Consider the following 56,887-nt stretch of genomic DNA (forward strand, 5'->3'; position numbering starts at 1 on the left):
CGGCGAGGGCGTCGAGGGGCGAGAAGTCGATGGTCGAGTAGTCGGTCACTTGCGCTTCTTCTTTCCGTCGAAGAACGGGTTCTCCCAGATCACCGAGCCACCCTGGCCGAGGCCGACGCACATGGCCGTCAGGCCGTAGCGCACGTCGGGTCGCTCGGCGAACTGCGCGGCGAGCTGGATCATCAGGCGCACACCGGATGCCGCGAGCGGGTGGCCCAGCGCGATCGCACCGCCCCAGGGGTTCACGCGCGGGTCGTCATCCGCGATGCCGAAGTGATCGAGCAACGAGATCACCTGGATGGCGAAGGCCTCGTTGAGCTCGAACAGACCGATGTCGTCGATCGTCAGGCCGGCCTTCTTCAGGGCCTTCTCGGTCGACGGGATCGGGCCGATGCCCATGATCTCGGGTTCGACGCCGGCGAAGGCGAACGAGACCATGCGCATCTTGGGCGCGAGACCGAACTCTTTCACGGCATCGGCGCCGGCGAGCAGGCTGATCGTCGCCCCGTCGGTGAGGGGCGATGAGGTCCCCGCGGTCACGCGACCGTGCGGGCGGAACGGCGTCTTGAGCGTTGCAAGGCCCTCGAGCGTGGTCTCGGGGCGGCGGCCCTCGTCCTCGGTGGCGAGGCCCCACGCGCCTTCGGCGTTCTTCACGGCGACCGGGACGAGGTCGGGCTGGATCTTGCCGGCCTCATACGCCGCCTGCACCTTGTGCTGGCTGGCGACGCCGAAGCGGTCGGCGCGCTCCTTGGTGAGGTGGGGGAATCGGTCGTGGATGCGCTCGGCCGTGACGCCCATGTTCAGCGCGCCCGGGTCGACGAGCTTCTCGGCCACGAAACGGGGGTTGGGGTCGACGTTCCCTCCGATGGGGTGGCGCCCCATGTGCTCGACGCCGCCCGCGAGCGCGAGGTCGTACATGCCGACGCCGATCGACGCGCCCATCGTGGTGACGCTCGTCATGGCGCCGGCACACATGCGCTCGATCGCGAGGCCCGGCACCGTCATCGGCAGCCCCGCGAGGATGGCGGCGGTGCGCCCCAGGGTCAGCCCCTGGTCGCCGGTCTGCGAGGTCGCGGCGATCGCCACGTCGTCGATCCGGTCCTTCGGCACGTCGCCGTTGCGCTCCATCAACCCGATGATCGCCTTGACCACCAGGTCATCGGCGCGGGTGTTCCAGTACATGCCCTTTTCGCCGGCGCGCCCGAAGGGTGTGCGCATTCCGTCGACGAAGAAGACGTCCGTCATCTCGGCCACTCTGCCTCCTGTGTTGGGGATGGACCCAGCCTAGGAAGGCGGTTTCGCGCCGAAGAATCGGTTGTCCGAACCTACGAATCCGTGGCAGGCGCCTCATCGACGGTGTTGAGGGAAGCTACAAAGCTATCCGCGATCACCTGTGCAGTCTGCTCAACCTGCCAGGGTCGTGCTCCGAGCTCGGCGAGGGCGGCACCGACCGACTCCGCCGAGATCTCCGCCGGCGGCGCCCACGCCACACGACGCAGCGTCTCGGGCGTCAGCAGGTTCTCGGTCGGCATCCGGAGCTCTTCCGCCCGCGCCTCGACGGCCGGGCGGGCCGCCTTGAGCCGGCGGTCGGCGTCGGGATTGCGATCGGCCCAGGCCCGCGGGGGCGGCAGGGTGTCGCTCGGCACGCGGTCGGGGGGAAGCTCCGTCGACTCACGGCCGGCCACGATCGCATTCCACCAGCGGTCGAGCTGCGTGCGGCTCGCGCGCCCGTTGAAATCCTTCACCCCGGCCAGCGCCTGCTTGCTCGCAGGATCGGCCAGCACCGCCGCGACCAGCGCGCGGTCGGGCACGAGGCGGCCCGGGGCGACGTCCTGCTCGCGGGCGAAGTCCTCGCGGGCCTGCCACAGCGAGCGGGCGACGGCGAGGGCACGACGCCCGCGCACCGCGTGCAGCCCGCTCAGGCGGCGCCAGGGGTCGTCGCGAGCGGGCTTCGGCAGGCGGTCGAGGACGGCCTGGAACTCCTCGCGGGCGAACTGCGTCTTGCGCTGCTCGTCGAGCTCGGCGGCGAGCACGTCGCGCACGTCGATCAGATGCTCCACGTCGAGGGCGGCGTACTCGAGCCAGGAGGCCGGCAGCGGGCGCGTCGACCAGTCGGCGGCCGAGTGCGCCTTCGCCAGGGTGATCCCGAGCGTCTGCTCCACGACGGCGCCGAGGCCCACGCGCTCGTGACCGAGCAGACGCGAGCCCAGCTCGGTGTCGAAGATCGACGGCGGCTCGAGCCCCCGCTCCCTCAGCGACGGCAGGTCTTGGCTGGCCGCGTGGAACACCCATTCGGTGTCGCCGATCGCCGCCTGCAGCGGGGCGAAGTCCTCGATGGTCGACGGGTCGAACAGGAAGACACCGGCTCCCCGGCGGAACACCTGGATCAGGTACGCGCGCTGCGAGTACCGAAAGCCCGACGCCCGCTCGACGTCGACCGCGACCGGGCCGCTCCCCGCGGCCAGGGTGTCGCAGGCGGCGAGGAAGCCCTCGGCATCCTCGATGACGATGTACTCAACCACGCGTGGGCCTCCGGGCTCCGAGAACAGCGACGCCCTCCGACCCCGGGGGGAGACCGGCGAGCATGCACACGAGCTCCGCCCACGCCTCGAGGTGCGGGCGGAAGGGACCGCGCGGCGACCATGACGCGCGAAGTTCGATCTGCGAGCCCTCGCCCTGCGCGGCGAGCGCGCCGAAGCCGGTCGAGAGGGTCTTGGTGGCGGTGCCCGATTCGGAGTGGCGCTCGGCACCGCGCGAGTCCAGCGCATCGATGAGCCACGACCAGGCGACCTCGGCCAGCAGGGGGTCGACGCCGATCTCCGGCTCCAGAGGCGCCTGTGCGAAACAGACGACGCGCCATGCACCGCCCCAGGGCTCCGGCTCCTCGGGATCGTGCAGCAGGATGAAGCGCCCCGTGCCGAAGGGCGAGTCCGTCGCGTGCTCCTCGGGGCGGACGTCGGCGGCCAGCGCGAGCGAGAACGGTGCGAGACCGGCGGGGGAGGGGATCTCGCGCACCACCAGGTCGTCGCGGAAGGTCGTGGCGCGCATCTCCGCGGCGGCCCGCGCGAAGGGGCTGGCGGCCTCCGCCGGGCGCTGGTCACTCACGGCCACAGACTAGAGTGAGGCCTCGATGAACGGTCCCAGGCGCGCCGCAGGTGCTCGCGCAACGCAGCGCCGCACCGCCGGCATCCAGGTCGCGCTCTCGATCCTCGGAGTCGCCCTGGCCGCCTCCTCGGCGGCCCTCGGTGCCGTGTCGCTGCGCATGGCCCGCACCGTGGTCCGGCCCGCCGGGCGTCTGCCCGACACCCGCATCGTCGGTCTGGATGCCGCCGCGCAGACCATCACCCTGACGCGCACGCCCGATACGGAACTGCCCGGTCGCTACGGCCTGTTCACGGTCGGCTCGCACGGTTATCTGCGACTCGGGTCGATCGTGGGCGGCGACGACGACACCGTCACCCGCAAGCTGCTCACCCATGTCGCCGCCGACGGCGACCTCGCTCCCGAGGCGGCGTTCAGCGGCTGGTACTACGACCGGCCCGGCGATCTGCACCGCCCGTTCCGCTCGGTCGAGATCGACACCGGGGTCGGCCCGTGCCCGGCCTGGGAGTTCCCGGCCGCCGACGACACCGACGTGTGGGTGATCCAGGTGCACGGGCGGGGGACGACGAAGGCCGAGACGCTGCGCGCGGTCCCCGTCTTCCACGACCTGGGGATCACGAGCCTCGTCGTGTCGTACCGCAACGACGGAGAGGCTCCCAAGAGCGCCTCGGGCACGTACGCCCTCGGTGCGACGGAATGGCGCGACGTCGATGCCGCGATCGGTTACGCGCGCCGCCGAGGCGCTCGGCGAGTGGTGCTCATGGGCTGGTCGATGGGCGGCGCCCTCGCCCTGCAGGCGGCGCTCGAATCGCCGCACGCCGACGTCATCGCGGGACTCGTGCTGGAATCCCCCGTCGTCGACTGGCGCACCGTGCTGCGCTTCCACGGACGCCTCCTGCGGTTGCCCGCGCCCGTCGTCGCCGTCGCGCAGAACGCGATCGCCTCGAACTGGGGGGCGACCGTCCTGGGCAGCGGGGAGCCGATCCCGCTCGACCGGCTCGACGGCGTCGCTCGCGCGCGCGAGCTGCGGCATCCGATCCTCGTGCTCCACAGCGACGACGACGGGTTCGTGCCCTCCGACGCGTCGCACGCCCTCGCCGCGGCACGGACCGACCTCGTCACGATGGAGACGTTCCAGGTCGCCCGCCACACGAAGCTCTGGAACTACGACGAGACGCGCTGGGTCGCCGCCATCACCGACTGGATGCGCACGCGCGGCTTCGCTCGCACCTGATGCCGGATGCCGGTCTCCCGGCGCTTTCATGCCGGCCGAACTGTCGGTGACAGGGGCGTCAGGCCGCGCGCTTGGCGCGCACCTGGCGCTTCGCGCGCATCAGCATCCCCGTCATGCCGGCGATGCGCAACGGGCTCACGGCGCGCGTGAGCCCGATGCTCTGCGGGAAGTCGTCGGGCACGGCGAGCACCTCATCGGCACTCAATCCGGTCAGTCCCTGCGCGAGGATGCTCGCGAACCCGCGCGTGGTCGGAGCCTCGGCCGGGGCAGTCGCGTGCATGGCCACGGTCTCGTCGGCGTCGACCGTGACGATGATGAACACCGGCGACTGGCACTCGGCCACGCGTTCCTGCAGCTCGGGGTGGTCGGCGTACTCCTCGGGCACCTCGGGCAGCTCCTGCGAGAACTCGAGCAGCAGTTGGAGGCGATCCGGTTCGTCGAGCTCGAGGAACTCGTCGCGGATCTCGGTTAGACGGGCGGGGAGGGCGTTGTCGGACATCCCCGTCATCCTCCCACGCCCCCGGCCGACCGGCTCGGCCAAGGGCTCAGCGGCCGGGAACCTCGCCGGGCTCGGAGCCCGAGACGATGGGCACCCGCACCGCGCTGCCCCATTCGGTCCACGAGCCGTCGTAATTGCGCACGTCGTCGAAGCCGAGAAGGTGCTTGAGCACGAACCACGTGTGGCTCGAACGCTCGCCGATGCGGCAGTAGGCGACGATCTTGTCGCCGTCGGCGAGGCCCGCGCCGTCGCGGTAGATGGCATCCAGTTCTTCGCGCGACTTGAAACCGCCGTCCTCGGCCACGGCCTTGCCCCACGGGACGCTCTGCGCGCTCGGGATGTGACCGGCCCGCAGCGCCCCCTCTTCGGGGTAGGCGGGGGCGGTGGTGCGCTCACCGGAGTACTCCTCGGGGGAACGGACGTCGATGAGCGGGTTGCCGAGGTGGGCGAGCACGTCGTCCTTGTAGGCGCGCAGGACCGAGTCGTCGCGTTCGACGACGGGGTAGTCGGTCGGCGTCACGTCGGTCTTGTCGGTGGTGAGCGGACGCCCCTCGGCGATCCACTTGTCGCGGCCGCCGTCGAGCAGGCGCACGTCTTCGTGGCCGAAGAGCGAGAACACCCACAGGGCGTATGCGGCCCACCAGTTGTTCTTGTCGCCGTAGATCACGACGGTGTCGTCGCGCGAGATGCCCTTCCGGCTCAGCAGCTTCGCGAAGCCCGCGCCGTCGACGTAATCGCGCACGACGGGGTCGTTCAGCTCGGTGTGCCAGTCCACCTTGACGGAACCCGGGATGTGACCCGTCTCGTAGAGGAGCACGTCTTCGTCGGACTCGACCACGACGAGACCGGGCTGGCCGAGACGTTCCTGCAGCCACTCCCCGGTCACGAGCCGGCCCGGCTCGGCGTACGCGGCGAACTTGGACGAGGTGGTGTCGAACTCGACGGTCACGGGGTTCTCCTCGGTCGGGGCGATGGATGCGGCGGCATAGGCTGGACACCGCACCTTCGACCCTAGATCCGCCGCGTCGGGGCACGCACCCTCTTGTAAGACTCGGACACAGGACGGCCATGACTTCGACTCCCGCCACGACAGGGCTCATCCACCTCACCGAGCGCGAGCCGGCGGTCACGGGCGCCGAGATGGTCAGCGCCCTGGTGCCCCCGCCGCAGTTCGACGGGGCCACCTTCGAGTCGTACCGGGCGGATGCCGCCTACCCCTCGCAGCAGGAGGCGAAGGAGCTGCTGCAGGCGTTCGCGGGCACACAGGCCGCCCCGGCGAAGAAGGGCGGCTTCTTCCGCCGGGCCGAGAAGGTGGCGCCGGTCAAGCCCGGCGTCTATCTCGACGGCGGCTTCGGCGTCGGCAAGACCCACCTGCTCGCGTCGATCTACCACGCCATGCCCGCCCGTCGGAAATACTTCGGGTCGTTCATCGAGTACACCGCCCTCGTGGGCGTGCTCGGCTACGCCAAGGCGGTCGAGCTGTTCCGCGGCTCCGATCTGCTGTGCATCGACGAGTTCGAGCTCGACGACCCGGGCGACACGATGGTCATGACGCGCCTGCTCGGCGAGCTCGTGGCATCCGGAACGCGTCTCGCCGCCACCTCGAACACCCCGCCCAATGCCCTCGGCGAGGGACGCTTCGCCGCGCAGGACTTCCTGCGCGAGATCCAGTCGATGGCCGACAGCTTCCGCACCATCCGCATCGACGGGACCGACTACCGTCAACGCGCCATCGACGGCGCCGCACGTGTGCTGAGCGACGACGAGTACCGACGCGAGATGGATGCCGCGTCCGGCGGGGGAGTGGCATCCGATGATGCGTTCTCCGATCTGGTGGGGCATCTCGCGCGGGTGCACCCCTCGCGCTTCATCCGCCTGATCGACGGTGTCACCACCATCGGCCTGCGCGACGTGCAGGTGCTGCACGACCAGTCGGCGGCGCTGCGCCTCGTGGCTTTCGTCGATCGGGCCTACGACGCGCAGATCCCGATGCGCGCCACCGGTGTGCCGCTGAGCAGCGTCTTCAGCGACGAGATGCTCGCCGGCGGGTATCGCAAGAAGTACCTCCGTGCGGTCTCGCGCATGGTGGCTCTCACGCATTCTTGACCCGCTCATCAGTGGCATCCAGTTTCGCGAAACGCGATGTTTACCTCCGTGAGGTCGCTGTAACGTGCTCGAAACACGAGGCGAACGGCGGCGGTAACCGGGGGTCGGAACACTGAGGGGACCCGACGCTTTACCTGCGTCCCTGCAGAGAGGTTCCCTCCGAGATGGATCAAGGCAACACCGCATTCATCCTGATAGCAGCCGCCCTCGTGCTGCTGATGACGCCAGGACTCGCGTTCTTCTACGGCGGTCTGGTGAAGGCCAAGAGCGTCATCAGCATGATGATGATGAGCTTCGGCGCCATGGGCCTGATGGGCGTGCTGTGGGTGCTCTACGGCTACTCGATCGCCTTCCCCGCGACCGACGAGGGTGCGACGCAGGTGCCCTGGACGATCGACTTCGCCAACCTCGGCCTGACCGGCGCGCTTGAGGCGCCCGAGGGTGCGGCCTATCCGCCGCTCGCGTTCGTGGCCTTCCAGGCGACGTTCGCCATCATCACCGTCGCCCTGGTCTCGGGCGCCATCGCCGACCGTGCCAAGTTCGGCGCGTGGATGGTCTTCGCGGCCATCTGGGCCACGGTCGTGTACTTCCCCGTCGCCAGCTGGGTCTTCAACTTCGGTCTCGCCGAGGACGGCTCGTTCGCCTACGGCGGCTGGATCACCCACGGTCTGCAGGACGTCTTCGGCGTCGGCGCGATCGACTTCGCCGGTGGTACCGCGGTGCACATCAACGCCGGTGCCGCAGCCCTCGCGCTCGCCCTGGTGCTCGGCAAGCGCGTCGGCTTCCAGAAGGGCGCGCACGTCCCCCACAACCCGCCCTTCGTGCTGCTCGGCGCAGGGCTCCTGTGGTTCGGCTGGTTCGGCTTCAACGCCGGCTCCGAGCTCGCCGCCGACAACACCGCCGCCCTGGCGTTCGTCAACACCATCGCCGCTCCCGCTGCGGCACTTCTCGCGTGGCTAATCGTCGAGAAGATCAAGGACGGCAAGCCGACCTCGGTCGGCGCCGCCTCGGGTGCGGTCGCGGGTCTCGTCGCCATCACTCCCGCCTGCGCCTCCCTCGACCCCATCTGGGCGATCGTGCTCGGCCTGATCGCCGGTGCCGTCTGCGCCCTGTCGATCGAGCTGAAATTCAAGCTCGGCTTCGACGACTCGCTCGACGTGGTCGGCATCCACCTCGTCGGTGGTCTCATCGGAACGCTCTACCTCGGCATCTTCGCCCGGGGTACGGGCCTCATCGAGAGCGGCTCGATCAACCAGCTGCTCGTACAGGCCATCGCCGCCTTCACGGTTCTCGTCTACTCGTTCGTGCTCGCCTTCGTCATCGGCTTCGCGGTCGAGAAGACGATCGGCTTCCGCGTCAAGAACGAAGACGAGATCGCCGGTATCGACACCGTCGTGCACGGTGAAGAGGGCTACGTGCTCTCCGACACCCGCGGCTGACCCGCTCCACCCCGAACGGGGCGTCACCGATTCGTCGGTGGCGCCCCGTTCGTCGTGTCTAGGGTGGCGGTATGGGAACCGCGTCACGACTCCTCTCCGCCGTCCTGGGCCTCCTGCGCCCCTCCGCGCCGCCCACGGGGCCCGCGCAGCGGACTCGAACGCAGACGCCCCGTGTCGTGCCGCGGGAGCCCTCGCAACGACCGCCCGCCGTGTCTCAGGCGGAGACCGTCGAAATCGACCCCCCGCGGCGCCTGACGCTGTCGTATGCCCCCGAGCGCGACAACGCCCCCGACGGCGGCGAGATCGTGTGGACGTGGGTGCCGTACGAGGAGCGCGACGGCCGCGGCAAGGACCGCCCCGTCCTCGTGATCGGACGAGCGGATGCCACGCACTCGTACGCCGTGCGCCTGACCAGCAAGCCGCACGACGGTGACCGGCAGTACCTCGCGCTCGGCACGGGGGAGTGGGATCCGCAGCGCCGCCCCTCGTGGGTCGACATCGAGCAGCTCTACCTCGTGCACGACGCGGGCATGCGTCGCGAGGCCGCAGCCCTCGACCGCAAGCGCTTCGACGCGGTGGCCGCGGCCTTGGCGGCACGGTACGGGTGGGCGCGCGCCTGAGCGGATGCCGACCTCGCCCCGAGACATGGCGAGAGCCGGCGCGTCGCGCGCTACGGCCGCTTCCGGCCGTGGAACGACGAAGCCCCCGGCGGACCGGGGGCTTCTGAGGTGGGCGATACCAGACTCGAACTGATGACCTCTTCCGTGTGAAGGAAGCGCGCTACCAACTGCGCCAATCGCCCGCATCCCGTGTGGGACTCAACGATCGTACCGGATGCCGAGAGGTGGTTCCGACCATGCACGCAAGACACACCCGGGCCGCGCGTGGTTTTGCGTGTCCGCCCAGATCGGGTAATGTCTTACGAGTGCTCGGGGCAAGCCCCGGGAACGAAATGCGGATGTAGCGCAGTTGGTAGCGCACAACCTTGCCAAGGTTGGGGTCGCGAGTTCGAGTCTCGTCATCCGCTCGAGTGGAGGGATCTCCGTCAGGGAAACCGACGGACGATCACGACACGTGGGTCGAACCACACACGGTGGCGTGGCCGAGCGGCTAGGCACCGGCCTGCAAAGCCGTTTACACGGGTTCGAATCCCGTCGCCACCTCACCTCACAACAGAACAGCCTGTATAGGCGCGATTGGCGCAGCGGTAGCGCGCTTCCCTGACACGGAAGAGGTCACTGGTTCGATCCCAGTATCGCGCACCGAATGAGACCCCCGGCATGCCGGGGGTTTTTTCGTTCCCGCCGCCGCCCCGGCGCTGTCGCCGCTCGCGGGAGCCCGTGCGTGCGACGTCTCCTGTTCAGCCGCCACGGGGCGCAGGCATCACTGACCCCTACCGCAGACGGGGGATGTCGGACGCGTTCTGCATGTTCTCTGCATCGACCCACCCGTGTTCGACATTGTGTGCATCTCAGGTTCGGGGAAACATGCAGGGGCCGAACGCGGGCCCGACCCGGCGGCCTGCGCGCCTTCGACGCGGCTTCCGTCGACGGGGTCCCGCCGTGCCGCGCGGTCGTTCCCGTCGAGGCCGGCGGCGACGGCGTTCCGGGGCGTCGCGCGGGCTTTGCAGGGGTCGGCGGTGACGCGACTCGGCCGCCTCACGAGATCGCCGCGGCCGGGCCCGGCGGCGGCGGCCTTCGTCCGCCTCACTCGATCTCCGCGGCGGGGGCCTGCGAGAGAGTGGTCGCCCCCGCCGCCAGTAAGGGGGGCTGCGGAGTGCCTGGCGGCGGGGACAGATAAAAGGTAACCCATGTCCGCCAAATGGGGGACATGAAATCGCACATCTTGGTCGGGTCTTCACACGATGTTGAGCTTGTGCATAGCTGCGGCACGCAGCGAGCGAGCCGTGCACGGTGTGCGGCTCGACGCGCGCCCGGCCGATTCACTTCCTCGTGAAGCGGTCGACGGCGGCGGAGCAGGCCGTGGGGTCGGAGAACCTCTATCCCGCGGGGGAAGAATCGTCCCCGCCGCTGCTGGAACGGGTGTGGGGTCTGACCGTGCGGCGGGGACACCACGAACGTAGAGGACGCACGTGCGCGGAAACCGGTCCTGGATCGATCCTTGCCACGCTCTTGCGCGTTCCTTGCGCCGTCGTTGACGCTCACCCGGTGCGGTGGTCGGGACACTCCTCGCGCGGCGGTCCGACGCCCGGCGGTGGCGCAGTAATCTGAGCGCCATGACGGTTCCCGACACCCTGTGGCGCGAGATCGGGGCATCCCCGTTCATCTCCCTCGGTACCTACCGACGCAACGGCGCTCTCGTCGCCGTGCCGGTGTGGGTCGCGCGCGACGGTGATGAGCTCGTCGTCACCAGCGAACGAGCGACGGGCAAGGTCAAACGCCTTCGCAACGACGGCCGCGTGACGCTCCGCCCGTGCAGCCGTATGGGGGCGGTCGAGCCGGACGCGATCACCGTCGAGGCCACCGGCCGCATCGCGGGTCCCGCCACCGCCGATGCGCGCGCCGACACGGCGCTGCGCCGCAAGTACGGGTTTCAGTACCGAGCCATCCTGGGAGTCGAGGCCCTCGTGCGGCGCCTGCAGCGCAAGCCCGGAGATCGCGTCATCATCCGCATCTCGCGCACCCCGTAGTTTCTCCACCGCCGAACGAAGCGCCCTATCCGCGAAGCGATACCCCCGCAAGGGGGTTTGCCACCGCCGTGCGTCCGCGAGACAGTACAGACAAGACAGCGGTCGACGCCCCCGAGTTCCGCGTTCGAATTCTCGCCTGGAGATGCGCACACGGCGGCGGCCCGATGGAGGCGTCATGGGCAAGTTCATCTACGACGGTGACGTCAAGGTCGATTTCGAAGACCGGCTCCTCGCTCACCTGCAGGCGGTCATCATGGCGAAGGTCCGTCGAGGCGAGAGCTTCCCCTTCACGTGGAAGGACGACCTGAGCACCGGCGGCGGGCGCACCACGGTCTACATCCACCCCAACGTGTCGCTCGTGTTCAAGTACCACGGCAGCCGATCACCGCAGATGAGCGCCGCATGGCTTCACGCGCTGACGTACAACGCCAACTCGGGTCGGGGGCTGTACGTCATCCCGGAGCCCGACGAGTTCGCTCCGCGGGAGAGTTCCCGGCGCGATGAGATGGTGTTCCGCGAGGTCCCGAACGAACAGGTGCCGGCGTCGCAGGCGTGAGCGGGAATTCCCGGCGTCCGTCGCGGTTGACACGGTCATGACCGAGTGGACGCAGGCCAAGCCCTTCTTCGAGACGGATGCCGTCGCGCACCTCGCGACCCTCATGCGCGACGGGTCTCCGCACTCGATCCCCCTGTGGGTGGGGGTCGAGGGGGAGCGGCTCATGATCTTCACCGAGGCCGACACGCTGAAGGACCGGAACCTGCGTCGCGACCCTCGCGTGGCCATCTCGGTCACCGGCGCCGACAACCCCTACGCGATGGCGTTCGTCCGCGGGGACGCCGTAGAGCGGGTCGACGGCGACGACGCCCTTCCGTACGTCGACCGCATCTCGGCGCTCTACACCGGTGCCCCCTACGGGATGCGCGAGGGTCTCGCCGTCTGGTTCATCGAACCGCGCAAGGCCTGGGCGCGCACCTACGAGGACTGACACGCGCGTCGACCGTTCACCGTCCGCGTCAGCGGGCGAGCGGCAGCACGCCCAGCAGGAGGATGAGCGGGGCGATGACGGCGCCCAGCACGATGAATCGGCTCCACTTCACCTCGACGCCGGCGGCGACCAGCCGGTCGTGCCACAGCAGCGTCGCCAGCGACGCCCACGGGGTGACGATGGGGCCGGCGTTGACCCCGACGAGCAGGGCCGCGAGGCGCGCGGGGGAGCCCGCGACCGACTCCAGGGCGAGATAGGCGGGGAGGTTGTTGATGCCGTTGGCAGCGAGAGCGCCGACCCCCGCGAGCTGCCAGAGCGAGGGGAGGTCCTCACCCGTGCCGGCCAGCACCGCGGTGACTTGCCCGATGCCGAGCGACTCGAGCGCTCCGACGGCCAGGAACAGCCCGCCCGCGAAGACCAGCAGCGACCAGGGGACGAGCCGGATGCCGAGAGCCCGCGGCGCGCGCCACGCGAACACGGCCACGAGCACGACGGCCGCGCCGAGGGCCGGCATCCATGGTTCGAGCCCGACCACGAGCAGAGGCAGCAACGCCAGCGTCACCACCCCCGAGACGCGGAGCAGGAGGGGATCTGAGACGGCGGGCGGGGCGGCATCCGGATACGACGTCGGCAGCTTGCGCAGGAACGCCACCGTCAGCACGACGACCGACACCACGATCGCGATGAGCGCCGACGGCCCGAGCAGGGCGAGGAAGGCGATCGGATCGTGGCCCCCGCCCAGGTCCTCGGATGCCAGCAGGTTGGTGAGGTTCGACACCGGGAGTACGAGCGAGGCGGTGTTCGCCAGCACCACCGTGACGAACGCGAACGGCAGCGGATCGAGCTTTCGCGCCACCGCCATCGAGACGACCACCGGCGTGAGCAGCACCGCGGTGGTGTCGAGCGAGAGGAACGCCGTCGCCACCGTGGCCAGGCCCACCACGAGCACCCAGAGCCACACCGTGCGGCCGCGCGCGATGCGGGCCAGGCGCGCGGCGACGACGTCGAAGAGCCCCGCCTTGGATGCCAGTTCGGCCACGACCGTGACGGCCACGACGAACAGCAGGATGGGCCAGACGCGATCGGCGACCGCGAGAGCCTCGTCCGCGGGGAGGGTGCCGGTGAGCAGCGCGACGATCCCGAGAATCCAGAGCACGCCGCCGATGATGGCCAGAGTCACCGCTCCACTATGGGGCACGTGCCGTGCGAAACGAGACCATGCCCGCCCGGTAGCCTGGAATCGACCCCTTCAGGAGATGTGCTGTGACTGATTTCCCCGCCGATGGCTTCGCCCTCTTCCCCGACCGTTCGGTCGTCGCGCTGCGCGTGAACGGAGAGCTGAAAGACCTGGCCACGACCGTGACCGCCGACGACGCCGTCGAGCCGGTCACGATCGACAGCGCCGACGGACTGGCGATCCTGCGGCACTCGACGGCGCACGTGCTCGCGCAGGCCGTGCAGCGTGTCAAGCCCCAGTCGAACCTCGGTATCGGTCCGCCCGTCACCGACGGCTTCTACTACGACTTCCAGGTCGACGAGCCCTTCACCCCCGACGACCTCAAGGTCATCAAGAAAGAGATGGAGCGCATCGTCCGCGAGAACCAGCGGTTCGTGCGCCGTGTCGTCACCGACGACGAGGCCCGTGCCGAGCTCGCCGACGAGCCGTTCAAGCTCGAGTTGATCGGGCTCAAGGGCGGCTCGGCCGAAGCCGCCGAGGGTGCGTCGGTCGAGGTCGGCGCCGGTGAGCTGACGATCTACGACAACGTCACCCGTGACGGCGAAACCGCGTGGAAAGACCTGTGCCGCGGACCCCACGTGCCCGGCACGCGCCTCATCGGCAACGGGTGGGACCTCACGCGCGTCGCCGGTGCGTACTGGCGCGGCAGCGAGAAGAACCCGCAGCTGCAGCGCATCTACGGCACCGCCTGGCCCACGAAAGACGAGCTGCGCGCCTACCAGCACCGCCTCGAAGAGGCCGCCAAGCGCGACCACCGCAAGCTCGGCAAAGAACTCGACCTGTTCTCGTTCCCCGACGAGATCGGCCCCGGACTCTCGGTGTTCCACCCCAAGGGCGGCATCATCCGCTACGAGATCGAGCGCTACATGCGCGAGCGCCTGCTCGCGAGCGGCTACGAGGTCGTCAACACCCCGCACATCACCAAGGGCGACCTGTTCATGACCAGCGGCCACCTGCAGTGGTACGCCGACGGCATGTACCCCCCGATGGTGCTCGACGAGGTCGTGGATGCCGACGGGCACGTGTCGCGCGAGGGCCAGGAGTACTACCTGAAGCCCATGAACTGCCCGTTCCACAACCTGATCTTCCGGTCGCGAGGCCGCAGCTATCGTGAGCTGCCCCTGCGCCTGAGCGAGTTCGGATCGGTCTACCGCTATGAGAAGAGCGGCACGCTCGCGGGTCTCACCCGGGTGCGCGGCATGACCCAGGACGACACGCACATCTACGTCACGGCCGACCAGGTCAAGGGCGAGCTCACCCACAGCCTCGACTTCGTGCTGCAGACGCTCCGCGACTACGGCCTGAACGACTTCTACCTCGAGCTGTCGACCAAGGAGGAGGGCAACCCGAAGTTCATCGGCGACGACACCCTCTGGACCGAGGCCACCGACACGCTGCGCGAGGTGGCCGAGGCGTCGGGTCTCGAGCTCGTGCCCGACCCGGGCGGGGCGGCGTTCTACGGCCCCAAGATCTCGGTGCAGGCGCGCGATGCGATCGGCCGTACGTGGCAGATGTCGACCATTCAGCTCGACTTCAACCAGCCCGAGCGCTTCGAACTCGAGTACACCGGCCCCGACGGCGAGAAGCACCGCCCGGTCATGATCCACCGCGCCCTCTTCGGCTCCGTCGAGCGCTTCTTCGCGATCCTGCTCGAGCACTATGCGGGCGCCTTCCCGGTGTGGCTCGCCCCCGTCCAGGTGGTGGCCGTGCCGGTTGCGGCCGAGTACGGCGACTACCTGCAGGACATCGTCGCGGATCTGAAGACCAAGGGCGTGCGTGCCGAGGCCGACCACAGCGACGACCGCATGCAGAAGAAGATCCGCACGCACACCACGCAGAAGGTGCCGCTCATGCTGATCGCCGGCGAGCAGGACCGCTCGAACGGCACGGTCTCGTTCCGCTTCCGCGACGGCACGCAACTCAACGGCATCCCCGTCGATGAGGCCGTCGCCCGCATCACGGGTGCGATCTCGGCCCGCACCCTCGTCAACACCGCCGAGGACCTCGCGTGACGAGCGATCCGGATGCCGCGCCGGCGGTGTCGTCGCCGGTGACCGGTGCGACGTCCGCCGTCGGCGGGTCCGGATCGGCGACGACCGACGCCGAGCTCGTCGACGCGATGACGCTGCCCGGCGTGCCCGACGAGTTCCAGCGCCTGTGGACCCCCCATCGCATGGCGTACATCTCGGCGGGACGCGAGCCCATGGAGAAGAACTGCCCCTTCTGCGCGGCGCCCGATAAGAGCGACGAGGACGGGTTGATCGTCGCGCGCGGGAAGACCGCCTACGTGTTGCTGAACCTCTTCCCCTACAACTCCGGGCACCTGCTCGTCTGCCCCTACCGTCACATCGCCACCTACGACCAGGCGACGGACGAAGAGGTAGCCGAGATCGGCGCGCTCACGCAGCGCGGCATGCGGGTGCTCAGGGACGTGTCACGGTGCGACGGTTTCAACCTGGGGATGAACCAGGGGGCGATCGCCGGGGCCGGGGTCGACGCGCATCTGCACCAGCACATCGTGCCGCGGTGGGCGTCGGACGCGAACTTCTTCCCCATCATCGCCAAGACGAAGGCGCTCCCGCAGCTGCTCGGCGACGTGCGGCGCACGGTCGCGGAGGCCTGGGGGAGCTGACGGCGCTCGCGCGGGTGCGGGGTGAGGTGTGGCGCGCGGTCGCGGGGGCCGGGGGGAGTCGGCGGTGTTCGCGCCGGGGGCTCGGCGGTGCGTGGTCGCGGAGGCCCGCAGCGGCTGACGGCGTTCGCGTAGGCGTCACGCAGAGCTCGACACGACCTGAGAGTCCGGGACCGCTCCCGCAGGTGGTCACGGCGTTCGAGCCGTGTGGCGCAGGCATGGGGCCCGACGGCGTCTCCGTGTCGCGGGGAGATGGATGAAAAGCCAGCGTCTGGGTGATTGTGATGGCGGAGAGCGCTCCCCGTCGGTCGTTTCGCGACGGAGTACAGAAAGCGCTTGACAGGGCCGTGAAGCGACGGCAATATCGCATTCAAGCGGAGTGTGAGCGATAACACCGGAGTTGTCGCACCGCGAACGATACGACTCGGCGGCTCGTGGAAACGGCCGCCCGGTCAGCCGAGCACCCCCCCTGCTCGGCGACGCGCCGTCGTGCGTCAGCGGCCGGCTCCGCCTGCCGCGGCGCTCGGCGTTCCCCCACCCCGGGTCGCCTTGGCGACCCCGGCACAACGGAAGGTAATCGAATGTCCCGGACGACGACGTCCCGAATCACGAGTCGAGGATGGAGCGCGTGCGGCGCGCTGCTGGCATCCATCGCCCTCGGCTTCACCCTCTTCGGTGCAGCTTCTCCTGCCTCCGCCGCACCGACCGCGCCGGTCGGAACGGGCGCGAACCAGGAGATCCGCAACCAGCAGAACACGCTCTGCATGGATGATTACGCCTTCAACACCCAGCCCGGCGCCGAGGTGCGTCAGTGGACGTGCCTCGAAGGCCAGAACCAGCTGTGGGCTGTCACCGATCTCGGCAACGGCTACGCCGAGATCAAGAACCGGTACAGCAACCTCTGCCTCGACAACTACAACTTCGCCACCACCAGTGGGTCGGAGGTGCGCCAGTGGTCGTGCTGGGGCGGCGACGTGCAGCAGTGGCAGCTGACCGACGTCGGCGGCGGCTGGACCGAGATCCGCAACAAGTACAACAACCTCTGTCTTCAGAGCGTCGCGTCTCCCGTCGACGGCGGGTTGCTCTCGCAGGTCACGTGCAACGGGTCCGGCGTCCAGCGCTGGCGCCTCACTGACCCGAACGTGTCGAAGATGACCTACACGCTCTACAAGTCGTCGAACCCCTCGGCCGACGAGCTCGATGCCTACGCCCGCATCACCGACGCGATGGACCGCGCGCTCGCCCGCTACAACAAGTTCAACAACACCTGGAGACACCTGAACGTGTACTACGCGCCCGGCGTGCCCACCGCCGAGGCGAGCATCAACGGCGACGTGCGCTTCGGCAGCAACCGCTCGTACATGGTCGAGGGAACGGCCCTGCACGAGATCGCACACACCGTCGGTGTCGGCACCGCCGGGCACTTCCAGAGCAAGTGCGACGCGCAGGACTGGCCCTCCGCGCTGCCGCTGCTGAGATCGTGGGACGGCCCGGACGCGCGCATCAACTGCGGTGGCAGCCACATGTGGCCCTACGGGCTGAACTACTCCAATGAGTTCAGTGAGACCGCGTTCGACCGCAACGTGCGCCTCGTGCAGGCGATGCACCACGACGGTCTCTGACACGCCGCGCGTCGATGCCGGTCCGCGGATCACATCCGCGGGCCGGCATCGTCCGTTGTGGCGTGGATCCGGTCAGCGGACCTGGCGCACCGAGAACTGCAGGCGCGGGTGCGCGTACGCCTCCTGCGACTCGATGAGTCGCAGCTCGCGCGACCCCGACTCGTAGGTGGTGGTCAGGAGGTCGAAGACACTGGATGCCGTGCGCGCGAGCGCATCGGCGGCGTCGCCGCCGCTGCGGCGGTAATGCGCGGTGAAGAGGGCGGCGGTGACATCGCCCGACCCGTTGGCCTTCATGGGGATGAGCGGGGTCTGCACGATCCACGCACCGTTTTCGTCGACGACCATCATCTCGATCGTGTCGGCCTCGCGGTCCGGACGCTCGACACTGGTGACGAGGATGGTGCGCGGGCCGCGCGCGCGGAGGGCGTCCGCCGACTCCAGGGTGGACGCGATGCTGCCGGGCTCCGTGCCCGTCAGGAAGCCGAGCTCGAACTGGTTGGGGGTGAGGATGTCGGCGACCGGCACGACCCGCTCGCGAAGCAGCTCGGGAATGGCCGGCGCGACGAAGCAGCCCGACTTGGAATTTCCCATGACGGGGTCGCACGCGTACACGGCATCCGGATTCGCCCTCTTCACCCGCGCGACGGTGTCGATGATGACGTCGGCGATGCCCTCGCCGCCCTGGTAGCCCGACAGCACCACGTCGATCTGCGGGAAGACCCCGCGATCCTCGATTCCGGCGATGACGGCGGCCACGTCGTCGGGCGAGATCAACGGGCCGCGCCAGGCGCCGTAGCCGGTGTGATTGGAGAAGTTGACCGTGTAGACGGGCAGAACCTCGACGCCGATGCGCTGGAGGGGGAAGACGGCGGCGGAGTTGCCGACGTGTCCGTACGCGACGGCGGACTGAATCGAGAGAACCTTCATGCCTCGATCCTTCCACCTCGCGCGTCGGGGCGACGCGTCCCCGCGGCGACGGCGATGTCATCGGCCAGCGCCGTCGCCGACGACTCGTCGAGGTCGTGCACGGTGAGGCGCAGGAAGTCGCCGGCAGGTGCGGGGGAGAGGAAGAACGGATCGCCCTCGCGCACCAGCCAGCCGCGGCGCATGAGGTCGTCGCGCACGGAAGCTGCGCTCACCGGCAGCTGCACCCACAGGTTCAGCCCGTCGCCCGGGGTGGTGGGCAGCCCCCGCTCCGTGAGGCTCCGGGCGAATGCGGCGTTGCGAGCGGCATAGTGCTCCGCGGCCGCCTCGATGTCGGCGCGCACCCCGTCGTCGGTGACGAGCGCGAGCGTGAGGCGCTGAAGGATGTGGCTGACCCACGTGGTGCCGGGGGTGAGCCGCACGGCGAGTCCGTCGGCGGTGTCGGGATCGGACGCCGTGACGGCGAGGCAGGTGTCGGGTCCGAGGAACTTCGACATCGACCGGATCCGCGCCCACCGCTTCTGCGCCGGGCCGATGACCGAGTGCAACGGCGATCGGGACAGCAGCGAGAAGTGGTCGTCTTCGATGACGAGGACGTACGGGTACTCGGCGAGGACCGCGCGCAGAGCGGCGGCGCGTCGCTCGGTCAGACTCGCGCCCGTGGGGTTGTGGGCGCGCGGCGTGCAGATCACCGCGCGCACGCCCGCCTCGAGGGCGGCGCGCAGGCCGTCGGCGGTCATCCCCTCGGCATCCACGTCGACCGGGACGGCACGGTAGCCACCGGTGCGCACGGTGTGCAGGGCCGAGAGGAAGCAGGGATCTTCGAGCGCCACCGCGTCGTCGCGCTGCAGGGCCTGAGCGAGCAGGCGCTCGATCGCATCGCTAGCGCCGCTGGTGACGGTGATGCGCACATCGTCGTGCGGGAGCTGATCCGTCATCCAGGCCCGTGCCCACGCTTCGAGACCGGGGTCGATGACGGGCTCGCCGTACAGCACCGGGCGCGCCGACCGGGCGAGCGCCGCCGTGGGGTCGGGGATGCGGGCGGGGTCGGGATTGCCGGTGCCGACATCGCGCAGCACGGTGTCGGGCGCGTAGCCCTCTTGCGCGACCTCGGCGCGGTCGGCGACCCGCGTGCCGCCGCGTCCGCGCGCCTCGACCAGACCCGCCTGCGCGAGCTGTCGGTAGGCGGCGACGACGGTGTTGCGATTGACGCCCAGGTCGACGGCGACGGCGCGCACCGAGGGCAGCAGGGTGCCGGGGGCGAGTTCGCCGCGCTCGATGCGGGTGCGTAGGGCGGCGGCGATCCCGGATGCCGAGCTGCCGGTCATGTCGATGCTCATACGCCCCCTCCCGCGTGCTTCCAGCTTATGTCCTGAGCCATGCTACGGTTTGGCCTAAGCCAATGAATCGCGCCCCGAAGCGCGGAACCTCGCGCCCCCCCGGGTGCGGAATGGAGTGGACATGACCGACACCGGAACCGCCCGCGTCAAGCGCGGCCTGGCCGAGATGCTCAAGGGCGGCGTCATCATGGACGTCGTCACCGCCGAGCAGGCGCGCATCGCCGAAGACGCGGGCGCGGTCGCCGTCATGGCGCTCGAGCGCGTCCCCGCCGACATCCGTGCGCAGGGCGGCGTCGCCCGCATGAGCGACCCCGACCTCATCGACGACATCATCGCGACGGTCTCGATCCCGGTCATGGCCAAGGCTCGCATCGGCCACTTCGTCGAGGCGCAGGTGCTTCAGGAGCTCGGTGTCGATTACATCGACGAATCCGAGGTGCTCTCGCCGGCCGATTACGTCAACCACATCGACAAGTACGACTTCACCGTGCCGTTCGTGTGTGGCGCCACCAACCTCGGCGAGGCTCTGCGCCGCATCACCGAGGGCGCGGCGATGATCCGCTCCAAGGGTGAAGCCGGTACCGGCGACGTGTCGGAGGCGACCAAGCACATCCGCACCATCCGCGGCGAGATCAACGCCCTGCGCGCCAAGACCAAAGACGAGCTGTACGTCGCCGCGAAAGAGCTGCAGGCGCCCTACGACCTGGTCGCCGAGATCGCCGAGACCGGCACCCTCCCCGTCGTGCTCTTCACCGCCGGCGGCGTGGCGACCCCCGCCGACGCCGCCATGATGATGCAGCTCGGCGCCGACGGCGTGTTCGTGGGCTCCGGCATCTTCAAATCGGGCAACCCCGCGCAGCGCGCTGCGGCCATCGTGAAGGCCACCACCTTCCACGACGACCCCAAGGTCATCGCCGAGGCATCCCGCGGTCTCGGCGAGGCCATGGTGGGCATCAACGTCGCCGACCTGCCCGCGCCGCACCGCCTCGCCGAGCGTGGCTGGTAAGGCGCCCGTCGGCGTCCTCGCCCTGCAGGGCGACGTCCGCGAGCACCTCGCGGTCCTGACCGCCCTCGGTGCCGACGCGCGACCCGTGCGTCGGCCCGAGGAGCTCGCCGCCGTGGAGGGCCTCGTGCTGCCCGGCGGCGAGTCGAGCGCGATCGACAAGCTCGCGCGCGCGTTCGGTCTGTTCCACCCGATCCGCGCCGCGATCGCCGACGGCATGCCGATGTACGGCACGTGCGCGGGGCTCATCCTGCTCGCCGACCGCATCGACGGCGCCATCGCGGGCCAGCAGACCTTCGGCGGACTCGACGCCCGCGTCGCCCGCAACGTGTTCGGTAGCCAGACCGCCTCGTTCGAGACCGACCTCGACGTCCCCGCCCTCGGCGACCCGCCCGTGCACGCCATCTTCATCCGCGCGCCCGCGGTGGTGGAGTGGGGGCCGGACGCCGAGCCCCTGGCATCCCTTCCCGATGGGCGCGTCGTCGCGATCGAGCAGGGCGCGCTGCTCGGCACGGCGTTCCACCCCGAATCGACCGGCGAGACGCGCTTCCATCAGCGCTTCCTCGCGCACGTGCACGCGCGGAGCGGTGTCGACGCGCCCGCGTCCTAGACTGGAAGCTATGTCCGGACACTCCAAATGGGCCACGACCAAGCACAAGAAGGCGGTCGTCGATGCCCGCCGCGCCAAGTCGTGGGCCAAGCTCATCAAGAACATCGAGGTCGCGGCCAAGCTCGGCGGCGCCGACCTGCAGGGCAACCCGACCCTCTTCGACGCCGTGCTCAAGGCCAAGAAGACCTCGGTCCCCAAAGACAACATCGACCGCGCGATCAAGCGCGGAGCGGGTATCGGCGGCGAAGCGGTCGAGTACGCCTCGATCATGTACGAGGGCTACGGCCCCAACGGCGTGGCATTCCTCATCGAGTGTCTGACCGACAACAAGAACCGCGCGGCGGCCGAGGTGCGCACCGCTCTCAGCCGTAACGGCGGCACCCTCGCCGACCCCGGCAGCGTGGCATACAACTTCAGCCGCAAGGGCGTCATCGTGGTCCCGTCCGAGGGGACCAGCGAAGACGACGTCATGCTCGCCGTGCTCGAGGCCGGCGCCGAAGAGGTCGAGCCGCACGGCGACGGCTTCGGCGTCATCACCGAGGCCTCCGACCTCGTGTCGGTGCGCAGCGCGCTGCAAGATGCCGGCATCGAGTACGACTCCGCCGACGTCGAGTTCGTCCCCTCGCTGAAGGTGGAGGTCGACGCCGACACCGCCCGCAAGGTCTTCCGCCTGATCGACGCGCTCGAAGACAGCGACGACGTGCAGAACGTCTACACGAACTTCGACCTCACCGCCGAGGTGCAGGCCGAGCTCGAGAACGACGAGTGAGGGCGCGCCCTTCGTCTCGACACGGCTCCTGCGCTTAGCGTGGGGGCCGTGTCCCGTTCCCTGCGCGTGCTCGGCATCGACCCCGGCCTGACCCGCTGCGGCGTGGGCGTCGTCGACGTCTCGTCGAACCGCGCGGCCTCGCTCGTGCATGTGGGCGTGGTCCGTTCGTCGACGGCCGACCCGATCGAGAAGCGCCTCGCGACCATCGCCGCGGGCATCCGCGCGGTGCTCGACGACCATGACCCGTCGGTCGTCGCCGTTGAGCGCGTCTTCGCGCAGAACAACCGTCACTCGGTGATGGGAACGGCCCAGGCCAGCGGGATCGCCCTGCTGCTCGCCGCCGAGCACGGCATCCCGGCCGCGACCCACACCCCCAGCGAGGTCAAGGCGGCGATCACCGGTTACGGCTCCGCCGACAAGCTGCAGGTGCAGACCATGGTCGCGCGAGTGCTGCGCCTTCAGACACTGCCCGAGCCCGCGGACGCCGCCGACGCTCTGGCGATCGCGCTGTGTCACGCCTGGCGCGGGGGACCGGCACCGGCATCGCCCGAGTCCGCTCTCACCCCCGCACAGCGTGCGTGGCGGGATGCCGAGAAGCGGCGTTCTCCACAGGCTCGTGTCGCTCGAACACATGTACGAAGCGGCGCGTAAGCTGGCCGCATGATCTCTTCGTTGCACGGCACGGCGGCTCATGTCGCCGACGACTCGCTGGTCGTCGTGGTGGGGGGCGTCGGTTTCTCCGTCGCCGTCACCGCGCAGTTCGCCCGCACGGTGCACGTCGGTTCCGAGGTGCACCTGCACACCAACCTCATCGTGCGCGAAGACGCCCTGTCGCTGTACGGATTCGAGAGTCGCGAAGAGCTGACCGTCTTCACGCAGCTCATCAGCGTGACGGGAGTCGGCCCGAAATCCGCGCTCGGGGTGCTGTCATCGCTCACCGTGCCGCAGATCGCCCAGGCCGTGGCCGACGACGACGACGCCCCGTTCCGCCGGGTGTCGGGCATCGGCCCGAAGACCGCGAAACTCATCGTCGTGCAGCTCGCCGGCAAGCTCGCCGTCATCCCCGTCACCGCGCCCGCGGCGGTCGCCGCACACGGGCAGGTGCCGATGCAGGTGACGCAGGCCCTCGTCGGCCTGGGGTGGACCGAGCGCACGGCGGCCGAGGCCGTGGCATCCGTCGCAGAGAACGCCTCCGACGCCGATCGTTCGTCGGTACAGGCGCTGCTCCGGCTGACGCTCGCTCTGCTCGGGCCCGCACGCAAGGAGACCGTGGGTGGCTGACGTCCGCGACGCCGGCACACCCGACGATGAGACCGAGCTCGCGATCGAGGGGGCTCTGCGGCCCGTCTCGCTGGCCGAGTTCGTCGGTCAGCACAAGGTGCGTGGCCAGCTGCAGCTGCTGCTCGACGCCGCGCGCATCCAGCAGCGCTCACCCGATCACATCCTGCTGTCGGGTCCTCCCGGCCTCGGCAAGACGACGCTCGCGATGATCGTCGCGCACGAGAGCGGTCGCCCGCTCCGTCTGTCGAGCGGACCCGCGATCCAGCACGCGGGTGATCTGGCGGCCCTGCTGTCGTCGCTCACGCCGGGTGAGGTGCTGTTCATCGACGAGATCCACCGTATGGCGCGCTCCGCCGAAGAGATGCTGTACCTCGCGATGGAAGACTTCCGCATCGACATCATGGTCGGCAAAGGCGCCGGTGCCACCAGCATTCCCCTCGACCTCGCCCCGTTCACCCTCGTGGGCGCCACGACACGCGCGGGGCTCCTGCCCAATCCACTCCGTGATCGCTTCGGCTTCACCGCCCATCTCGAGTACTACGAGCCGGAAGAGCTCGAGCAGGTCGTGTCGCGCTCGGCGTCCATGCTCGACGTGGGTCTGCCGGGCGCCGCGCGCTCCGAGATCGCCCGTCGTTCGCGGGGCACGCCCCGCATCGCCAACCGCCTCCTGCGCCGCGTCCGCGATTACCTCGTGGTCCACGGCCCTTCGGCGGGGGCCGGAGACGGACATGCCGACGTTCGCACGGTCAACGCGGCGCTCGACCTGTACGACGTCGACGCGATCGGTCTCGACCGCCTCGACCGTGCGGTGCTCGACGCCTTGGTGCGCCGGTTCCGTGGGGGGCCGGTGGGCCTGAGCACCCTCGCCGTCACGGTCGGGGAGGAGGCCGAGACCATCGAGTCCGTCGTGGAGCCGTACCTCGTGCGCATCGGATTCATGGGGCGAACGCCACGTGGTCGTGTCGCCACCCCCGAGGCCTACGACCACCTCGGCGCACCTCACCCCGACGGCCTGCTCCGGTTCAGCCAGGGCGTATGACCTATACTCGGCGGGGGATTCCCCGACCCTCGCAAGGCAGTGCCGCACGGCGCGCCTGATCTGAAAGGTGCACCGCCTCCATGGATAGCTTTCCCCTTCTGATTCTGCTGGCTGGTCTGCTCGTCTTCATGTTCGTGAGCTCCCGCCGCCGCATGAAGAAGCAGAAGGCCGAGCAGGAGAAGAAGGCCCGCGAGACCGTTCCCGGCGCCGAGGTGCTGCTGCAGGGTGGCCTCTACGGCACCATCGTCGAATACGACGGCGAAGACCTCGACAAGCCCGCACTGGTCGAGATCGCCCCCGGCATCGTCATCAAGGTCCACAGCCAGGCCGTGCTGCGCATCGTCGACCCCGTCGAGGGAGTCGTCACCGAAGACGAGTTCATCGAGGCCGAAGAGACCGAGGCCGAGTACGTCGCCGGCGTCGCCGACGGCGGTATCAGCTCGATCAGCGACGACCAGCGGGCCGCCCGTCAGAACGCCGCCGACCCGGAGCGCGACGACAAGGACCGCCCCGCGGTCTGATTCCCTTTCTTTCCGTTCACCGCCGCACAGAAAGCCGATTCCGTGGCGCCCTCGACCCCTGTCCGTCATGCCTGGCGCGTGTTGACCGGATTGCTCGCCATCACCGGCGTGCTCTTCGGCATCAACGCCCTGGGTGTGCACGTATTCAACGCCAGTTCCTGGACCCCCGATCTCGCCCTGGACCTCCAGGGTGGAACGCAGATCATCCTGCAGGCCCAGACCACCGACGGCGCAGCCCCCGACAGCGAACAGCTGCAGCAGGCCGTGACGATCATCCGCCAGCGCGTCGACGCCTCCGGCGTCGGTGAGACCGATGTCGCGACCGAGGGCGGTCGCAACATCGTCGTGCAGATTCCCGGTCAGGCCGACGAGGCCACGCGCGAGCGCATCCAGAGCTCGGCGCAGCTGCAGCTGCGCCCGGTGCTCTTCACGGGCGCGCAGGCCACCTCGTTCGTCGGCGAAGACGGCAACTCCACGCCGTACCCGTCGCCCGATCCCGCGCTGCCGTCGACGCCGACCGCCTCTCCGACCAATGCGAGCGACCCGGCGTACATCACGCCCGCGCTGCAGGCGGAGTTCCTCGCCTACGACTGCGCCAATCCGCCGTCCAACCCCTCCGAGGCGCCGGCCGACCAGCCGATGATCACGTGCGGCATCGAGGACGGGCAGAAGTACATCCTCGGCCCCGTCGAGCTCAACGGCACCGACATCTCCGACGCCACCAACGGCCAGGAGCAGAACACGGGGCGCTGGGCCGTCAACCTCGTCTTCAACGACCAGGGCACCCAGAAGTTCGGCGAGATCAGCCAACGCCTCGTCGCGCTGCAGCCGCCGCTGAACCAGTTCGCGTTCGTGCTGGACGGCTCCGTGCTGTCGGCACCCGTCATGCAGGGCACCATCCTCGACGGTCGCCCGAGCATCACCGGCAGCTTCACCCAGGAGTCGTCGAAGGCCCTCGCCGACCAGTTGAAGTACGGCGCCCTTCCGCTCAGCTTCACGGTCGTCAGCTCCGACACCGTCTCGGCGACCCTCGGTTCGCAGCAGCTGCAGGTCGGCTTCATCGCCGGTCTCATCGGTCTGGGCCTCGTCGCGATCTATTCGCTGATCGTCTACCGCGCCCTCGGCACCGTGATCATCGCATCGCTCGGCGTGATGGCGGTGTTGACGTACGTCGCGTTGTGCATCCTGGCGTGGCGAGCGGGCTTCCGGCTCTCGCTCGCCGGTGTCGCCGGTCTGATCGTGACGATCGGCTTCACCGCCGACTCCTTCATCGTCTACTTCGAACGCATCCGAGACGAGCTGCGCGACGGTAAGTCGATCACCGCGGCCGTCGAAGACGGCTGGGCTCGCGCGAAGCGCACGATCTACATCTCGAAGTCGATCAACATCCTCGCCGCCGTCGTGCTGTACATCCTCGCGGATGCCACGGTGAAGGGCTTCGCGTTCACGCTGGGCCTCACGACCGCGATCGACATCCTGATCTTCATCCTGTTCACGCACCCCGTGATGCAGCTGCTCGCCCGCACGCGGTTCTTCGGCTCCGGTCATCCGCTCTCGGGCATGGACCCCAACGCGCTCGGTGCGGTCTATCGCGGTCGTGCGCAGTTCCGTGCGCCGGTCGTCGACGCTCCGCGCGCCCAGCGCTCCCGCGGGGAGGCGCAGCGTCGCCAGACCATCGCGGAACGCAAGCAGGCGGAGCTCGCCGCCGCCGGCCGCGGCGATAGCCGCTCCACGAAGGAGGGAGACAACTGATGCGCTCCATGTCGCAGCTCGGTAACGACCTCTACTCCGGGAAGACCTCGTTCCCGTTCGTGCAGCGTCGACGCCTGTGGTTCATCATCGCCGCGGTGCTGGTCATCGGCGCGGCCCTCGTGCCGCTGTTCCGCCCCGTGCAGTTCTCCATCGAGTTCACCGGCGGTGCCCAGTTCACGGTCTCGAACCCGGCATCCCTCGATCAGGCGCTCGCAACCGATGCCGTCGCGTCCGTGCTCCCGGGTGCCACCACGCGCGTCTCGACGATCAACGATCAGGCCGTGCGCGTGCAGACCGACCAGCTCGACAACGATGAGGCGCAGGCGGTGTCGGCCGCCCTGGCCACCGCTTACGACGTGCCGACGTCGGAGATCACGAACTCGTTCATCGGTCCGACCTGGGGCAACGACGTCACCCGGCAGTCGTTGTGGGGTCTGTCGATCTTCCTCGCGTTGACGTTCCTCATCCTGGCGATCTACTTCCGCACGTGGAAGATGTCGGTCGCGGCGATCATCGGTCTCGTCGACGTGCTCATCATCACCATCGGCGTGTATGCGGTGTTCGGATTCGAGATCTCGCCGGCGGCCGTCATCGGCTTCCTCACGATCCTCTCCTACGCGCTTTACGACACCACCGTCGTCTTCGACAAGGTGCGTGAGAACACCCGAGAAGACGGCGAGATCTCCGGCCGCACGTTCGCGGAGTCGGTCAACCTCGCCGCCAACCAGACCCTGATCCGCTCGATCAACACCACCGTGGTCGCGATTCTGCCGGTGGGTGCGATTCTCTTCATCGGCGTGCCGCTCGGTGCGCGCACTCTGAGCGACATCTCGCTGTCGATCTTCGTCGGCACGATCGTCGCGGCCTACTCGACGCTGTTCGTCGCGGTCCCGATGTACGCGCTCCTGCGCGAGAAGGAGCAGCCCGTCGCGCAACGTGATGCGCGCGTGCGCGCCGCGCGCGAGAAGGCGGGCGTCCCGGCCTGACCGGACGCGTGGAGCGATCACAGGTGGGGCCCCGGCGTGAGCCGGGGCCCCACCTGTCTAGGCATAGACTTGATCGACTGGCCGTAGGGGAGGGTTGGAGATGACCGAGACCGCTTCCGCCGCGCCGCCGCCGTCCTCGCTGCGCCGCCTCGTTCCGCGGATCTTCTCGCGTGCCGCGCGCCGCGACGACGTCGACAAGCTGCTGCGCACCGTCCGCACGCACCACCCCAAGGGCGACCTCGCCATCATCGAGCGCGCCTACGCCGTCGCCGACAAGGCGCACGACGGCCAGAAGCGTCAGAGCGGTGAGCCGTATATCACCCATCCGCTCGCCGTCGCCCAGATCCTCGCCGAGCTCGGTCTCGGCCCGAAGGCCATCGCCGCCGCGCTGCTGCATGACATGGTCGAAGACACCGGCTACCCGCTTGACGAGTTGGCCGCCGACTTCGGCGACGAAGTGGCCATGCTCGTCGATGGCGTCACCAAGCTCGACCGGGTCAAGTACGGTGACAGCGCCCAGGCCGAGACCGTACGGAAGATGATCGTGGCGATGTCGAAAGACATCCGCGTCCTGCTCATCAAACTCGCCGACCGTCTGCACAACGCCCGCACATGGGGGTTCGTCCCCCCGCACAAGGCGGCGAAGAAGGCCACCGAGACGCTCGAGATCTACGCCCCCCTCGCGCACCGCCTCGGCATCCAGGCCATCAAGAGCGAGCTCGAAGACCTGTCGTTCGCCGTGATGCATCCCAAGCTCTACGCCGAGATCGAGAGTCTGGTCAAGCAACGCACCCCCCAGCGCGAGCAGTACGTGCAGAACGTCATCGACGCCGTCGACGCCGATCTGCGCGAGCTCCGCGTCCGCGGCCGCGTCATGGGTCGGCCGAAGCAGCTGTATTCCGTTTATCAGAAGATGGTCGTCCGCGGCCGCGAGTTCGACGACATCTACGACCTCATCGGCATCCGCATCCTCGTCGGCACCGTGCGCGACTGCTATGCGGTGCTCGGTGCGATCCATGCGCGCTGGACGCCGCTCCCCGGCCGTTTCAAGGACTACATCGCCACCCCGAAGTTCAACCTCTACCAGTCGCTGCACACCACGGTCATCGGCCCGGGCGGTCGCACGGTGGAGATCCAGATCCGCACGCACGAGATGCACCAGCAGGCCGAGTTCGGTGTGGCGGCGCACTGGAAGTACAAGGAGCGGATGGCGGGCGGAAAGGCGGATGCCAAGTCCGTCGACGCCGACATGGCGTGGATCGCCCACATCTCCGACTGGCAAGCCGAGACCGCCGACCCCGGGGAGTTCCTCGACTCCCTGCGTTTCGAGATCGGCGCCAAAGAGGTCTACGTGTTCACGCCGAAGGGGCGCGTCATCGGCCTTCCCACCGGTGCGACGCCGGTCGACTTCGCCTACGCCGTGCACACCGAGATCGGTCACCGCACGATGGGGGCCAAGGTCAACGGGCGTCTCGTTCCGCTGGAGTCGACGCTGCAGAGCGGCGACGTGGTCGAGGTCTTCACGTCGAAGAACCCCGACGCCGGGCCCAGTCAGGACTGGCTCGGCTTCGTCAAGAGCACGCGTGCGCGCAACAAGATCCGCGGCTGGTTCACCAAGGAGCGCCGCGAAGAGGCGATCGAGCAGGGCAAGGACTCCATCGCCCGCGCTATGCGCCGGCAGAACCTGCCGCTGCAGCGGCTGATGAGCCAGGACTCCTTCACCGAGGTCGCTCGACTCTTCCACTACGAGGATGTCTCGGCGCTGTACGCCGCGGTCGGCGAGGGACACGTCTCCACGCAGTCGGTGATCGAGAAGGTCACCGCTCTCGTCAGCGTCGAAGAGACCAACACCGGCCCGATCGACATTCCCGTCGGGCGCAGTCGTGCCCCGCGTGGCGGCGACTCCGGCGTGCTCGTGCGCGGGGCGCCCGACATCCTGGTGAAGCTCGCGAAGTGCTGCACGCCCGTGCCCGGTGACGAGATCGTCGGGTTCGTCACGCGCGGCAGCGGCGTCTCGGTCCACCGCGGCGACTGCACGAACGTCAAGGCGCTGAAAGAGGAGCCCGATCGTCTCATCGATGTCGAGTGGGCGCCGACCACCAAGAGCGTCTTCCTCGTGCAGATCCAGGTCGAGGCCCTCGATCGCTCGGGCCTGCTGAGCGACGTCACGCGGGTGCTCAGCGAGCACCACGTGAACATCCTGTCGGCGACCGTCTCGACGACGAACGACCGACTGGCGCTCAGCAAGTTCGTCTTCGAGATGGGCGACACCGTTCACCTCGACCGCGTGCTGAACGCCGTGCGCCGCATCGACGCCGTCTACGACGTCTACCGCGTCACCTCTTCCTGAGGGGTCGTCGGGCGACGGGTCGTCAGCGCGGATGCTGCGGCTGCGGCATCCGCTCGTGCAGGATTCGCGTGGACGGCGTGCATGACGGTCGGGTTCGCGCCGTTCCTGCTCGCACCGCTGGCCGGGGCCCCGCGTCACGCGGTGCGCGGGGCACGGCGGGCGTCGACGCGGGGCGTTCCCACGCTCGCGGCGCCGCGGCCGAGGCGACCGTCCGCCAGCAGAGCCGCCGTCGCGGAGAGGACCGCCCCGGCGCGCTTCGCGTGCGGGAACCGCGGATGCTGCGCGAGCCAGGCCTCAGCGGACCGCTTCGTCAGCGGATCCGCGGCCGCCCATGATCGTGCGAGTGCGAGGTCGCCCTCGTCGTCGGAGCGCGCCAGGTCGACCAGCGTCCGCGGGGGAGTGGTGAGGTGCACGCCCGCCATCGTGCAGACGTCACCCGCGTCGAGGCGTACGTCATGGTAGACGGTACGGGCGTCCGAGCGCGCCCGAATGCGGGTCGCACCGGCTCGTTGGAGGTGGTGCGGTGAGGGCTCCTGCGCGAGAGCACCGTGGATCCAGGCGGCGCTGCACCGAACGGCGGCCCAGCGTTCCGCCAGGAGAGGTGCGAGACTGCGCGCTCGCATCCAGGGCGTCTCAGCCGCATCGGCGGGCATGAAGCCCTCGCCGAGCGGAACCAGGACGCCGTCGAGGCACGCGGCGGACAGCTCGGCGAGCGACAGTCGTTCGTCGGCGAAGAACAGGAAAGGCGACACCATCCCGCCAGTGTGACGGGGCGATGTCGCCCGTGACGCCGCGGCGTCGGACCTGTGGAGAACCCGGTCAGCCGCCGAGAGCGCGCAGCCAGGTGCGGCGCGCCTCGAGAGCCTCCTGAGCCTGCGCGGCGGCACGCTTGTCGCCGCGCGCCTCGGCGTCGGCGAGCTCGGCCTCGAGCTTGTCGATCGCGTCGGTCAGCTGGCGCGTCATGTCGTTCGCGCGCGCCTTCTGCTCGGGGTCGTTGCGCTTCCAGTCGGCGTCTTCGCGCGTGCGCACGCTCTGCTCGATCTTGCGCAGCTCGTCATCGAGCGCCCGCTCCTTGTCGCGCGGGAAGATGCGACCGATCTCGTCCCACTGGCGCTGAATCGCGGTGAGCCTCTGACGAGCGGTCGCGAGGTTCTTCTCGTCGACGATCGGAGCGGCCTCCTCGAGGAGCGCGCGCTTCTGCTCGATCTTCTCCTTCGACGCTTCGTTCTCGGCCGACTCGCGCTCGATCCGCGCCCCGTACAGGGCGTCGCCGGCGGCCTTGAACCGCGCCCAGAGCGCGTCGTCGACCTTGCGGCCGGCGCGTCCCGACGCCTTCCAGGCGTCGAGCAGATCGCGGTACGCCCCGATGCCGTCCTCGCCGCGCGGTGCGAGGGCCTCAGCGCGCTCGACGAGACGCGTCTTGGCCTCGCGAGCCGCCTTGTGGGTCTCATCCAGCGACGAGAAGAACTCGCGGCGGTGGCGGTCGACCGTCGCGCGTGCGTCGCGGAAGCGGCGCCACAGCTGCTGGGCGGTCGACTTCGACAGACGCGGGCCGTTCTGCTGGTGGGCCTGCCAGCGGTCGAACAGGGTCGACATATCAGCGGTCATCTGCTTCCACTGCACCGTCTGCGGGTCGCGGGCGGCGAGGGCCTCGGCCTCCTCGACGATCACCGTACGCTCGCGCACGGCTTCCTCGCTCGCCTGCTTGGCGGCGGCGGCCTCGCTCTCGCTGGCCTCCGCCAGCTCGGCGGTCAGGGCGTCGACGCGGGCGATGAGCGCAGCGAGGTCGCCCACGGCGGCTGCACCGTCGAGTTTGCCGCGGAGGGCTTTCGCGGTCGAGCGCAGGTCGGATGCCGAGGCGCCGCCGCGGCGGTGACGGGTCTCGAGCAGCGTGACCTCGCCGGCCAGGTCGGAGAACTTGCGCTGGTAGTACGCGAGCGCCTCGGCGGGCGTGCCGTCGGGGTACTGTCCGACCTCGCGCCACTCGTCTCCCTCGCGAACCGACACGGTGCCGTCGTCATCGACGCGGCCCCAGGGCTGGGTCGTCGTCTTCGATGCCGTCGCGCCCGGGGGCGGTCCGGGCAGGCGCGGGCCGGGGCGGGCCGCCGGCTGCGCCGGGGCGGGCGCGTCGGTCTTCGCGTCGGTGTCGGGCTCGGCGTCGGCCGTGGTGTCCGACGTGGACTCCTCGTCCGCGAGAGACTCCGCGTGCGACGCTGCCTCGGCATCCTGAGCCGTCCCGGCGGCGGGTTCGGCCTCCACGGTCTCGGCCGGCGCGGCGGCGTCTTCGTCTGTTTCGATGCCGTCGGCGGCCGGAACGTCGACCTCGGCGTCGCCGGTGGGCTCGATGGCACCCGACTCGTCATCGGAGGCCGCAGCGGCGTCGCCGTCGACCGGGGCATCGCCCTCGGCGCCGGCGGGGGAGCCGTCGGCCTCGACCTCGATCGTGGAAGGAGCGTCGACCTCGGCGTCGGTCGCGGCGTCGCGCGGGTCGGAGGTCTCGGGGGTGGGAGCGGAAGACACGGATAGCACCTCATCGCGGCAGAACCGCCTGGGGGAGAAGGACCCTCCGAGCCTAGTACGACCGGCCCCGCCGGCACAGGATCAGGGTGCCGTCGTCTCCGTGGCATCCGGAGCCGGAGTCGCCGGCGCGTCGGTCGCGGGGGTGCTCGGGGCGTCGGTGGCCGGGGCGGTGGGCGTCGTCGAGGGCGCGGGCTCGGGAGCGCCGGGCCCGGCGACGAAGTACGCGGTCTGCGCGCCGATCGCGCCCAGGATGACGGCGAGTCCGACCACGAGGGCGATCACGTTGTCGCGCGTGCGCCGGCGCCACTGCCGCTGGTGCAGCTCCACTCGAGCCGCGTAGGTGCGGGCGCGTTCCCGCTGCTCCCGCGTCTGCCGGTCTCTCCCGCGCGTCGCCACATCGACCTCCTCCGCCCGTCCGGGCGACTCGATCCTACAAAGCCCGCCCCGACCGTCCATGTCCGCGACCCCTGGCGGACCGGCGCGATGTCGGAGGCCCCGGATAGCCTGGAGCGGTGACCGCTTCCTCCGCGCTCTTCCAGGGCCAGACGCCGCTCGCCGTGCGCATGCGTCCCGTGAGCCTCGACGAGGTGGCAGGCCAGGGTCACCTGCTGCGCCCGGGCTCTCCGCTGGTCACACTCGCCACGACCGACTCCTCGTCATCCGGATCCGCCGTCTCGGTCATCCTGTGGGGCCCGCCCGGCACGGGCAAGACGACCCTGGCCCAGGCGATCGCCCGTTCGTCGGGCAGACGGTTCGTGGAGCTGTCGGCGATCACCGCGGGTGTCAAAGACGTGCGGGAGGTCATGCAAGAGGCGCTGACGCAGCGCGATCTCTACGGGCAGTCGACGATCCTGTTCCTCGACGAGATCCACCGCTTCACGAAGGCCCAGCAAGACGCGCTGCTGCCCGGCGTCGAGAACGGATGGGTCGTCCTCATCGCGGCCACCACCGAGAACCCGTCGTTCTCGGTCATCTCACCCCTGCTCTCGCGGTCGCTGCTGCTCACCCTGCGGCCCCTCGGCGACGACGACCTCGGCGCTCTCGTCGATCGCGCCGTGACCGACCCGCGGGGTCTCGCCGGTCGCGTCGTGCTCGACGACGACGCACGCGCCGCCCTCGTGCGCCTGGCATCCGGCGACGCTCGTCGCGCGCTCACCGCCCTCGAGGCGGCGGCCTCGGTCGCGGGCGACGACGCGGGTGGTCCGACGCCGGGCGCCGATGACGAAGACGGCGAAGACGAAGACGACGACGAGCAGGATCCGGGGCCGTTCACCGGCGAGGGCACGGAGCTGCCGGTGATCACCGCCGACCACATCGCTCAGGCCGTCGACCGCGCGCTGCTGCGCTACGACCGCCAGGGCGATGAGCACTACGACGTCATCAGCGCGTTCATCAAGTCGGTGCGGGGGTCCGATCCGGATGCCGCGATCCACTACCTCGCGCGCATGATCGAGGCCGGCGAAGACCCGCGTTTCATCGCGCGGCGGCTCGTGATCTCCGCCGCCGAGGACATCGGCATGGCCGACCCCCACGCGTTGCAGATCGCCGTGGCCGCCGCCGACGCCGTCGCCTTCATCGGCATGCCGGAGGGGCGCATCCCCCTGGCCGAGGCGACCGTCTACCTCGCCACCACCGCCAAGTCGAACGCCGCCTACAACGCCATCAACGCCGCCATCGCCGACGTACGCGCGGGCGGCTTCGGGCGCGTGCCGATGCACCTGCGCGACGCGCACTACCCCGGAGCCAAACGGCTCGGCCACGGCAAGGGGTACAAGTACGCGCACGACAGCGAGATCGGCATCGTCACGCAGCAGTACCTGCCCGACGAGCTGCGCGGACGCCGCTACTACGAACCCACGAACCACGGCGCCGAGCGCGACGTCTCGGCGCGGCTGGAGAAGATCCGCCGCATCCTCGACGGGAAGTGACGCCCTCGGCTGGTTCTCGGCGCCCTCTGCTAGCATGAATCGGCTCGAAACAGGGTTTTCGGGCATCCCCTCCTTCCAGTGATCACCTTCCGGTGCGCCCCGGCGTGCGCCCCGGACCGGGCGGAAGGGGGCGATACGCCCGCGAGCCGCGAAAGGCGCGGCCGCGTCATCGGAAGGAGAACTTCGTGACCACGAAGTCTCAGGACCGCCGCAAGGTGCGTCTGTCGCGCGCCCTCGGCGTCGCGCTCACCCCCAAGGCCGCCCGCTACCTCGAGAAGCGTCCCTACGCTCCCGGCGAGCACGGCCGCACCAAGCGCAAGGCCGACAGCGACTACGCCGTGCGTCTGCGCGAGAAGCAGCGTCTGCGTGAGCAGTACGGCATCCGCGAGAAGCAGCTGCGCATCGCGTTCAACGAGGCCCGCCGCACCGACGGCCTGACCGGTGAGAACCTGGTCGAGCTGCTCGAGATGCGTCTCGACGCCCTCGTCGTGCGTTCGGGCTTCGCCCGCACTACCGCGCAGGCTCGCCAGCTCGTCGTGCACCGCCACATCCTGGTCGACGGCCAGCTCGTGGACCGCCCGTCGTTCCGTGTGAAGCCGGGTCAGCAGATCCACGTCAAGCCCAAGAGCGAGGGCCTCGAGCCCTTCCAGGTCGCCGCCGCCGGCGGGCACGCCGAGGTGCTGCCCCCCGTTCCGGGCTACCTCGAGGTCGACCTGTCGACGCTCCAGGCGAAGCTCGTGCGTCGTCCCAAGCGCGCCGAGGTGCCCGTCACGTGTGACGTGCAGCTCGTCGTCGAGTACTACGCCGCCCGCTGATCCCAGCGAGCACACGAAGGGCGTCGGGTTCTCCCGGCGCCCTTCGTCGTTGAGGGTGCAGCCGCGGTGCCGGCCCGGACGGCCCGTACCGGTGCGGGGTCGGCACGACTCCGGCGTGAGCCTCGCACGGTCCCCGGCGCCGCCGCATCCGACACGACTCCGGCATAGACGCGCGCGGGGTCCTCGCCCGGAGGCCGCTGCCGGTCGCGTCGCCCGCCCCGCCCGGGTCCGACACGACTCCGGCAGGAATGGCGCACGAACCCCGCCCCATCGGCGTATGCGGACACAACGCAGGAGTTGTGCACACGACGACCCGTCCCCGGCCCGGAGGAGGGCGTGACAGCCCGTGTCGTCCTGCGTTCTGCACGCGGCGACGGCACGCCGGGGCCGGCACCTCAGCGCAGCCTGGCGCGGGGTGGGGTGCCCGCAAGCCGGGGCGACAGGGCATCCATCGATGCCGCTTGCGCGGCGCACAGGGGCCGTCGCCTACGATGAGGGATGCCGCGAATGCGGCGTCTCATCGAGGAAGAAGTGGTGATCGTGAAAAGCCTCGTCTGGTTCGCGTTGGGCATCGCCGGCGGTTTCGTCGCCGCCCACCTCGTCAACAAAGACCCTCGCGGTCAGGAGCTGCTCGCGCAGCTCGACTCCCGCATCGGCGAGTTCACCGATCACATGAGCGACGCCTACCACCAGCAGGAGACCCGCCTGTCGGAGATCATCGACGACGCCAAGGGCGTCGCCGCCTCCGCCGTCGACCGGGCCTCCGACGCGGTCGGCGACGCCGCCGCCGCCGCGAAGACCGCCGCCACCTCGTCCGACTGACCTCCCCGGCACCCGGCCCCCGACGCCCGGGGGCCGTCACCGCACGCGCACGGAAAGACCCGCCATGAAAACCGCCGAGATCGCCCAGCGCTTCCTCGACTTCTTCGAGAAGAAGAACCACACGATCGTCCCCTCGGCCTCGCTCGTCACCGACGACCCGGCTCTGCTGTTCACCGTCGCGGGCATGGTGCCCTTCATCCCGTACCTCAGCGGTGTCGTCCCGCCGCCGTACCCCCGCGCGGCCGACGTGCAGAAGTGCATCCGCACGAACGACATCGAAGAAGTGGGCAAGACGCCCCGTCACGGCACCTTCTTCCAGATGCTCGGAAACTGGTCGTTCGGCGACTACTTCAAAGAAGACGCCATCCGCTTCGCGTGGGAGCTGCTGACCGCTCCCGAGGCCGACGGCGGCCTTGCCTTCGATCCGAAGGACCTCTGGGTCACCGTCTACGAAGAGGACGACGAGGCCCACGAGCTCTGGCGCACCCTCACCCCGCTGCCCGAGGAGCGCATCCAGCGACTCGGTAAGGACACGAACTACTGGTCGACCGGGCTGCCTGGTCCCGCCGGACCCTGCTCGGAGATCTTCTTCGACCGCGGTCCCGCGTACGGCGTCGACGGCGGTCCCGCGACCGACGACGACCGCTACGTCGAGATCTGGAACCTCGTGTTCATGCAGTACGAGATCACGAACGTGCGCTCGAAGTACGACTTCGACATCGTCGGTGAACTCCCCGCGAAGAACATCGACACCGGCATGGGCCTGGAGCGCATCGCGTTCATCAAGCAGGGCGTCGACAACATGTACGAGACCGACCAGGTTCGCCCCGTGCTCGACCTCGCGGCGTCGCTCGCGGGCAAGGCGTACGGAGCCGAGTCGCACGAAGACGACGTTCGTCTGCGCATCGTCGCCGACCACGTGCGCTCCTCGCTCATGCTGCTGGCCGACGGGGTCACACCCTCGAACGAGGGTCGCGGCTACATCCTGCGCCGCATCATGCGCCGCGCGATCCGCTCGATGCGTCTGCTCGGCGTCGAGGGCGCGACCTTCCCCGACCTCTTCGCCGCGTCGCGCGACGCGATGAAGGAGTCGTACCCCGAGGTCGAGGCCGACTACGCGCGTCTTTCGGCCTACGCGATCGCCGAGGAGCAGACCTTCCTGCGCACTCTCGCCGCCGGCTCGGCGATCCTCGACCAGTCGGTCGTCGAGGCCAAGAACGGCGGCGGCACGACCCTGTCGGGCTCCGAGGCGTTCCTGCTGCACGACACGTACGGCTTCCCGATCGACCTGACGCTCGAGATCGCCGAGGAGGCGGGTCTCACCGTCGACCGCGGTGCGTTCGACCAGCTCATGCTCGAGCAGCGCACCCGCGCCAAGGCCGACGCCCGCGCTCGCAAGGGCGCGATCGCCGACCAGAGCGCGTACCGCGAGTTCCGCGCGCTCGGCGAGACGGTGTTCACCGGCTACACCGAGCTGCAGACGGAGTCGACGGTGCTCGGCATCCTGGTGCAGGGCCAGGGCACCGATCGCGCCTCCGAGGGGCAGATCGCCGAGATCATCACGGCCGAGACCGCCCTCTACGCCGAGTCCGGCGGCCAGGTGGCAGACAAGGGCTTGATCGTCGGCCCCGGGTACGAGCTCGAGGTGCTCGACGTGCAGCGTCCCGTGCCCGGCCTCATCAGCCACACCGTCGAGGTCACGACCGGAGAGGTGTCGATGGGCGCGCCCGCGACCACCGTGGTCGATGCGCTGAACCGCCACTCGGCGCAGCAGGCGCACACGGCCACGCACCTCGTGCACGCGGCCATTCGCGACACGCTGGGCAAGACCGCGACGCAGACGGGTTCGCTCAACCGCGCCGGCTACATGCGCTTCGACTTCAGCTGGGGTTCGGCGCTGTCGCCCGAGACCCGCACCGAGATCGAAGACATCGCCAACAACGCCGTGCGCGACAACCTCGAGGTCACCACCCGCGTCATGTCGCTCGACGAGGCGAAGGCCGCCGGCGCCATGGCGCTGTTCGGCGAGAAGTACGGCGACACCGTGCGCATGGTGGACATCGGCGGTCCCTGGTCGCGCGAACTGTGCGGCGGTACGCACGTGGCCCGCAGCTCCGAGATCGGGCTGGTGAACCTCGTCGGGGAGCAGTCGGTCGGTGCGTCGAATCGCCGCGTCGAAGCCCTCGTCGGCCTCGATGCCTTCCGCGACCTCGCGGCCGAGCGGGCGATCGTCTCGCAGCTGTCGACGTCGCTGAAGACCCCGCGCGAGCAGCTGACGACGCGCATCTCCGAGCTGGCCGCGAGCCTGAAGGCGGCCGAGAAGAAGATCGCCGCGTTCGAGGCGCAGGCGCTGACCGGCCGTCTGCCGCAGCTGGTCGAGTCGGCCGTCGCCGTCGGCACGGTGCGCGTGGTCGCCCAGAGCCTCGGCGAGGGTGCGTCGGCCGACGACGTGCGTTCGCTGGCGTTGCAGGTGCGCGACCGCCTCGGCATCGACCCCGCGGTCGTCGCCCTCGCCACGGTGAGCGCGGGACGTGCCACCGTCGTCGTCGTCACGAACGACGCCGCCCGCGAACGCGGTCTCGCCGCCGGTGCCCTCGCGAAGGGCGCCGCGGGCGTGCTCGGCGGTGGCGGTGGAGGTCGTCCCGACGTCGCGCAGGGCGGGGGGACGGATGCCGCGGCGCTGCCGCAGGCGCTGGACGGCATCGTCGCGGACGTGCGAGCGGCCACCGCGTGACGGAGTTCCGCCGCGGGATCCGACTGGGGATCGACGTCGGACGTGCGCGCGTCGGCGTGGCCCGGTCGGATCCCGACGGACTGCTCGCCGTTCCCGTCGAGACGGTGCCCCGCAAGGGCGAACCGGTGCGGCGCATCGCGGCGCTGGCGGCCGAGTACGAGGCGTTCGAGGTGCTCGTCGGATTGCCGTTGAACCTCCGCGGCGAGGACACGCCCTCGACGACCGACGCGCGCCGGTTCGCCGAGGCCCTGGCCGCGGCGCTGCCGATGCCCGTGCGACTCGTCGACGAGCGGCTGAGCACCGTCTCCGCGCACGGTGTGCTGAGAGAAGCAGGCCGTTCCCAGCGGGATTCTCGTAGCATTGTGGACCAAGTCGCCGCTGTGGTGCTGCTGCAGCAGGCGCTCGACGTGGAGCGACGGTCCGGTGACCCGGCCGGACCCGCCGTATCACCGGGACAGGAGCCCGCCTGACATGCCCGAGAACACCCCGCCCGAGAGCGATCCGTTCGCCGACCTCTACGGCCGCCTTCCCGACCCCCGTACGGGATCGCGCGCCGCCGATGCGCCGCCGTCGCGTCGCGCCGCACGCGAAGCGCGTCGCGCGGAGAACGACACGACCGCCGCCGGCGACGCCGCGCCGCAGTCGTCGCCCGCGCGCGCATCCGAGAGCCCCACCGGCTCGCCGCAGCCCACTGCGGCCGAGGCGGCGCCTCGCAGCGCCGCCGCTGCCGCGGACACCGCGCGCGCGACGGCGGCAGGACACGCCGCGGGCACCTCCCGAACGGGCGCCGCCGGCGCCCCCGCGGGCACCTCCCGAACGGGCGCCGCCGGCGCCACAGCCGGCCGCGGCGCCGTTGCGACGAGCGACGCCCCCGCCGGTCCCCGCCGAGGCGTCGCGGTCGACGCCGGGACCCAGCCGGCGCGCGAGCCCGCGACCGTAGGCGCCGGCTCCGCCGCGGTCGCCACGGAGCCGGCGCCGGGCACCGTGGCATCCGGATCCCTCGAACAGCTCTTCACCGGTCAGACCACGACGCACGAGATCGGTCACACCGCGCCGCAGCCCACGCGCCGCCGACGTCGTGTCGGACCGTGGATCGCGCTCGCGGTCGTGGTGTTGCTCGTCGGCGGCATCGCCGGCGGCGGGTTCGCCCTCTGGAACACCTACGGCGAGCGGGTGCAGGCGTTCTTCGGCGGGGGAGAACCCCTCGATTACGAAGCGGGCCAGGCCACCGGCGAGACACGCGTGACGATCGTCTCGGGCGACACGGGCGAATCCGTCTCGCCGAAGATGTTCGAGGCGGGCGTGACCAAGGCGTCGAACTCGCTCTACAAGTACATGGTCGACAACAACGTCGCCTTCACCTTCCAGCCGGGCGTCTACAAGCTCCAGCAGCAGATGACCTCCGAGGCGGTGCTCCTCGCTCTCCGTCAGCCCGAGAACCGTCTGAACTACTCCGTGCAGCTGCGCGAGGGTCTGACGCTCGCGCAGTCGCTCGACCTCATCGCGGAGCAGCTCGCCATCCCGCGCGCCGATCTCGACGCCGCCGTCGCCGACCCGTCGCAGTACGGTGTGCCGGCATCGACGCTCGAGGGATGGATCTTCCCGGCCACCTACGACTTCGACGAGGGCGTCACGCCGCAGCAGGTCATCGACACGATGGTCAAGCGCACGATGCAGTCCCTCGACACCGCCGGTGTGCCCGAGGGCGACCGCGAGCGGATCCTCATCATCGCCTCGATCATCGAGCGCGAGGCGCGCAGCAGCGAGGACTTCTACAAGGTCAGCCGCGTCATCGAGAACCGCCTGCAACCCACCAATCAGGAGACCTTCGGCAAGCTCGAGATGGACTCCACCGTGCAATACGGCGCGGGCGAGATGGGCAGCGGGTCGGTGAGTACCTCGGAAGAGGCGCGCAACAGCGACAACCCGTGGAACACCTACATGTACCCGGGTCTGCCGATCGGCCCCATCGCGAACGCGGGCGATCTCGCGATCGACGCCGCGATGAAGCCGGCCGACGGTCCGTGGTTGTACTTCGTCACCGTCAACCTCGACACCGGCGAGACGGTCTTCACCTCGACGCTGAGCGAGCACGAGAAGGCCGTCGCGCAGTGGCAGGCCTGGTGCGCCGACAACCCCAACTCGGGATGCTGATCGACCGCACACGCCTCGCCGTCTGGGGCGACCCGATCGCGCATTCGCGGTCGCCCCGGCTGCATGCCGCCGCCTACGGCGTGCTCGGCCTCGACTGGGAGTACGGACGCCGCCAGGTCGACGAGATAGCGTTCTCGACCGCCCTCGGAGATCTGGATGCCACGTGGCGGGGCCTCTCCTTGACGATGCCGCTCAAGCAGGTTGCGGCCCGCACGGCTGTCGCACTCGACGACGACGCGCGCCTCACGGGTGCCGTCAACACCCTGCTGCTCTCCGCCGACGGCCCGCACGGGTTCAACACCGACGTCGGCGGGCTCGCTCGCGCGCTGGACGAGATCGGTGTGACGCGCCCCGAAGTCATCCGCGTGCTGGGCGCCGGGGCGACCGCCACCTCCGCCGTCGTCGCGGCCGCGCGCGCGGGTGCGCGACTCGTCGAGGTGCGCGCCCGGCGCGTCGAGGCGGCGCGCGCGCTGGCGGTCCTCGGCTCCGCAGTCGGCGTCGAGGTGCGCCCCGAGCCGTTGACCGGTGGCGACGTCGCGACGGTCGACGCCACGATCGCCACCCTGCCCGGCGGAACCGACCTGGGCCCGGTCGCCGAGACGCTGGCATCCACTTCCGGGCCCCTCGTCGACGTCGTCTACGGCACGTGGCCGACGCCGCTCGCTCAGGCGTGGACTCGCGCCGGGGTCGCGGCGCACAACGGGCTCGGCATGCTGCTGCATCAGGCCCTGCTGCAGGTGCGCGTGTTCGTCACAGGCGATCCGGGGCAGGCACTTGTCCACGAGGACGCGGTGCTGTCCGCGATGCGCACCGCGCTCGTGGGAGACTAGACGAATGCTTCGCGTTCTCACGGCCGGCGAGTCCCACGGCCCCGAACTGATCGCCCTCATGGAGGGGATGCCGGCGGGCGTGCCCGTCTCGTCCGCGCAGATCCGCGCCGAGCTCGCGCGTCGTCGCCTGGGGTACGGCCGGGGCTCGCGCATGAAGTTCGAAGAAGACGAGCTCACGCTCTCGACGGGCATCGTGCACGGTTTCACGATCGGCAGCCCGATCGCGTTGCGCATCGGCAACACCGAGTGGCCGAAGTGGACCGAGGTGATGAGCCCCGAGCCGATCGAACTGTCCGACCGCTCACGCGGCCGCGGCGCCGCCCTCACGCGCCCGCGCCCCGGTCACGCCGATCTCGTCGGCATGCAGAAGTACGGCTTCGACGAGGCCCGCCCGATCCTCGAGCGCGCCTCGGCGCGCGAGACCGCGGCGCGTGTCGCCCTGGGCGCCATCGCCCGGTCGTTCCTCAACGAGCTCGGCATCCGGCTGGTCAGCCACACGCTGTCGATCGGTCCCGTGCGCGTCCCCGACGACGCGCCGTTCCCCGCGCCCGACGACGTCGACCTGCTCGACGCCGATCCGCTGCGCTGCTTCCACGCCGCGACCAGCGAGGCCATGGTGGCCGAGGTCGACGACGCCAAGAAGGCCGGTGACACGCTCGGCGGCATCGTCGAGGTGCTCGCCTACGGCCTGCCGCCGGGGCTCGGGTCGCACGTGCAGTGGGATCGTCGATTGGATGCCAGGCTCGCCCAAGCGCTCATGAGCATCCAGGCGATCAAGGGCGTCGAGGTCGGCGACGGCTTCCTCACGACGACTCGTCGCGGATCGCAGGCGCACGACGAGCTGTTCGCGACCGGCGACGGCATCACCCGCTCGTCCGACCGCGCGGGCGGCACCGAGGGTGGCATGTCCACCGGCACCGTGCTGCGCGTGCGGGCCGGGATGAAGCCGATCGCCACGATCCCCAAGGCCCTGCGCACGGTCGACGTCGCCACCGGTGACACCGCCGCGGCCCACCACCAGCGTTCCGACGTGTGCGCCGTGCCCGCCGCCGGCGTCGTGGCCGAGGCGATGGTCGCTGTGACCCTCGCCGACGCGATCCTCGAGAAGTTCGGCGGCGACAACATCGTCGAGACCCGCCGCAACGTCGAGACCTACCTCGCGAACCTGCCCGAGACGCTGCGCACGACCGACGCGTCCGACGCGGCGCTGCTCGCGCATGACCTCGCCTGAGTCGGTTCCCGACGCGGTGCCCGGCCCGGCCGTCGTGCTTATCGGACCGATGGGCGCGGGCAAGACGAGTATCGGCCGCCGCGTCGCGCGGGCGCTCGGCACGCCGTTCACCGATACCGACAAGCTCGTCGTGCGAGACCACGGACCCATTCCGGCCCTGTTCGCCACCCACGGCGAGCCGCACTTCCGAGCCCTCGAGCGCGACGCGGTCGCCGAGGCGCTCACGCGCGGCGGTGTCGTCGCACTCGGCGGCGGTGCGGTGCTCGATCGCGTGACCCGCGAGCGCCTCACCGCGCATCGCGTGGTGCTGCTGACCGTGGCGCCGCACGTGGTGGCATCCCGGATCCACGGCGACGACCGACCGCTGCTGGGCGGCGAAGACCCCGTCGCCCGGTGGCAGCGCATCTACGACGAACGCCGGCCTGTCTACGAGCAGACCGCCGACGTCACGTTCGACACCTCGTCGGGACCGCTCGTGCGCGTCGTCGACGACATCGTGGCCTGGGCACGCCGTGTGCCGGCCGGAGAGACGGCATGACCGACACCACCACCATCAGCGTCGCCGGCGACTCCGGCTACGACATCACCATCGGTCGCGGGCTGCTGGCCTCGCTCGGCGAGAGACTGCCCGCGGCGGCGCAGAAGGTGCTGGTGGTGCACCCGCCGACCCTGGCGAAGCAGGCCGAAGCCCTGCGGACTCAGCTGATGGGCGACCGCCAGGTGCTGCTCGCCGAGATCCCCGATGCCGAGGCCGGCAAGCGCGTCGAAGTGGCGGCGTTCTGCTGGCAGGTCATGGGCCAGGCTGACTTCACCCGCACCGACGTCGTCATCGGCTTCGGTGGGGGAGCGGTCACCGACCTCGCCGGATTCGTCGCGGCGACCTGGCTGCGCGGCGTCGCGCTCGTGCACGTGCCGACGACGGTGCTGGGCATGGTCGACGCCGCGGTGGGCGGCAAGACCGGCATCAACACCGCCGAGGGCAAGAACCTCGTGGGCGCCTTCTGGCCCCCGGTCGCGGTGGTGTGCGACCTCGACCTGCTCGACACGCTGTCGAAGAACGAAGCGACCGCCGGGTTCGCCGAGGTCGTGAAGGCCGGTTTCATCTGGCATCCCGAGATCCTCGATCTGATCGAGGCCGACCCGACGGGCATCGTCGACCCGCGCGGCGACGCGTTCCGACGTTGCGTCGAGCTCGCCATCGACATGAAGGCGCGCGTCGTCGGCGAAGATCTTCGCGAGGCGGGGCTTCGCGAGGTGCTCAACTACGGGCACACCCTCGGTCACGCGATCGAGCACGCCGAGCGCTATCGCTGGCGTCACGGCGCCGCCATCTCGGTGGGTATGGTGTTCGCCGCCGAGCTGTCGCGTCTCGCCGGACGACTCTCGGATGACGTGGCTCAGCGCCACCGCACGATCCTCGAATCGCTGGGACTGCCGACGACCTACCGCGCCGGGGCGTTCCAGACGCTCAAGGCGACGATGCAGCGCGACAAGAAGAGCCGCGGCGCCATGCTGCGTTTCATCGTGCTCGACGACCTCGCCCGGCCGACCGTGCTCCAGGCACCCGACGAGTCGCTGCTGTTCGCGGCGTACCAAGAGGTCGGGGCGTAGGCACGCTCACCGCGCTGATAGCGTGCGACGCATGACCACGCCCCGCCGTCTGCTGCTCGTCAACGGACCCAACCTCAACCTGCTTGGAACGCGCCAGCCCGAGATCTACGGCCGCGACACGCTGGCCGACGTCGAACGCCTCACGGCCGACGCGGCCGGTCGCCACGGCATCGAGGTGCGGGCGGTGCAGAGCAACCACGAGGGCGTGCTGATCGACGCGATCCACGCCGCACGTCTCGACTGTGCCGGCATCGTGATCAACGCCGGGGGACTCACGCACACCTCCGTCGCGCTGCGCGACGCTCTGGCATCCGTCGACCTGCCGGTCGCCGAGGTGCACATCTCGAACATCAAGGAGCGCGAGGAGTTCCGTCACTTCTCGTTCATCGAAGACGTCGCCGTGGTGCACGTGGTGGGTGAGGGCGTGCCGGGCTATGCGCGCGCGGTCGACCTGCTCGTCGAGGTCATCACGGGGAGCGCCGACGGGTGAGCGGCCGGCTGTCGACGTGCTCGCAGGGAGCGTCGAGCGGCCGCGCGGCGGCGCGCAGTCCACACGGCTGACCGCGTCCGAGGGGGGCATCGCGTAGACTCGGTCGCTGGGTGTGCGCCGGAGCGCCGCCTCTCCCCACACGAAACGGAACACGGGCACTCATGGCATCCACCGCAGACATCAAGAACGGCGTCGTCCTCAGCATCGACGGTCAGCTCTGGAGCGTCGTGGAGTTCCAGCACGTCAAGCCCGGCAAGGGCGGCGCCTTCGTGCGCACCAAGCTGAAGAACGTCATGAGCGGCAAGGTCGTCGACCGCACGTTCAACGCCGGCGCCAAGGTCGAGATCGAGAACGTCGACCGCCGCGACTTCACCTACCTCTACAACGACGGCGAGGGCTTCGTCTTCATGGACGTCGCCGACTACGACCAGATCACCGTCGGTGCCGCCACCGTCGGCGACGCCGCCAACTTCCTGCTCGAGAACCAGCAGGTGCAGATCGCCCTCAACAACGGCAACCCCCTCTACGTCGAGATGCCGCCGTCGGTCGTGCTCGAGGTCACCTACACCGAGCCGGGCCTGCAGGGCGATCGCTCGTCGGCCGGCACCAAGCCCGCCACGGTCGAGACCGGGTACGAGATGCAGGTTCCGCTGTTCCTCGAGACCGGCACGAAGATCAAGGTCGACACTCGCACGGGCGAGTACCTCGGCCGCATCAGCTGACGTTGTCCGCCCGCACCAAGGCGCGCAAGCGCGCCCTCGACATCCTCTTCCAGGCCGACGTGCGCGGCGAGGAGCTCGCGATCATGCTGGCCACCGAGGCCAAGCGCGCGGCATCCGAGCCCGACCGTCAGGCGTCGTGGCTGTACGCCCGCGACATCGTCGACGGTGTCATCGACAACCGTGACGCGATCGACGAGCAGATCACCACGTTCGCCAAGGACTGGTCGCTGCAGCGCATGCCCGCCGTCGACCGCGCCCTGCTGCGCATCGGCACGTGGGAGATCCTCTACAACGACGAGGTGCCCACGGCCGTCGCGATCGACGAGGCCGTGGAGCTCGCGAAGGAGTTCTCGACCGACGACTCCGGCTCGTTCGTGCACGGCGTGCTGGCGCGGATCGCGCGCTCGTCCTGAGCCTCGCCGACGTGTCACGACGCGGCCCCGGCGTCCCGCCGGTGGCCGCGTCGCGGCGTTCCGGGGGACGCGCCACGGCGTGCGCGCGCGGCCATGATTCGTCGAGAAACGCGATCCGCGCGATGAAACGCGTGCACAGGGCGTTTCTTCGCGCGAATCGCGTTTCTGCGTGCCCCGGAGTCCTCGCGAACCGCACCGCGGGGTCGCGCAGGCGCGCCGCGATGTCGGAGGCCTCGGGCAGGATGCTGCCGTGAGCTCCTGGCGCGACCTGCTTCCCGGGGGCGAGACGGCAGCCTTCGAGCCGCTCGCCCTCGGCATCGAGCTGCGCCAACGCGAGGCCTACGATCCCGCGCGGTGGGACGCCCGGGCGGTCGTGCCCGTGACCCCGCGCATGCTCGCGCGACGGCAAGACGACCTGCAGCTCGTCGCACGCCCCCTCGTGCGCGGCGCGCGCGACGCCTGGATCCGAGCGGATGCCACGTGGGATGCCGTCCGGCGATCAACCGCCCGCTTCGACCCGGCGCACGTGCGGTGGTTCGCCGACGTGCACGCTCTCGCGCAGGCACGGCGAACGGCCGGGCCGTTCGCGCCGTCGGGTGACACCATCGCCCTCGACGCGGTCGACTCGCCCCTGCTCTGGCCGCACCTGCGCGCGGCGGAGTCGCTCGGCATCCCGATCGTGTCGATGAACCCGCAGCAGGCGGTGCGCCTCGCAGCCGACGCGGTCGCGCGGGTGACGGTCGACGCGGTCGGCGGGGGAGCGTTGCGCGTGTCCGCCGAGCTCGAGATCGACGGCCGCTCTATGGATGCCGCTCACGCCCGGGCCATCGGCGGCTCCGGGCTGTTCGCGTACGAACTGGATCGCGATCCGGTGCCGCTCGTGCTCGCGGCCGTCGACCTGCCCGCGCCGCTGCCTGCGCTGCTGGGCACTCCGATCGTCGAGGTGCCGGCGGGCGAGTCCGCGGAGTTCGTCGCCGAGGTCTACCCGCGATTGGCGCGCCGAGTGCCGCTGTCGGTGGGCGCGGGCGTTCCGTCGCCGCCGCCGGCACGCCCCACCCTCCTGGTGGACGTGTCGTACCTCGAGGGCGACGAGGTGCAGTACCGCCTCGACTGGGTGTATCCCGGCGGCCACCGCGCCGCGTGGACCGACGACGGCGAGCATCCCGACCGCGACGACCGCGCCGAGGCGCAGATCGGCGAACGGTTCGAGACGGCGTGGATGTCGGCATCCGATCTACCGGTCGCTTCGCGGGCGCACCTGCGCGACGCGGATGCCGCGGTGTTCAGCGCACACGTGCTGCCCGCGGTCGACGTGGTCGACGAGGTGCGGGTGCGAACGCACGGCACGCGGCCGACGTTCCGCGAGCTGCGCGGCGACCCGTCGCTGCGCATCACGACCGTCGAGTCCCTCGACCGCGACTGGCTCGACCTCGGAATCGCCGTCACGATCGACGGCCGTCTCATCCCGTTCGGTGTGCTGTTCACGGCGCTGTCGCGCGGGCGCACGCGCATCAAGCTGTCCGACGGGGCATGGTTCTCGCTCGCTCATCCGGCGCTCCAGCGTCTGCGCGAACTGCTCGACGAGGCCGCCGCGCTCGACGAATGGGAGACCGGGCCCCGCGTCCCGCGCACGCATCTCGCGCTCTGGGCGGAGTTCGAAGACCTCGCCGATCAGTCCGACGCCGCGGTGGAATGGCGTCAGATCGCGCGGGCGCTGCGCGACAGCGCCGAGGTGCCGGAGGTGGCACCCCCGCCCGGGTTCCTCGCCGACCTGCGTCCTTACCAACGCGAGGGGCTCTCGTGGCTCGCGCTGCTGCACGCGCACCGGCTCGGCGGCATCCTGGCCGACGACATGGGACTCGGCAAGACGCTGCAGCTGCTCGCGCTGATCGCGCACACACGGGCGCGCGGCGAGACGCGGCCGTGGCTCGTCGTCGCCCCGACCTCGGTGCTGCCGACGTGGCGCGCCGAGGCCGCGCGTTTCGTTCCCGACCTGAGGGTCGCCGTCGTCGAGGCCACCGCCGTCCGGCGCGATCGCACGATCGCCGACATCGCGAGCGCCGTCGACGTGGTCGTCGCGTCGTACGGCGTGGTGCGAGCGGATGCCGAGGAGTTCGCCGCGCCGCACTGGAGCGGCGTGGTGCTCGATGAGGCCCAGTTCGTGAAGAACCCCGCGACGCGCATCCACCGTGCCATCGCTGCGCTGCGCACCGACGCGGTGTACGCGGCCACGGGCACGCCGATCGAGAACGGACTCGACGACCTGTGGGCGTTGCTGGCGTTGACCGCGCCCGGGTTGTTCCCCTCGATCCGGCAGTTCCGCGAGGACTACACCCGCGCGATCGAACGGCTGCCCTCGGACGCCCCCACCGAGCTCTCGGCCGCCGCGACCGGCGCGCACCGCGACAAGATGCTCGAGAAGCTCCGTCGCCGGGTGCGGCCGTTCCTGCTGCGTCGCACGAAAGACGTCGTGGCATCCGATCTGCCTCCCAAGCAGGAGCAGGAGATCGCGGTGCCCCTCGGCCCCGCGCACCAGGCGGTGTACGACCGCGTGCTCCAGCGCGAGCGGCAGAAGGTGCTGGGGCTCCTCGACGATCTCGACCGGCAGCGCTTCATCGTGTTCCGCTCCCTCACACTGCTGCGCATGCTGGCGCTCGCGCCCGGTCTCGTCGACGAGCGCGACGCGCACCTCGGTTCCGCCAAGCTCGACGTGCTGCTCGACCGGCTCGTCGAGATCGCCGCCGAGGGGCACCGCGCGCTGGTGTTCAGCCAGTTCACCTCCTTCCTCGACATGGCGGCGCAGCGGTTGGATGCCGCCGGCCTCGCGCACGCGCACCTCGACGGCAGCACCACCCGGCGCGGCGAGGTGGTCGCCGGGTTCCGAGAGGGCGATGCGCCCGTGTTCCTCATCAGCCTGAAGGCCGGCGGGTTCGGGCTCACCCTGACGGAGGCGGATTACGTCTTCGTCCTCGACCCCTGGTGGAACCCGGCCGCCGAGGCCCAGGCCATCGACCGCGCTCATCGCATCGGGCAGGACAAGAGCGTCTTCGTCTACCGGCTCATCGCCGAGGGAACGATCGAAGAGAAGGTGCTCGCGCTCCAGCGCCGCAAGGCCGCGCTGTTCGATGCGGTCATCGACGACGGCGAGGCGTTCGCCGCGTCGTTGGACGCCGACGACATCCGGGGGCTGCTCGGCCCGTGAGACCGTCCGCTCCCGAACTCGCCCTCTCTTCCCCGAACCCGTTCAGCATGCCCCGCGTAGACTCGACAGGTTCCGTCCACGACACAGGAGCGACATGAAAGTCACCGGCCTCGGCCACGCAGGCATGTTCATCGAGACGGCGGGCGGCAGCATCCTCTGCGACCCCGTCATCGGTCCGAGCTTCTTCGGCTCGTGGTTCCCGTTCCCCGACAACCGGGCCCTCGACTGGGAGCGCTTCGGCCAGGCGGACTTCCTCTACATCTCGCACCGCCACCGCGACCACTTCGACCCCGCGCTGCTCGAGCGGTACGTCTCGAAAGACGTCAAGGTGCTTCTCCCCGAGTATCCGACCGACGACCTCGAGCAAGATCTCATCGCCCTGGGCTACACGAACCTCGTGCGCACCGAGGCCGGCGTCCCCCTGCGGTTCGGCAACCTGAAGCTCATGGTGACGCCGCTGCGCGCGCCCTCCGACGGGCCCATCGGCGACTCGTCGCTCTCGGTCGACGACGGCACGGCATCCGTGCTGAACCAGAACGACTCGCACCCCCTCGACCTCGAGAAGCTCTTCGATTTCGGCAAGCCCGACGCGTACTTCACCCAGGTCTCCGGCGCCATCTGGTGGCCCATGGTCTACGACCTGCCGCAGGACGCCAAGCAGAACTTCGCGCAGCTCAAGCGCGACGCGCAGAACAAGCGCGCGATGTACTACATCGAGAAAGTGGATGCCGAGCACGTCTTCCCCATGGCGGGCCCGCCGATGTTCCTGCGCGAGGAGCTGTTCCGCTACAACGGCACGGGCCTCGAGAACGACTCGATCTTCACCGACCAGCGCGAGTTCCTCGCGCACATGACGCAGCAGCGCCCCGACCAGAAGGGCTACCTGTTCCTGCCCGGCACCGAGGTCGAGCTGCAGGGCTCCGACGTGACGGTGACTCAGACCCTGTACACGGATGACGAGATCGAACGCGTCTTCGGTGACAAGTGGAACTACCTCGCCGCGCAGAGCGAGAGTCGCCAAGACGAGATCGCCGCCGAGGTGGCATCCCGAGCCGAGATCCTGTCGCCCGCCGAGATGCTCGCGGCGATCAAGGAATGGTGGGAGCCGCTGCTGCGGCGCGCCCGCACCATCCGCAACGGCGTCGGGGGAGCGGTGCGCTTCCGCATCGGCGAGCTCGACATGGTCGTGGACTTCCCCAAGGCGAAGGTGCGCGAATACGCCGGCGAGGAGTGCATCTACTGGTACACGATCCCCGCCGACCTCGTCTCCACCAACATCCGCGACCACGAGATCGACTGGTCGAACTCGATCTTCCTGTCGATGCAGTTCGAGGTGGGTCGTTCGGGCAAGTTCAACGAGTTCCTCACCACGTTCCTCAAGTGCCTGTCGCGCGACCGCATCGAGTACGTCGAGAACTGGTACGCCGAGCAGTCCGACCAGACCGAGGATGCCGAGATCGACGGCTGGACCGTGCAGCGTCGCTGCCCGCATCTGCGTGCCGACCTCACGAAGACCGGCAAGATCGAGGACGGCGTGCTGACGTGCTCGCTCCATGACTGGAAGTGGGACCTGGCGACGGGGCGCTGCCTGACCACGACGGGTCACCCGATCCGCTCCACGCCCAGCGGCGAGCGCGCGGCCGCCGAGCGTGCGGCCGCCGGGGTCGCCGCGAGCTGAGCCGTGCCGGGTTTCCATCACGTCGAGGTCTGGGTCGAAGACCTGGCAGTGGCACGTGTCGAGTGGGGATGGCTGCTCACCGAGCTCGGTTTCGAGCGAACCGGCCAGTGGGCTCAGGGCGAGACGTGGAGCACGCACGACGGCCCATACCTGACGCTGACCACATCGCCGAACCTGTCGCGCCGTGAACATGACCGGAGCGCTCCCGGTGTGAATCACCTCGCGTTCCTCGGCGGCTCCCGGGCTCAGGTGGATGCCGTCATGGCTGCGGCGAGCGTGCACGGGTGGCGACCGTTGTACCACGAGCGATATCCGTTCGCCGGCGGTCCCTCGCACTACGCCGGGTGGCTCGAGAATTCCGCGGGGTTCAAGGCGGAGATCGTCGCGGACGAAGACTGACCCGATCACGCGCCTCGTGCTCGGCTTGGGCGTCGTGCTCGATCACGCCACGTCACGCTCGGCTATGCGCGTCGCACTCTGCCACGAGCGTCGCGCTCCGTCACGCCGCGTCGAAGCGACGCGGAGATCTCGACCGCAGCAGCGTCGGCGGTCGCACCTCGCCCGTGCGCGGATCGGGTGGCGCGTGCAATCAGTACGCGTCTCGACCGGTGACGGGATCCCGCTCGCGCACGATCTTCTCACCGCGGTTGTGGATTCCCAGGTGATGGTTCCGGCAGAGCGGGACGCCGTCGTCGACGTCGGTCCTGGCCCGATCCGCCGCCCAGTGATCGATGTGGTGCATCTCGCACTGCGAGATGGGGGCGCGGCATCCGATACCGACGCATCCGCCGTCGCGCACCGCGATCGCGATTCGCTGTGCGCGGGTGAACAGACGCTGGTGGCGTCCGACGTCGAGCGGGCGCCCCACGTTGCCCAGCGAGACGGGCAGCGCACCCGCGTCGCAGAGATAGCTCTCGACCACCCCGCCCGGAACGGAGCCGCCGCCGTCCTCCCAATGCCCGACGCCCCGCACCGTCGTCGGTGCCGAGCCGAGCGAATCCAGCGCAGCGCCCGCTCCGCGGTCACCCGACCTCGCCGCCGTCTCATCCGCGGAGCCGCCGCGACCGCTCCCCGCTCGCGAGACGTCCGTGTCCGCCGGGCCGACGGCTTGCCGAGCTCGGTCCGTCTGCGATCTCGCCCCGGCGACATCGTCGGCCACCGTATGCGGCGCGCCTCCGCCCGAGGCGCCGCCGACGCATCCGCTCTCGACCGCCCCCAGCGCAGACGCCTCCACCACGATTCGCACGCCCGGTTGCCGGTCGCCGAACGCCCGCGCCGGATCAGCCGCCGCTCCGGTGCGCATAACGGCGACCAGCGTGTCGTACGCGATCTGCTCACCCGACCGCTCGTCGGAGGCGTCGGCGACGGCACGCGCACCGGCGCCGGTGCTCCCGGCATCCGCATCCACGAACCGCGGCCCACGCCGCGGACGCAACGCCGCTTGCAGGATCGCATCGACCCATGTCGCCGCATCATCGTCGAACACGACCCGCCCGTGTCGCTGACCGTGCTCGTCGATCCACGAACGATACGACCGGGCGGCGAAGCGCTCCTCGAACCGCAGAGTCACCCCGACCGGGTCGAGGCGGTCTCGCGCGATCCGCGCAGAAGCCCGCACCTCCTCGACCGGTAGATGGGGCGCTTCGTCGATCAGCCGCTCGACGGCCGTGTGCCAGGCGCGGGAGAGGAAATCCGGATCGAGCTCGGGATACCTCTCCACCGGCGGCTCGCCCAGCCCCACGCGGATCGCCTGGAACTGCGCGTGACTGAGCGCCCCGTGGCGAAGCGCCCCGCTCGTGCGATCGAGCCACGACCCGCCACCATCCTCGGAGGCGGCGCGAGACTCGGCTCCAGAACCATCGCCGTCGTGCCCGACCGCGGGCGGAAGCGAGGGGAGCAGATCACCCCCGGTCTTCACCGCGCGCAACACCTCGCGCCGGCTCCGCCCGGTCAACGTCTGCAGCAGTTCCGTCGCGTTGCGGTGCCCCTGTCGTTGCGCCAGCCCCGCTCCGCCCAGCTCTCGCGCCGAACGCGCGTCGATCACCCGGGCCGCACAGGCCGCGAGCACGTCGAGGGCGTTGCGCGCCGCGGTGATCTCGCTCATAAATCCCACGAGTTCGCGATCATCGAGCGCCTCGCACTCCCGCCCCCTCAGCAGTTCGACGACGCGCTCGCTCGCCACCCGCAGGCGGTCGCTCGGCGCGTTCACATCCATAGAACAAAAGTACGAATGTCGGAACCGCGCCACCAGCGCACGAACACGACACCACCCGCACCCGCCCAGGATTCACCCCGCCCCACCCGCTAGACTCGACGCCGAACCACAGCAACCTTTAACCCCGTCCCGTGAGGCGGAGAAGGGAGCAGCGGATGAGTACGCGCACCGTCATGCACGATGCCGATATCGCCCGCGCTTTGACGCGCATCTCGCACGAGATCCTGGAGTCCAACAAGGGACCGGAGGGACTCGTCCTTCTCGGCATCCCGACCCGCGGCGTCACGCTCGCGAACCGGATCGCTCCGCTGATCAGCGAGTTCGGCGGCGCACCCGTGCCGGTCGGCTCGCTCGACGTGACGATGTACCGCGACGATCTGCACCGCAACCCCACGCGGGCGCCGCGGAAGACCGAGATCCCCTCCGGCGGCATCGACGGCAAGACCGTCGTGCTGGTCGACGACGTGCTCTTCTCGGGCCGCAGCATCCGCGCCGCTCTCGACGCCCTGCAGGACATCGGGCGCCCCGCCGCCGTGCGGTTGGCGACCCTGATCGACCGCGGGCACCGCGAGCTGCCGATCCGCCCCGACTTCGTGGGCAAGAACCTCCCCAGCGCCCGCGACGAGCGCGTGAACGTCCGTCTTGCTGAGACCGACGGCATCGAAGAGGTGACCATCGAGTCATGAGGCACCTGCTCGACACCCAGCACCTCTCGCGCGCCGACGCGCTCGAGATCCTCGATGTCGCCGAAGACATGGCCGACACCCAGCGCCGCGAGGTCAAGAAACTGCCGACCCTGCGCGGCAAGACGGTCGTCAACCTCTTCTTCGAGGACTCCACCCGTACGCGCATCTCGTTCGAGGCCGCCGCCAAGCGCCTCAGTGCCGACGTCATCAACTTCTCGGCGAAGGGCTCCAGCGTCAGCAAGGGCGAATCGCTGCAGGATACGGCGCAGACGCTCCAGGCGATGGGGGCGGATGCCGTCGTCATCCGCCACGGAGCGTCCGGGGCTCCGCGCACGCTCGCGACCTCCGGCTGGATCAGCGCGGGCGTCGTCAACGCCGGCGACGGCACGCACGAGCACCCCACGCAGGCCCTGCTCGACGCGTTCACGATCCGCAAGCGTCTGTTCGGCGACGCGAGCCGCGGCCGCGACCTCGACGGCATCCGGGTCACGATCGTCGGCGACGTGCTGCACTCCCGGGTCGCACGCTCGAACGTGTGGCTTCTGCACACCCTCGGCGCGCACGTGACGCTGGTCGCCCCTCCGACGCTCGTGCCCCAGGACGTCAGCGGCTGGCCGGTCGAAGTCGACTACGACCTCGATCACGCCATCTCCACAGGCCCCAATGCGCTGATGATGCTCCGCATCCAGCTCGAGCGCATGAACGCCGCGTATTTCCCGACTGAACGGGAGTATTCACGCCGTTATGGTCTCGACGCGCGACGTCTGGAGGCCTTGCCGACCGATAGCATTGTGTTGCACCCCGGTCCGATGAACCGAGGTCTGGAGATTTCCGCCGAAGCCGCCGATTCGCCTCGTTCGACGGTGCTCGAACAGGTCACGAACGGCGTCTCCGTGCGGATGGCCGTGCTCTACCTGCTGCTCGCGGGCGAGCGCCCCGACACCGAGAAAGAGGACCTCCGATGAGCCACGCCACCCCCCAGACGCTTCTGGTGCGCGGCGCGCGCATCGAGGGTCAGGATGCCACCGACCTGCTCGTGCGTGACGGCGTCATCGCCGAGACCGGCGGCGGCCTGTCGCACGCGGGTGCCACCGTCGTCGACGCCGACGGACTGATCGCCCTCCCCGGTCTGGTCGACCTGCACGTGCACCTGCGCGAGCCCGGATTCGAGGCATCCGAGACCGTGCTCACCGGGTCGCGCGCCGCCGCCGCGGGCGGGTTCACCACCGTGTTCGCCATGCCGAACACCTCGCCGACCGCCGACACCGCTGGTGTGGTGGAGCAGGAGCTCGCGCTCGGCGAAGCCGCCGGCTACGTGCACGTGCAGCCGATCGGTGCCATCACCGTGGGCCAGAAGGGGGAGCGGCTCGCGGAACTCGGCGCCATGGCCGACTCCCGCGCCCGCGTGCGCGTCTTCAGCGACGACGGCTTCTGCGTGTTCGACCCGCTCATCATGCGCCGGGCGCTGGAGTACGTGAAGGCGTTCGACGGCGTCGTCGCCCAGCATGCGCAGGACCCGCGACTCACCGAGGGCGCGCAGATGAACGAGGGTGCCGTGTCGGCCGAGCTCGGCCTCACCGGCTGGCCGGCGGTCGCCGAGGAGTCGATCATCGCCCGCGATGTGCTGCTCGCCGAGCACGTCGGCTCGCGGCTCCACGTCTGCCACCTCAGCACCGCCGGGTCGGTCGACATCATCCGCTGGGCCAAGAAGCGCGGCGTCGACGTCACCGCCGAGGTCACTCCGCACCATCTGCTGCTGACCGACGAGCTCGTGCGCGACTACGACGCCCGGTACAAGGTCAACCCGCCGCTGCGCCGCGAAGAAGACGTCATGGCCGTGCGCGAGGGCCTCGCCGACGGCACGATCGACATCGTCGCCACCGACCACGCCCCGCACCCCGCTGAGGCGAAGGCCTGCGAATGGGCCGCCGCGGCGAACGGCATGGTGGGCCTCGAGAGCGCCCTGCGGGTCGTGCAGCAGGCGATGGTCGACACGGGGCTGCTCGACTGGGCCGACGTCGCCCGCGTGCTGTCGAAGACCCCCGCGCGCATCGGCCGCCTCGACGGACACGGTACGCCCGTCGCTGCGGGCCACCCCGCGTCGTTCACGCTGTACGACCCGCGTCCGTCGCGCCCGTTCGCGGTGACCGACCTGCGCGGTCGCAGCAAGAACTCGCCGTACCTCGGGCGGGAGCTGCCCGGCGAGGTGCGCTGGACCGTGCGCGCCGGCATCCCGACCGTCGCCGACGGTGCCCTGCTCGACACCCCCGGAGCGCTCGCGTGAGTCGTGAGGGCGCCCTGCTCGTGATGGTGGGAGTCGCCGTCGTGGTGCTCGCCCTGCTCGCGTGGGCGTGGGTGCGACGAACGCGGCGCGATGCGCGCTTCACCGCCCCGGTGGGGGAGCTGCCCGAGGACGCCGTCGAGACGGCCGCGTTCCCGGGGCTCTACGTCGCCACGACGCGTCACGACGAGCCGCTCGAGCGTCTCGCGATCAAGGGTCTCGGCTTCCGCTCCCGCGTCGACGTCACCGTCACCACGGCCGGCGTCGCCCTCGACCTGCCGGGTCAGCCCCGCATCGCGCTCACCCCAGACCGTCTGGTGGATGCCGCTCAGGCCACCGTCGCCATCGACCGTGTGGTCGAGGCCGGCGGCCTGACCCGCATCAGCTGGCGCATCGACGACGCCACGGTCGTCGACACCTACCTCCGTCCTCAGGATGCCTCGGCGAAAGCCCTCGCCGACGCCATCCGTCCCCTC

General features: G+C 70.1%; 53 protein-coding genes and 4 tRNA genes (2 of these 57 only partly in view). 43 read left to right on the plus strand and 14 right to left on the minus strand.

Annotated elements, in window-relative coordinates; genetic code table 11:
• From AS029_RS13865 to AS029_RS13880, 4 genes are all read right to left on the minus strand, one after another.
• Positions 1-49: the 5' portion of a 3-hydroxyacyl-CoA dehydrogenase NAD-binding domain-containing protein gene (locus tag AS029_RS13865; protein WP_058233186.1), read on the minus strand. Its footprint begins 2,090 nt before the window's first position; 49 of the gene's 2,139 nt are visible here — the first part of the coding sequence; it begins with the start codon at positions 47-49; its stop codon lies beyond the left edge, outside the window.
• Complete coding sequence (locus tag AS029_RS13870) at positions 46-1,254, minus strand: thiolase family protein (protein ID WP_058233187.1); 1,209 nt, start codon at positions 1,252-1,254, stop codon at positions 46-48. Before AS029_RS13870 ends, AS029_RS13865 begins: the two co-directional genes overlap by 4 nt.
• A gap of 71 nt (positions 1,255-1,325) precedes the next feature.
• Positions 1,326-2,522 carry a ribonuclease D gene (locus AS029_RS13875; protein ID WP_058233188.1) on the minus strand — a complete coding sequence of 399 codons (1,197 nt, stop codon included), beginning with the start codon at positions 2,520-2,522 and terminating at the stop codon, positions 1,326-1,328.
• Positions 2,515-3,048 carry a DUF3000 domain-containing protein gene (locus tag AS029_RS13880; RefSeq protein WP_058233189.1) on the minus strand — a complete coding sequence of 178 codons (534 nt, stop codon included), beginning with the start codon at positions 3,046-3,048 and terminating at the stop codon, positions 2,515-2,517. Before AS029_RS13880 ends, AS029_RS13875 begins: the two co-directional genes overlap by 8 nt.
• Positions 3,049-3,130: 82 nt before the next feature.
• Here AS029_RS13880 and AS029_RS13885 point away from each other — a divergent pair, with 82 nt between their 5' ends.
• Positions 3,131-4,336 (plus strand): alpha/beta hydrolase family protein, encoded by a 1,206-nt coding sequence (locus AS029_RS13885; protein WP_058233190.1) that lies wholly within the window; start codon positions 3,131-3,133, stop codon positions 4,334-4,336.
• Positions 4,337-4,394: 58 nt separating this feature from the next.
• Here AS029_RS13885 and AS029_RS13890 read toward each other — a convergent pair whose 3' ends face one another.
• Entirely contained in the window at positions 4,395-4,835 is a 441-nt protein-coding gene (locus AS029_RS13890) for a SufE family protein (protein ID WP_175456668.1), read from the minus strand.
• A 46-nt stretch (positions 4,836-4,881) separates the two neighbouring features.
• Positions 4,882-5,784: a sulfurtransferase gene (locus AS029_RS13895; RefSeq protein ID WP_058233192.1), complete on the minus strand. Its 903-nt coding sequence runs from the start codon at positions 5,782-5,784 to the stop codon at positions 4,882-4,884.
• Between the two features lie 119 nt (positions 5,785-5,903).
• On the opposite strand from AS029_RS13895, the gene zapE reads away from it, so the two are divergent.
• The 3 genes from zapE to AS029_RS13910 all read left to right on the plus strand — a co-directional run bounded on the left by zapE (position 5,904) and on the right by AS029_RS13910 (position 9,000).
• Positions 5,904-6,941 (plus strand): cell division protein ZapE, encoded by a 1,038-nt coding sequence (gene zapE, locus AS029_RS13900; RefSeq protein ID WP_058233193.1) that lies wholly within the window; start codon positions 5,904-5,906, stop codon positions 6,939-6,941.
• Positions 6,942-7,105: 164 nt separating this feature from the next.
• On the plus strand, positions 7,106-8,380 hold the full coding sequence (locus AS029_RS13905; protein WP_058233194.1) for an ammonium transporter: 1,275 nt from the start codon (positions 7,106-7,108) through the stop codon (positions 8,378-8,380).
• Between the two features lie 71 nt (positions 8,381-8,451).
• On the plus strand, positions 8,452-9,000 hold the full coding sequence (locus tag AS029_RS13910; protein ID WP_058233195.1) for a type II toxin-antitoxin system PemK/MazF family toxin: 549 nt from the start codon (positions 8,452-8,454) through the stop codon (positions 8,998-9,000).
• A 109-nt stretch (positions 9,001-9,109) separates the two neighbouring features.
• On the opposite strand, the gene AS029_RS13915 is transcribed toward AS029_RS13910, so the two are convergent.
• A tRNA-Val gene (locus AS029_RS13915) sits at positions 9,110-9,182 on the minus strand.
• Between the two features lie 152 nt (positions 9,183-9,334).
• Between AS029_RS13915 and AS029_RS13920 the strand changes: the two genes are divergently transcribed.
• The 6 genes from AS029_RS13920 (at position 9,335) to AS029_RS13945 (ending at position 12,016) form a co-directional block, all read left to right on the plus strand.
• Positions 9,335-9,407 (plus strand) — tRNA-Gly (locus AS029_RS13920).
• 65 nt (positions 9,408-9,472) lie between these two features.
• A tRNA-Cys gene (locus tag AS029_RS13925) sits at positions 9,473-9,543 on the plus strand.
• A gap of 27 nt (positions 9,544-9,570) precedes the next feature.
• A tRNA-Val gene (locus tag AS029_RS13930) sits at positions 9,571-9,642 on the plus strand.
• Positions 9,643-10,616: 974 nt separating this feature from the next.
• Positions 10,617-11,030 (plus strand): PPOX class F420-dependent oxidoreductase, encoded by a 414-nt coding sequence (locus tag AS029_RS13935; protein WP_058233196.1) that lies wholly within the window; start codon positions 10,617-10,619, stop codon positions 11,028-11,030.
• A 175-nt stretch (positions 11,031-11,205) separates the two neighbouring features.
• Complete coding sequence (locus tag AS029_RS13940; RefSeq protein WP_058233197.1) at positions 11,206-11,586, plus strand: DUF7882 family protein; 381 nt, start codon at positions 11,206-11,208, stop codon at positions 11,584-11,586.
• Positions 11,587-11,623: 37 nt separating this feature from the next.
• Positions 11,624-12,016, plus strand: coding sequence for a TIGR03618 family F420-dependent PPOX class oxidoreductase (locus AS029_RS13945; RefSeq protein WP_058233198.1), 393 nt, complete (start codon positions 11,624-11,626; stop codon positions 12,014-12,016).
• A gap of 28 nt (positions 12,017-12,044) precedes the next feature.
• Here AS029_RS13945 and AS029_RS13950 read toward each other — a convergent pair whose 3' ends face one another.
• Positions 12,045-13,196 (minus strand): SLC13 family permease, encoded by a 1,152-nt coding sequence (locus AS029_RS13950; RefSeq protein WP_139168128.1) that lies wholly within the window; start codon positions 13,194-13,196, stop codon positions 12,045-12,047.
• Between the two features lie 83 nt (positions 13,197-13,279).
• Here AS029_RS13950 and thrS point away from each other — a divergent pair, with 83 nt between their 5' ends.
• From thrS to AS029_RS13965, 3 genes are all read left to right on the plus strand, one after another.
• A complete protein-coding gene (gene thrS / locus AS029_RS13955) occupies positions 13,280-15,265 on the plus strand; it encodes a threonine--tRNA ligase (RefSeq protein WP_175456669.1) in 1,986 nt (661 codons plus the stop codon).
• 107 nt (positions 15,266-15,372) lie between these two features.
• A complete protein-coding gene (locus AS029_RS13960) occupies positions 15,373-15,885 on the plus strand; it encodes an HIT family protein (RefSeq protein WP_058233271.1) in 513 nt (170 codons plus the stop codon).
• 578 nt (positions 15,886-16,463) lie between these two features.
• The gene (locus AS029_RS13965) at positions 16,464-17,504 is read left to right on the plus strand and encodes an RICIN domain-containing protein (protein WP_058233201.1); all 1,041 of its coding nucleotides are present in this window, start codon (positions 16,464-16,466) and stop codon (positions 17,502-17,504) included.
• A gap of 72 nt (positions 17,505-17,576) precedes the next feature.
• Here AS029_RS13965 and pdxY read toward each other — a convergent pair whose 3' ends face one another.
• Together pdxY and AS029_RS13975 are read right to left on the minus strand one after the other, a co-directional pair.
• The gene (gene pdxY, locus AS029_RS13970; protein WP_058233202.1) at positions 17,577-18,431 is read right to left on the minus strand and encodes a pyridoxal kinase PdxY; all 855 of its coding nucleotides are present in this window, start codon (positions 18,429-18,431) and stop codon (positions 17,577-17,579) included.
• The gene (locus AS029_RS13975) at positions 18,428-19,768 is read right to left on the minus strand and encodes an aminotransferase class I/II-fold pyridoxal phosphate-dependent enzyme (protein WP_058233203.1); all 1,341 of its coding nucleotides are present in this window, start codon (positions 19,766-19,768) and stop codon (positions 18,428-18,430) included. The genes pdxY and AS029_RS13975 overlap by 4 nt, the downstream gene beginning before the upstream one ends.
• 121 nt (positions 19,769-19,889) lie before the next feature.
• Here AS029_RS13975 and pdxS point away from each other — a divergent pair, with 121 nt between their 5' ends.
• From pdxS to AS029_RS14025, 10 genes are all read left to right on the plus strand, one after another.
• Complete coding sequence (gene pdxS / locus AS029_RS13980) at positions 19,890-20,774, plus strand: pyridoxal 5'-phosphate synthase lyase subunit PdxS (protein ID WP_058233272.1); 885 nt, start codon at positions 19,890-19,892, stop codon at positions 20,772-20,774.
• The gene (gene pdxT / locus AS029_RS13985; RefSeq protein ID WP_058233204.1) at positions 20,764-21,381 is read left to right on the plus strand and encodes a pyridoxal 5'-phosphate synthase glutaminase subunit PdxT; all 618 of its coding nucleotides are present in this window, start codon (positions 20,764-20,766) and stop codon (positions 21,379-21,381) included. Before pdxS ends, pdxT begins: the two co-directional genes overlap by 11 nt.
• A gap of 10 nt (positions 21,382-21,391) precedes the next feature.
• Positions 21,392-22,150, plus strand: a complete 759-nt coding sequence (locus AS029_RS13990; RefSeq protein WP_058233205.1) for a YebC/PmpR family DNA-binding transcriptional regulator — start codon at positions 21,392-21,394, stop codon at positions 22,148-22,150.
• A gap of 48 nt (positions 22,151-22,198) precedes the next feature.
• Positions 22,199-22,801, plus strand: coding sequence for a crossover junction endodeoxyribonuclease RuvC (gene ruvC, locus AS029_RS13995; RefSeq protein WP_058233206.1), 603 nt, complete (start codon positions 22,199-22,201; stop codon positions 22,799-22,801).
• 9 nt (positions 22,802-22,810) lie between these two features.
• On the plus strand, positions 22,811-23,431 hold the full coding sequence (gene ruvA / locus AS029_RS14000) for a Holliday junction branch migration protein RuvA (RefSeq protein ID WP_058233207.1): 621 nt from the start codon (positions 22,811-22,813) through the stop codon (positions 23,429-23,431).
• Positions 23,424-24,470: a Holliday junction branch migration DNA helicase RuvB gene (gene ruvB / locus AS029_RS14005; RefSeq protein WP_058233208.1), complete on the plus strand. Its 1,047-nt coding sequence runs from the start codon at positions 23,424-23,426 to the stop codon at positions 24,468-24,470. Before ruvA ends, ruvB begins: the two co-directional genes overlap by 8 nt.
• 80 nt (positions 24,471-24,550) lie before the next feature.
• The gene (locus tag AS029_RS14010; RefSeq protein WP_058233209.1) at positions 24,551-24,991 is read left to right on the plus strand and encodes a preprotein translocase subunit YajC; all 441 of its coding nucleotides are present in this window, start codon (positions 24,551-24,553) and stop codon (positions 24,989-24,991) included.
• A 42-nt stretch (positions 24,992-25,033) separates the two neighbouring features.
• Positions 25,034-26,743, plus strand: coding sequence for a protein translocase subunit SecD (gene secD, locus AS029_RS14015; RefSeq protein ID WP_058233210.1), 1,710 nt, complete (start codon positions 25,034-25,036; stop codon positions 26,741-26,743).
• On the plus strand, positions 26,743-27,729 hold the full coding sequence (gene secF / locus AS029_RS14020) for a protein translocase subunit SecF (protein WP_058233211.1): 987 nt from the start codon (positions 26,743-26,745) through the stop codon (positions 27,727-27,729). Before secD ends, secF begins: the two co-directional genes overlap by 1 nt.
• A gap of 100 nt (positions 27,730-27,829) precedes the next feature.
• Positions 27,830-30,079 carry a RelA/SpoT family protein gene (locus AS029_RS14025; protein ID WP_058233212.1) on the plus strand — a complete coding sequence of 750 codons (2,250 nt, stop codon included), beginning with the start codon at positions 27,830-27,832 and terminating at the stop codon, positions 30,077-30,079.
• Between the two features lie 134 nt (positions 30,080-30,213).
• Here AS029_RS14025 and AS029_RS14030 read toward each other — a convergent pair whose 3' ends face one another.
• From AS029_RS14030 to AS029_RS14040, 3 genes are all read right to left on the minus strand, one after another.
• Complete coding sequence (locus tag AS029_RS14030; protein WP_058233213.1) at positions 30,214-30,834, minus strand: hypothetical protein; 621 nt, start codon at positions 30,832-30,834, stop codon at positions 30,214-30,216.
• Between the two features lie 64 nt (positions 30,835-30,898).
• The gene (locus AS029_RS14035; protein ID WP_058233273.1) at positions 30,899-32,164 is read right to left on the minus strand and encodes a DUF349 domain-containing protein; all 1,266 of its coding nucleotides are present in this window, start codon (positions 32,162-32,164) and stop codon (positions 30,899-30,901) included.
• 516 nt (positions 32,165-32,680) lie between these two features.
• Entirely contained in the window at positions 32,681-32,995 is a 315-nt protein-coding gene (locus AS029_RS14040) for a hypothetical protein (RefSeq protein ID WP_058233214.1), read from the minus strand.
• 116 nt (positions 32,996-33,111) lie between these two features.
• Here AS029_RS14040 and AS029_RS14045 point away from each other — a divergent pair, with 116 nt between their 5' ends.
• The 16 genes from AS029_RS14045 (at position 33,112) to AS029_RS14120 (ending at position 51,628) form a co-directional block, all read left to right on the plus strand.
• The gene (locus AS029_RS14045) at positions 33,112-34,527 is read left to right on the plus strand and encodes a replication-associated recombination protein A (RefSeq protein ID WP_082642319.1); all 1,416 of its coding nucleotides are present in this window, start codon (positions 33,112-33,114) and stop codon (positions 34,525-34,527) included.
• 185 nt (positions 34,528-34,712) lie between these two features.
• Complete coding sequence (gene rpsD, locus AS029_RS14050) at positions 34,713-35,342, plus strand: 30S ribosomal protein S4 (RefSeq protein ID WP_013586600.1); 630 nt, start codon at positions 34,713-34,715, stop codon at positions 35,340-35,342.
• A gap of 507 nt (positions 35,343-35,849) precedes the next feature.
• Positions 35,850-36,164, plus strand: coding sequence for an ATPase (locus tag AS029_RS14055; RefSeq protein WP_175456670.1), 315 nt, complete (start codon positions 35,850-35,852; stop codon positions 36,162-36,164).
• Positions 36,165-36,228: 64 nt separating this feature from the next.
• The gene (gene alaS / locus AS029_RS14060) at positions 36,229-38,898 is read left to right on the plus strand and encodes an alanine--tRNA ligase (protein ID WP_058233215.1); all 2,670 of its coding nucleotides are present in this window, start codon (positions 36,229-36,231) and stop codon (positions 38,896-38,898) included.
• Positions 38,895-39,368, plus strand: coding sequence for a Holliday junction resolvase RuvX (gene ruvX, locus AS029_RS14065; protein WP_058233216.1), 474 nt, complete (start codon positions 38,895-38,897; stop codon positions 39,366-39,368). The genes alaS and ruvX overlap by 4 nt, the downstream gene beginning before the upstream one ends.
• A gap of 1 nt (position 39,369) precedes the next feature.
• Entirely contained in the window at positions 39,370-41,052 is a 1,683-nt protein-coding gene (mltG, locus tag AS029_RS14070; RefSeq protein WP_058233217.1) for an endolytic transglycosylase MltG, read from the plus strand.
• Complete coding sequence (locus AS029_RS14075; RefSeq protein ID WP_058233218.1) at positions 41,046-41,882, plus strand: shikimate dehydrogenase; 837 nt, start codon at positions 41,046-41,048, stop codon at positions 41,880-41,882. Before mltG ends, AS029_RS14075 begins: the two co-directional genes overlap by 7 nt.
• Positions 41,883-41,886: 4 nt before the next feature.
• A complete protein-coding gene (aroC, locus tag AS029_RS14080; RefSeq protein WP_058233219.1) occupies positions 41,887-43,113 on the plus strand; it encodes a chorismate synthase in 1,227 nt (408 codons plus the stop codon).
• Positions 43,100-43,651, plus strand: a complete 552-nt coding sequence (locus AS029_RS14085) for a shikimate kinase (RefSeq protein ID WP_058233220.1) — start codon at positions 43,100-43,102, stop codon at positions 43,649-43,651. Before aroC ends, AS029_RS14085 begins: the two co-directional genes overlap by 14 nt.
• Positions 43,648-44,724, plus strand: a complete 1,077-nt coding sequence (gene aroB, locus AS029_RS14090) for a 3-dehydroquinate synthase (protein WP_058233221.1) — start codon at positions 43,648-43,650, stop codon at positions 44,722-44,724. Before AS029_RS14085 ends, aroB begins: the two co-directional genes overlap by 4 nt.
• A gap of 31 nt (positions 44,725-44,755) precedes the next feature.
• The gene (locus tag AS029_RS14095; RefSeq protein WP_058233222.1) at positions 44,756-45,214 is read left to right on the plus strand and encodes a type II 3-dehydroquinate dehydratase; all 459 of its coding nucleotides are present in this window, start codon (positions 44,756-44,758) and stop codon (positions 45,212-45,214) included.
• 161 nt (positions 45,215-45,375) lie between these two features.
• Complete coding sequence (efp, locus tag AS029_RS14100) at positions 45,376-45,936, plus strand: elongation factor P (protein ID WP_058233223.1); 561 nt, start codon at positions 45,376-45,378, stop codon at positions 45,934-45,936.
• 2 nt (positions 45,937-45,938) lie between these two features.
• Entirely contained in the window at positions 45,939-46,349 is a 411-nt protein-coding gene (gene nusB, locus AS029_RS14105) for a transcription antitermination factor NusB (protein WP_058233224.1), read from the plus strand.
• 250 nt (positions 46,350-46,599) lie between these two features.
• Positions 46,600-49,551 (plus strand): DEAD/DEAH box helicase, encoded by a 2,952-nt coding sequence (locus AS029_RS14110; protein ID WP_058233225.1) that lies wholly within the window; start codon positions 46,600-46,602, stop codon positions 49,549-49,551.
• Between the two features lie 94 nt (positions 49,552-49,645).
• Positions 49,646-51,229, plus strand: coding sequence for an MBL fold metallo-hydrolase (locus tag AS029_RS14115; protein ID WP_058233226.1), 1,584 nt, complete (start codon positions 49,646-49,648; stop codon positions 51,227-51,229).
• A gap of 3 nt (positions 51,230-51,232) precedes the next feature.
• A complete protein-coding gene (locus tag AS029_RS14120; RefSeq protein ID WP_058233227.1) occupies positions 51,233-51,628 on the plus strand; it encodes a VOC family protein in 396 nt (131 codons plus the stop codon).
• A gap of 190 nt (positions 51,629-51,818) precedes the next feature.
• On the opposite strand, the gene AS029_RS14125 is transcribed toward AS029_RS14120, so the two are convergent.
• On the minus strand, positions 51,819-53,444 hold the full coding sequence (locus AS029_RS14125; RefSeq protein WP_058233228.1) for an HNH endonuclease signature motif containing protein: 1,626 nt from the start codon (positions 53,442-53,444) through the stop codon (positions 51,819-51,821).
• Between the two features lie 155 nt (positions 53,445-53,599).
• On the opposite strand from AS029_RS14125, the gene pyrR reads away from it, so the two are divergent.
• The 4 genes in view from pyrR to AS029_RS14145 are tightly spaced (each overlapping or abutting the next) and all read left to right on the plus strand, a layout consistent with a single transcriptional unit that may run on beyond the window.
• The gene (pyrR, locus tag AS029_RS14130; RefSeq protein WP_058233229.1) at positions 53,600-54,130 is read left to right on the plus strand and encodes a bifunctional pyr operon transcriptional regulator/uracil phosphoribosyltransferase PyrR; all 531 of its coding nucleotides are present in this window, start codon (positions 53,600-53,602) and stop codon (positions 54,128-54,130) included.
• The gene (locus tag AS029_RS14135; protein ID WP_058233230.1) at positions 54,127-55,095 is read left to right on the plus strand and encodes an aspartate carbamoyltransferase catalytic subunit; all 969 of its coding nucleotides are present in this window, start codon (positions 54,127-54,129) and stop codon (positions 55,093-55,095) included. The genes pyrR and AS029_RS14135 overlap by 4 nt, the downstream gene beginning before the upstream one ends.
• Entirely contained in the window at positions 55,092-56,414 is a 1,323-nt protein-coding gene (locus tag AS029_RS14140) for a dihydroorotase (protein WP_058233231.1), read from the plus strand. Before AS029_RS14135 ends, AS029_RS14140 begins: the two co-directional genes overlap by 4 nt.
• On the plus strand, positions 56,411-56,887 hold the 5' portion of the coding sequence (locus AS029_RS14145; RefSeq protein WP_058233232.1) for a PH-like domain-containing protein. The gene runs 27 nt beyond the window's last position; 477 of the gene's 504 nt are visible here — the first part of the coding sequence; it begins with the start codon at positions 56,411-56,413; its stop codon lies off the right edge, out of view. The genes AS029_RS14140 and AS029_RS14145 overlap by 4 nt, the downstream gene beginning before the upstream one ends.

The organism is Microbacterium enclense (genome assembly GCF_001456955.1).
GTDB lineage: Bacteria > Actinomycetota > Actinomycetes > Actinomycetales > Microbacteriaceae > Microbacterium > Microbacterium enclense.

Excerpts from the sequence above, each read along its gene's own strand:
- AS029_RS13880 (WP_058233189.1), bottom strand. The coding sequence starts at position 3,048 with ATGCGCGCCACGACCTTCCGCGACGACCTGGTGGTGCGCGAGATCCCC.
- AS029_RS13885 (WP_058233190.1), top strand. The coding sequence starts at position 3,131 with ATGAACGGTCCCAGGCGCGCCGCAGGTGCTCGCGCAACGCAGCGCCGC.
- AS029_RS13890 (WP_175456668.1), bottom strand. The coding sequence starts at position 4,835 with ATGTCCGACAACGCCCTCCCCGCCCGTCTAACCGAGATCCGCGACGAG.
- zapE (WP_058233193.1), top strand. The coding sequence starts at position 5,904 with ATGACTTCGACTCCCGCCACGACAGGGCTCATCCACCTCACCGAGCGC.
- AS029_RS13905 (WP_058233194.1), top strand. The coding sequence starts at position 7,106 with ATGGATCAAGGCAACACCGCATTCATCCTGATAGCAGCCGCCCTCGTG.
- AS029_RS13910 (WP_058233195.1), top strand. The coding sequence starts at position 8,452 with ATGGGAACCGCGTCACGACTCCTCTCCGCCGTCCTGGGCCTCCTGCGC.
- AS029_RS13935 (WP_058233196.1), top strand. The coding sequence starts at position 10,617 with ATGACGGTTCCCGACACCCTGTGGCGCGAGATCGGGGCATCCCCGTTC.
- AS029_RS13940 (WP_058233197.1), top strand. The coding sequence starts at position 11,206 with ATGGGCAAGTTCATCTACGACGGTGACGTCAAGGTCGATTTCGAAGAC.
- AS029_RS13945 (WP_058233198.1), top strand. The coding sequence starts at position 11,624 with ATGACCGAGTGGACGCAGGCCAAGCCCTTCTTCGAGACGGATGCCGTC.
- AS029_RS13960 (WP_058233271.1), top strand. The coding sequence starts at position 15,373 with ATGACGCTGCCCGGCGTGCCCGACGAGTTCCAGCGCCTGTGGACCCCC.
- AS029_RS13965 (WP_058233201.1), top strand. The coding sequence starts at position 16,464 with ATGTCCCGGACGACGACGTCCCGAATCACGAGTCGAGGATGGAGCGCG.
- pdxY (WP_058233202.1), bottom strand. The coding sequence starts at position 18,431 with ATGAAGGTTCTCTCGATTCAGTCCGCCGTCGCGTACGGACACGTCGGC.
- AS029_RS13975 (WP_058233203.1), bottom strand. The coding sequence starts at position 19,768 with ATGAGCATCGACATGACCGGCAGCTCGGCATCCGGGATCGCCGCCGCC.
- pdxS (WP_058233272.1), top strand. The coding sequence starts at position 19,890 with ATGACCGACACCGGAACCGCCCGCGTCAAGCGCGGCCTGGCCGAGATG.
- AS029_RS13990 (WP_058233205.1), top strand. The coding sequence starts at position 21,392 with ATGTCCGGACACTCCAAATGGGCCACGACCAAGCACAAGAAGGCGGTC.
- ruvA (WP_058233207.1), top strand. The coding sequence starts at position 22,811 with ATGATCTCTTCGTTGCACGGCACGGCGGCTCATGTCGCCGACGACTCG.
- AS029_RS14010 (WP_058233209.1), top strand. The coding sequence starts at position 24,551 with ATGGATAGCTTTCCCCTTCTGATTCTGCTGGCTGGTCTGCTCGTCTTC.
- secF (WP_058233211.1), top strand. The coding sequence starts at position 26,743 with ATGCGCTCCATGTCGCAGCTCGGTAACGACCTCTACTCCGGGAAGACC.
- AS029_RS14025 (WP_058233212.1), top strand. The coding sequence starts at position 27,830 with ATGACCGAGACCGCTTCCGCCGCGCCGCCGCCGTCCTCGCTGCGCCGC.
- AS029_RS14030 (WP_058233213.1), bottom strand. The coding sequence starts at position 30,834 with ATGGTGTCGCCTTTCCTGTTCTTCGCCGACGAACGACTGTCGCTCGCC.
- AS029_RS14055 (WP_175456670.1), top strand. The coding sequence starts at position 35,850 with ATGCGGCGTCTCATCGAGGAAGAAGTGGTGATCGTGAAAAGCCTCGTC.
- alaS (WP_058233215.1), top strand. The coding sequence starts at position 36,229 with ATGAAAACCGCCGAGATCGCCCAGCGCTTCCTCGACTTCTTCGAGAAG.
- mltG (WP_058233217.1), top strand. The coding sequence starts at position 39,370 with ATGCCCGAGAACACCCCGCCCGAGAGCGATCCGTTCGCCGACCTCTAC.
- AS029_RS14075 (WP_058233218.1), top strand. The coding sequence starts at position 41,046 with ATGCTGATCGACCGCACACGCCTCGCCGTCTGGGGCGACCCGATCGCG.
- aroC (WP_058233219.1), top strand. The coding sequence starts at position 41,887 with ATGCTTCGCGTTCTCACGGCCGGCGAGTCCCACGGCCCCGAACTGATC.
- AS029_RS14085 (WP_058233220.1), top strand. The coding sequence starts at position 43,100 with ATGACCTCGCCTGAGTCGGTTCCCGACGCGGTGCCCGGCCCGGCCGTC.
- aroB (WP_058233221.1), top strand. The coding sequence starts at position 43,648 with ATGACCGACACCACCACCATCAGCGTCGCCGGCGACTCCGGCTACGAC.
- AS029_RS14095 (WP_058233222.1), top strand. The coding sequence starts at position 44,756 with ATGACCACGCCCCGCCGTCTGCTGCTCGTCAACGGACCCAACCTCAAC.
- efp (WP_058233223.1), top strand. The coding sequence starts at position 45,376 with ATGGCATCCACCGCAGACATCAAGAACGGCGTCGTCCTCAGCATCGAC.
- AS029_RS14115 (WP_058233226.1), top strand. The coding sequence starts at position 49,646 with ATGAAAGTCACCGGCCTCGGCCACGCAGGCATGTTCATCGAGACGGCG.
- AS029_RS14125 (WP_058233228.1), bottom strand. The coding sequence starts at position 53,444 with ATGGATGTGAACGCGCCGAGCGACCGCCTGCGGGTGGCGAGCGAGCGC.
- pyrR (WP_058233229.1), top strand. The coding sequence starts at position 53,600 with ATGAGTACGCGCACCGTCATGCACGATGCCGATATCGCCCGCGCTTTG.
- AS029_RS14135 (WP_058233230.1), top strand. The coding sequence starts at position 54,127 with ATGAGGCACCTGCTCGACACCCAGCACCTCTCGCGCGCCGACGCGCTC.
- AS029_RS14140 (WP_058233231.1), top strand. The coding sequence starts at position 55,092 with ATGAGCCACGCCACCCCCCAGACGCTTCTGGTGCGCGGCGCGCGCATC.